The following is a 50,209-nucleotide window of genomic DNA, read 5'->3' as shown; positions in this document are numbered from 1 at the left end:
CCGAATCAAAAGAAGAGAAAGACCACTTCAACACTCAAGCTACCGCCAACCTGCTGTGGACTCTGGCGAAACTGGTAGACAACGGGCTGGAGAAGGTAGCTCAGTTCCAAGAGGCCGTGGCCGCGCTGCTGCCCCACGTGACAACCAAAGCCGAATCAAAAGAAGAGAAAGACCACTTCAACACACAGGAAGTTGCCAGCCTGCTGTGGGCCTTGGCGAAACTGTTGGACAACGGGCTGGAACCTGAGAAAACACAGAAGCTCAAAGAAGCCGTCGTCGCGCTGCTGTCCCGGGTGAAAGCCAAAGCCGAATCACAAGAAGAGAAAGATCACTTTAATCCTCAGGATATCACCAACCTGCTGTGGGCTTCGGCGAAACTGGTGGACAATGGACTGGAGCTGGAGAAAACGCCGAAGCTCAAACAGGTCGTAGCCGCGCTGTTGCCCCATGTGACAACCAAAGCAGAATCAAAAGAACAGAAAGACCGCTTTATTCCTCAGCATATCGCCAACCTGCTGTGGGCCATGGCAAAACTGGTGGACAATGGTCTGAAGCTGAAGAAGATACCGAAGCTAAAAGAGGCCGTGGCCGCACTGTTGCTCCATGTGAAAACCAAAGCCGAATCAAAAGAAGAGAAAGACCACTTTAACACTCAAGCTATCGCTAACCTGCTGTGGGCTTTGGCGAAACTGGTGGACAATGGACTGGAGCTGGAGAAAACACCGAAGCTCAAACAGGTCGTAGCCGCGCTGTTGCCCCATGTGACAAGCAAAGCCGAATCAAAAGAACAGAAAGACCGCTTTATTCCTCAGCATATCGCCAACCTGCTGTGGGCCTTGGCAAAACTGGTGGACAACGGACTGGAGCTGGAGAAGACAGCGAAGCTCAAAGAGGCCCTGGCTACGCTGTTGTACCATGTGAAAACCAAAGCCGAATCGAAAGAAGAGAGAGACCGCTTCAAGCCACAGGGAGTGGCCAACCTGTTGTGGGCCTTGGCGAAACTGGTGGACAACGGGCTGGAGCTCGAGAAGACAGCGAAGCTTAAAGAGACCCTGGCCGCGCTGTTGTACCATGTAAAAACCACAGCCGAATCAAAAGAAGAGAGAGACCACTTCAATACTCAAGGTACCGTCAACCTGCTGTGGGCCATGGCAAAACTGGGTGAGGCCATTGAGCTGAACCTGGTTAAATCTATGTTCGGTTCTCTTGCCGACAGAATCAGTGAAACCCCTCAGCTTTCTCTGCAAAATACATGGATGTCTCTCTGGGGAGCCATGGTATTCTGTGCCAGGTTATATCTGTACTTCGGTAGAGATAATAAAAACCCGCTTGAAAAGCACATAGGTGAACTATTTTCTCGCCTGGGCAATACATCCCCGAACAATATAGAGGCTCAAACCGTCATTGCCATGGCCGCCAGTTGGCTTGGGCGACCGTGTCCGGTGGTCCCCTATTACCAGACAATTATTTCACAATCTCAATCTACCTTCTGCGAGCAACTCCGATTGAGCCTTCCGTCTTTGCAGATTGAAGAAGAAAAGAGTCTGAACTCACTACCTCCGGTTGACCTGCAACTGCCAGATTACAACACGGTGATCGACGTTCAGGGACCTTCCCATTACGTTAGTGGTGATTTCAAAATCAGGAATGGTTCGACTTTATTGAAAGTCGCTCTGCTGAAAAAATTAGGATTTGAGGTCATTGAAATCCCGGTGAACAAGCTTGGGAACCAGGATTCAATGAAAATAGTTATTGAGCAAATAAAGGAAAAGTTAGCCGTTCTCTCAGAGCCTCATGGCTCTGTGTCACTTAGCAGCGGCGAGTGGGCGGCAGACGAGACATATTTTACTGCTGATGAGGGCGGGCAATTTTCGGATGACTGTTATTTTACCGCTGAAGAATATTTAGAAGAGCAAATAAATAAACCAAAAAAGAGAAAAAGGAAGAGAAAAAAAGCCAGTAAAAACTAATGCCTGTTGATGTCGTAGAGTAGTCTACTTTTTATATTTCCCATGAATTAATGAAATATAATGATGGACAGAGGCGGTGCTGGTATCAGTTGGCAATGCGCAACATCAGGTAATGATTATAATCAACCGGATGATCGTACCGATTCTTCAAAGGGGGGGCGATACTGGCATGGCACAGTCAGACAGGTGAATACGCCACTCCCCTATATCCATAAGCGTCATGAATTTTATCCTGCCTCTGACGCCTGCTCTGCTAACCATCCAACAAGACATTCAGTAAAACCTGTCCATTATTTTAATACTCTCATCACACAAGAAAGAATGGATTACCTGGTGAGCATATCTGCTCGATTTGGTGATCGCTATGATGGGAAAAAACACAGTCAATTTGCCACTTTAATCAAACAATACACTGCAGCATTAAGACGACCTTTGCATCATAGTGAACAACGCCAACTGATACCATTGTTGCACAATTTTAAAGCTAACTCCGGGTGGACTTGGCGGAGCCTGACGACAACGTTTCATTCATTTACGTCAGCGGGTGTTTTTACCCCTGACAAATACATGAATGAGGGAAGAAAGGAAACCCAGGCAGTTTTAATGTCAACGTTACTTGATGCCGTAATACGTAAGTACAACCAAAACCCTGAAACCAGGGATATTGATGCGCAAGGTAGCGCCAACCTGCTGTGGGCCATGGCGAAACTGGTGGACAACGGGCTGGAGTTGGAAAAGACACCCAGGCTCAAAGAGGCAGCAGCCACGCTGTTGCCCAAGGTGAAAACCAAAGCCGAATCAAAAGAGGAGAAAGACCACTTTATCCCTCAGCACATCTCCAACCTGCTGTGGGCCGTGGCGAAATTGGTAGACAACGGGCTGGAGAAAACACCAAAGCTCAAAGGTGCTGTAGCCGCGCTGTTGCCCCACGTGACAACCAACGCCGAATCAAAAGAAGAGAAAGACCACTTCAAGCCACAGGAAGTCGTCAACCTGCTGTGGGCCATGGCAAAACTGGTAGACAACGGTCTGGAGCTGGAGAATGCAGCAAAGCTCAAAGAGGCCGTGGCCGCGCTGTTGCCCCAGGTAAAAACCAAAGCCGAATCAAACGCAGAGAAAGACCACTTTAATGCACAGCATATCGCCAACCTGTTGTGGGCCGTGGCGAAATTGGTGGACAAAGGGCTGGAGTTGGAGAAGACACCGAAGCTCAAAGAGGCCTTGGTTGCTCTGCTGCCCCGGGTGAAAACCAAAGCTGAATCAACAGAAGAGAAAGACCACTTCAAGCCACAGGAAGTCACCAACCTGCTGTGGGCCCTGGCGAAACTGGTGGACAATGGGCTGAAGCTGAAGAAGCTACCGAAGCTCAAAGAGGTTGTGGCTGCGCTGTTTCCCCAGGTAAAAAACCAAGCCGAATCAAAAGAAGAGAAAGATCGCTTCAAACCACAGCACCTCGCCAACTTGCTGTGGGCCGTGGCGAAACTGGTGGACAACGGGCTGGAACTGGAGAAAACACCGAAGCTCAAAGAGGCTTTGGTTGCCTTGCTGCCCCAGGTGAAAACCAAAGCTGAATCAGCAGAAGAGAAAGACCACTTTATTCCTCAGCATATCGCCAATCTGCTGTGGGCCCTGGCGAAACTGGTGGACAATGGGCTGGCGCTGGATGAGACAGCGAAGCTCAACGAGGCTGTGACCACGCTGTTGCCCCATGTGAAAAACAAAGCCGAATTAACAGCAGAAAAAGACCACTTCAAGCCACAGGAAGTCGCCAACCTGCTGTGGGCCCTGGCGAAACTGGTAGACAATGGGCTGGAGCTGAGGAAGACACCGAAGCTCAAAGAGTCCGTGGTTGCGCTGTTGCCCCATGTGAAAACCAAAGCCGAATCAACAGCAGAGAAAGATCACTTGAAGCCACAGGAAGTCACCAACCTGCTGTGGGCCTTGGCGAAACTGGTGGACAATGGGTTGGAGCTGGAGAAGACAGTAACGCTCAAAGAGGTCGTGGCCGCACTGCTGCTCGATGTGAAAACCAAAGCCGAGTCAAAAGAAGAGAAAGACCACTTTATTCCACAGCATATCGCCAACCTGCTGCGGACCTTGGTGACACTGTTGGAAAACGGGTTGGAGCTGAAGAAGATACCGAAGCTCAAAGCAGTCTTGGCCGCGCTGTTGCGCCATGTGCAAGCCAAAGCCGAATCAAAAGAAAAGAAAAACTACTTCAAGCCACAGGAGGTCACCACACTGGTGTGGTCCGTGGCGAAACTGGGTGAGGCCATTGAGCTGAACCAGGTTAAATCTATATTCGATTCTCTTGTCGACAGCATCAGTGAAAACCCTCAGCTCTCTCAGCAAGATATATCAATGGCTCTCTGGGGAGTCATGGTATTCAGTGCCAGGTATTATCTGTACTTCGGTGACGATAATAAAAACACCCTTGAAAAGCACATAGATGAACTGTTTTCTCGCCTGGAAAGTCCATCCCCGTGCAATACAGAGTTTCCATTCATCACTGCCATGGCTGCAAGTTGGCTTGGGAGGGCGTGTCCAGTGGGCCCCCATTACCAGACAATCACTTCCCAATCTCAATCCATCTTACGCGATCAGCTCCAGTCAAGCCTTCCGTCTTTGGAGATTAAAGAAGAACAGAGTCTTAACTCACTACCTCCGGTTGACCTGCAACTGCCAGATTACAACACGGTGATCGACGTTCAGGGACCTTCTCATTACGTGAGTGGTGATTTCAAAACCAGGAATGGTTCGACTTTATTGAAAGTCGCTCTGCTGAAAAGATTAGGATTTGAGGTTATTGAAATACCGGTGGACAAGCTTTGGAAACAGGATTCAATGAAAAGAGTTATTGAGCAAATAAAGACAAAGTTAGCCGTCTCGCCAGAGGCTCATGGTCCTGTGTCCCCTGACAGCAATGAGTGGGCGGCAGACGAGTCATATTTTACTGCTGATGAGGGAGGGCAATTTTCGGATGACTGTTATTTTACCGCTGAAGAATATTTAGAAAAGCAAATAAATAAACCCAAAAAGAGAAAAATGAAGAGAAAAAAGCCAGTAAAAACTGCTGCCTGTTGATGCCGTAGAGTAGTCTACATTTTATATTTTCCATGAATTAATGAAATTATAATTATGGACAAAGGCGGTGCTGGTATAAGTTGGACATGCACAACATCAGGTAATGATTATAATCAACCGGATGATCATACCGGTGCTTCCGGGAGTGGGCGATACAGGTATGGCACAGTGAGGCAGACGAATACTCCACTCCCATATATCCCGGAGCGTCATGAATTTTATCTTGCTTCTGACGCCTGCTCTGCTAACCATCCACCAAGACATTCAATTAAACCGGTTCAGGATTTTAATGCACTCATCACACAAGAAAGAATGGATTACCTGGTGAGCATATCTGCTCGTTTTGGTGATCGCTATGATGGGAAAAAACACAGTCAATTTGCCACTTTAATCAAACAATACACTTCAGCGTCAAGACGACCTTTACATCATAGTGAACAATGCCAATTGATACCATTGTTGCACAATTTTAAAGCTACCGCCGGGTGGACCTGGCGAAGCATGACGACAACGCTTCATTCATTTACGTCAGCGGGTGTTTTTACCCCTCATAAGTACATGAATGAGGGAAGTAAGGAAACTCAGGAAGCTTTATTGTCAACTTTACTTGATGCAGTAATACGTAAGTGCAACCAAAAACCTGAAGCCAGGGGTATTGATGCCCAAGGTACCGCCAACCTGCTATGGGCCCTGGCAAAAATGATTGACAACGGGCTTGAGCTGGAGACGACAGAGAAGCTCAAAGAAGCCGTCGCCACGCTGTTGCCCCATGTGAAAACCAAAGCGGAATCAACAGTAAACTACTTCACGCCACAGGAAGTAGGCAACCTACTTTGGGCCATGGCGAAACTGGTGGAAAACGGGCTGGAGAAGACGCCGAAGCTCAAAGAGGCGTTAACTGCGCTGTTTCCCCATATAAAAACCAAAGCCGAATCAAAAGAAGGGAAAGATCACTTCAACACTCAAGGAATTGCCAACCTGCTGTGGGCCATGGCAAAAATGGTGGGCAATGGACTGGAGAAAACACCGAAGCTTAAAGAGGCAGTAGCCGCTCTGTTGCCCCATGTAAAAACCAAAGCCGAATCAAAAGGAGAGAAAGACCACTTCAAGCCACAGGAAGTCGCCAACCTGCTGTGGGCCGTGGCGAAACTGGTGGAAAAAGGGTTGGAGAAGACAGCGAAGCTCAAAGAGGCCGTGGCCGCGCTGTTGCCACTTGTAAAAACCAAAGCCGAATCAACAGAAGAGAAAGACCACTTCAAGCCACAGGAAGTCGCCAATCTACTGTGGGCCGTAGCCAAACTGGTGGACAATGGGCTGAAGCTGGAGAAGACGCCGAAGCTCAAAGAGACCGTGACCGCGCTGTTACCCCATGTGAAAACCAATGCCGAATCAAAAGAAAGGAAAGACCACTTTATTCCTCAGCATATCGCCAACCTGCTGTGGGCCCTGGCGAAACTGGTGGACAATGGGCTGGAGAAGACAGCGAAGCTCAAAGAGACCGTAGCCGTACTTTTGTCCTATGTAAAAACCAGAGCCGAATCAAAACAAGAGAAAGTGCTCTTTATTCCTCAACATATCACCAGCCTGCTGTGGGCCGTGGCGAAACTGGTGGACAATGGGCTGGAGAAGACAGCGAAGCTCAAAGAAGTTGTGGCCGTGCTGTTGCCCCGGGTGAAAGCCAAAGCCGAATCAAAAGAAGAGAAAGACCACTTTACTTCTCAGCATATCGCCAGCCTACTGTGGGCCTTGGCAAAATTGGTGGACAACGGGCTGGAGCTGGAGAAGACAGCGAAGCTCAAAGAGACCCTGGCCGCTCTATTGTACCATGTAAAAAACAAAGCCGAATCAACAGAAGAGAAAGACCACTTCAAGCCACAGGATGTCACCAACCTGCTGTGGGCCTTGGCGAAACTGTGGGACAACGGGCTGGAGCTGAAGAAGACGCTGAAGCTCAAAGAGACCGTGGTTGCGCTGTTGCCCCATGTGAAAAGCAAAGCCGAATCAAAAGAAGAGAAAGACCACTTTATTCCTCAGCATATCGCCAACCTGCTGTGGGCCCTGGCAAAACTGGGTGAGACTATTGAGCTGAATCTGGTTAAATCTACGTTCGATTCTCTTGTCGAAAGAATCAGTGAAAGCCCTCAGTTCACTCAACAAGGTATATTGATGTCTCTCTGGGGAGTCATGGTATTTTGTGCCAGGTTTTATCTTTGTAAGGGCTCCAATATTAAAAGCTCGCTTGAAAAGCGCATAGGTGAACTATTTTCTCGCCTGGAAAATACATTCCAAATGGATACAGAGGAAGAAGCCATCATTGCCATGGCCGCAACCTGGCTTGGGAGAGCGTGTCCGGTGGTTCCCCATTACCACACAACCATTTCACAATCTCAAGCCATCTTACGCGATCAACTCCAATCAAGCCTTCCGTCTTTGAAGATTGAAGAAGAAAAGAGTCTGAACTCATTACCTCCGGTTGACCTGCTACTGCCAGATTACAACATGGTGATCGACGTTCAGGGACCTTTTCATTACGTGTGTGGTGATTTCAAAACCAGGAATGGTTCGACTTTATTAAAAGTCGCTCTGCTGAAAAAATTAGGATTTGAGGTCATTGAAATCCCGGTGAACAGGCTTGATAACCAGGATTCAATGAAAAGAGTTATTGAGCAAATAAAGGCAAAGTTAGCCGTCCTGCCAGAGGCTCATGGCTCTGTGTCATTTAGCAGCGGTGAGTGGGCGGCAGATGAGGCATATTTTACTGCTGGTGAGGGAGGACAATGTTCGGATGACTGTTATTTTACCGCTGAGGAATATTTAGAAGAGCAAATAAATAAGCTCAAAAAGAGAAAAAGGAAGAGAAAAAAGCCAGTAAAAACTGCTGCCTGTTGATGCCGAAGAGTAGTCTACATTTTATATTTTCCATGAATTAATGAAATATAATTATGGACAAAGCTGGTGCTGGTATAAGTTGGAAATGCACAACATCAGGTAATGATTATAATCAACCAGATGATCATGCCGGTGCTTCCGGGAGTGGGCGATACAGGTATGGCAGAGTCAGGCAAACGAATACTCTACTCCCCTATATCCCGAAGCGTCATGAATTTTATCGTGCTTCTGACGCCTGCTCTGCTAACCATCCACCAAGACATTCAATAAAACCTTTTCAGGATTTTAATGCTCTCATCACACAAGCAAAAATGGATGGGCTGGTGAGGATATCGGCTCGTTATGGTGGTCGCTATGATGGGAGCAAACATGGTCAATTTGCCTGTTTAATCAAACAATACACATCAGGGTCAAAACGACCATTAAATCATAGTGAACAACGTCAACTGATACCATTGCTGCACAATTTTAAAGTGACACCCGGGTGGACCTGGCGAAGCCTGACGACAACGCTTCATTCATTTACTTCAGCGGGTGTTTTGACCACTCATAAATACATGAATGAGGGGTATAGGAAAATTCAAGCCGCTTTACTGTCAACTTTACTTGATGGATTAATACTTAAGTGCAACCAAAAAACTGAAGCCAGTGATATTGATGTACGAGGTATCACCAACCTGCTGTGGGCCTTGGCGAAACTGGTGAATAATGGGTTTGAGCCGGAGACTACTCTGAAGCTCAAAGAAGCCGTCGCCACGCTGTTGCCCCATGTGAAAACCAAAGCCGAATCAAAAGAAGGGAAAGATCACTTCAACACTCAAAGTATTGCCAACCTGCTGTGGGCCATGGCAAAACTGGTGGACAATGGTCTGGAGAAAACACCGAAGCTCAAAGAGGCGGTAGCCGCGCTGTTGCCCCATGTCAAAACCAAAGCTGAATCAAAAGAAGAGAAAGACCACTTTATTCCTCAGCATATCGCCAACCTGCTGTGGGCTTTGGCGAAATTGGTGGACAAAGGACTGAAGCTGGAGAAGACCGCGAAGCTCAAAGAGGCCGCCGCCGCACTGTTGCCCTGTGTGAAAAACGGAGCCGAAGCAAAAGAAGCGAAAGACCACTTCAATCCACAGGAAGTCGCCAACCTGCTTTGGGCCATGGCGAAACTGTTGGACAATGGTCTGGAGCTGGAAAAGACACCGAAGCTCAGAGAGGCTGTGGCCGCGCTGCTGGCCAATGTGAAAACCAAAGCCAAATCAAAAGAAGAGAGAGACCACTTCAATCCACTGGAAGTCGCCAATCTACTGTGGGCCATGGCGAAACTGGTGGACAATGGACTGGATCTGGGGAAGACAGCGAAGCTCAAAGAGACTGTAGTCGTACTTTTGTCCTATGTAAAAACCAGAGCCGAATCAAAACAAGAGAAAGTGCTCTTTACTCCTAAACAGATCACCAGCCTGCTGTGGGCCGCGGCGAAACTGGTGGACAATCGGCTGGAGCTGGAGAAGGCACCAAAGCTCAAAGAGGCCGTCGACACGCTGTTGCCCCATGTGAAAACTATGGCCGAATCAAAAGAAGAGAGAGACCACTTCAAGCCACAGGAAGTCGCCAATCTACTGTGGGCCATGGCGAAACTGGTGGACCATGGTCTGGAGCTGGAGAAGACACCGAAGCTTAAAGAGGCCTTGGCCGCGCTGTTGCTCCAGGTGAAAACCAAAGCCGAATCAAAAGAAGAGAAAGACCACTTTATTCCTCAGCATATTGCCAATCTGCTGTGGGCCTTGGCAAAACTGGTGGACAACGGGCTGGAGCTGGAGAAGACAGCGATCCTCAAAGAGGCCGTGGTCGCGCTGCTGCCCCGGGTGAAAACCAAAGCCGAAGCAAAAGAAGAGAAAGACCTCTTTATTCCCCAGCATATCGCCAATCTGCTGTGGGCCTTGGCAAAACTGGTGGACAACGGGCTGGAGCCGGAGAAGACAGCGAAGCTCAAAGAAGTTGTGGCCGCGCTGTTGCCCCATGTGAAAACCAAAGCTGAATCAAAAGAAGAGAGAGACCACTTCAATACTCAGGGTACCGCCAACCTGCTGTGGGCCTTGGCAAAACTGGGGGACAATGGGCTAGAGAAGACAGCGAAGCTCAAAGAGGCACTGGCCGCGCTTTTGTACCATGTGAAAACCAAAGCCGAATCAAAAGAAGAGAAAGACCACTTTATTCCTCAGCATATCGCCAATCTGCTGTGGGCCTTGGCAAAACTGGTGGACAACGGGCTGGAGCCGGAGAAGACAGAGATGCTCAAAGAAGTTGTGGACGCGCTGTTGCCCCATGTGAAAACCAAAGCCGAATCAAAAGAAGAGAGAGACCACTTCAATACTCAGGGTACCGCCAACCTGCTGTGGGCCTTGGCAAAACTAGGGGACAACGGGCTAGAGAAGACAGCGAAGCTCAAAGAAATCCTGGCCGCACTTTTGTACAATGTAAAAACCAAAGTCGAATCAACAGAAGAGAACGACCACTTCAAGCCACAAGAAGTCACCAACCTGCTGTGGGTCCTGGCAAAACTGGGTGAGGCTATTGAGCTGAACCTGGTTAAATCTACGTTCGATTCTCTTGTCGAAAGAGTCAGTGAAAGCTCTCAGTTCTATCAACAAGGTGTATTGATGTCTCTCTGGGGCGTCATGGTATTTTGTGCCAGGTTTTATCTTTGTAATTACACCAATAATAAAAGCTCGCTTGAAAAGCACGTAGGTGAACTATTTTCTCGACTGGAAAATACCTTACAAATAAATACAGAGGAAGAATCCATCATTGCCATGGCCGCAAGCTGGCTTGGAAGAGCGTGTCCGGTCGTCCCCCATTACCCGACGATTATTTCACAATCTCAATCCACCTTCCGTGATCAACTACAATCCAGCCTTCCGTCTTTAAAGTTTGAAGAAGAAAAGAGTTTGAACTCATTACCTCCGGTTGACCTGCTACTGCCAGATTACAACATGGTGATCGACGTTCAGGGACCTTCTCATTACGTGTGTGGTGATTTCAAAACCAGGAATGGTTCGACTTTATTGAAAGTCGCTCTGCTGAAAAGATTAGGATTTGAGGTTATTGAAATACCGGTGGACAAGCTTTGGAAACAGGAGTCAATGACAAGAGTTATTGAGCAAATAAAGACAAAGTTAGCCGTCTCGTCAGAGGCCCATGGTCCTGTGTCACCGGACATCAGCGAGTGGGCGGCAGGTGAGGCATATTTTACTGCTGATGAAGGAGGGCCATTTTCGGATGACTGTTATTTTACCGCTGAAGAATATTTAGAAGAGCAAATAAATAAACCAAAAAAGAGAAAAAAGAAGAGAAAAAAAGCCAGTAAAAACTAATGCCTGTTGGTGCCGTAGAGTAGTCTACATTTTATATTTTCCATGAATTAATGAAATATAATTATGGACAAAGGTGGTGCTGGTATAAGTTTGACATGCACGACATCAGGTAATGATTATAATCAACCGGATGATCATACCGTTGCTTCAAGGAGTGGGCGATACAGGTATGGCACAGTGAGGCGGACGCATACTCCACTCCCCTATATCCCGGAGCGTCATGAATTTTATCCTGCCTCTGACGCCTGCTCTGCTAACCATCCACCAAGACATTCAATAAAACCGGTTCAGGATTTTAATGCTCTTATCACACAAGAAAGAATGGATGACCTGATAAGGATATCTGCTCATTATGGTGATCGCTATGATGGGAAAAAACACAGTCAATTTGCCTGTTCAATCAAACAATACACATCAAGGTCAAAAAGACCATTAAATCAAACTGAACAACACCAACTGATGATACCATTGTTGCACGCTTTTAAAGCGACATCCGGGTGGCCTTGGCGAAGCCTGACGACGACGCTTCATTCATTTACATCAGCGGGTGTTTTTACCCCACATCAGTACATGAATGAGAGAAGTATGGAGGCTCAGGCAGCTTTATTGTCAACGTTACTTGATGCAGTAATACTTAAGTGCAACCAAAAACCTGACGCCATGGGTATTGATACCCGAGGTACCGCCAATCTGCTGTGGGCCCTGGCAAAAATGGTGGGCAACGGGCTTGAGCTGGAGACGACACCGAAGCTCAAAGAAGCCGTCGCGACGCTGTTGCCCCACGTGAAAACCAAAGCCGAATCAATAGAAGAGAAAGACCACTTTAATCCACAGGAAATCACCAATCTGCTATGGGCTGTGGCGAAACTGTTGGACAACGGGCTGGAACTGGAAAAGATACCAAAGCTCAAAGAGACCGTGGTCGCGCTGTTGTCCCATGTGAAAACCAAAGCCGAATCAAAAGAAGGGAAAGATCACTTCAACACTCAAGGCACTGCCAACCTGCTGTGGGCCATGGCAAAAATGGTGGACAATGGGCTGGAGAAAACACCGAAGCTCAACGAGGCGGTAGCCGCGCTGTTGCCCCTGGTAAAAACCAAAGCCGAATCAAAAGAAGAGAGAGACCACTTCAAGCCACAGGAAGTCGCCAATCTGGTGTGGGCCGTGGCGAAACTGGTGGACAACGGGCTGGAGAAGACAGCGAAGCTCAAAGAGGCCGTGGCCGCGCTGTTGCCCCAGGTGAAAACCAAAGCCGAATCAAAAGAAGAGAGAGACCACGTCAACCCTCAAGTTACTGCTAACCTGCTGTGGGCTATGGCAAAATTGGTGGATAATGGGCTGGAGAAAACGCCGAAGCTCAAAGAGGCGGTAGCCGCACTGTTGCCCCATGTAAAAACCAAAGCCGAATCAAAAGAAGAGAAAGACCACTTCAAGCCACAGGAAGTCGCCAACCTGCTGTGGGCCGTGGCAAAACTGGTGGACAACAGGCTGGCGCTGGAGAAGACAGCAAAGCTCAAAGAGGCCATCGTCGCACTGTTGCCCCATGTGAAAACCAGAACTGAATCAAAAGGCTACTTCAAGCCACAGGAAGTGACTAACCTGCTGTGGGCCTTGTCGAAACTGGTGGACAACGGGCTGGAGCTTGAGAAAACACTGCGGCTCAAAGAGACCGTTGCTGCGCTGTTGCCCCGGGTGAAAACCAAAGCCGAATCAAAAGAAGAGAGAGACCAGTTCAATCCACAGGAAACCGTCAACCTGATGTGGGCCGTGGCAAAACTGGTGGACAACGGACTGGAGTTGGAGACGACACCGGAGCTCAAAGAGACCGTGGCCGTACTTTTATCCTTTGTAAAAACCAAAGCTGAATCAAAACAAGAGAAAATCCACTTTATCCCTCAACACATCAACAACCTGCTGTGGGCCGTGGCGAAACTGGTGGACAATGGACTGGAGCTGGAGAAGACAGCCAAGCTCAAAGAGACTGTGGCCGCGCTGCTGCCCCATGTGAAAACCACCGCCGAATCACAACAAGAGAAAGACCGCTTTATTCCTCAGCATATCGCCAATCTGCTGTGGGCTGTGGCGAAACTGGTCGAAAATGGGCTGGCGCTGGAGAAGGCACCAAAGCTCAACGAGGCGGTAGCCGTGCTGTTGCCCCATGTGAAAACTATGGCCGAATCAAAAGAAGAGAGAGACCACTTCAAGCCACAGGAAGTCGCCAATCTACTGTGGTCCATGGCGAAACTGGTAGACAATGGTCTGGAGCTGGAGAAAACACCGAAGCTTAAAGAGGCCGTGGCCGCGCTGTTGCTCCAGGTGAAAACCAGAGTCGCATCAAAAGAAGAGAAAGACCACTTCAACACTCAAGCTATCGCTAACCTGCTGTGGGCTGTGGTGAAACTGTTGGAGAATGGGCTGGAGCTGGAGAAGGCACCAAAGCTCACAGAGGCGGCAGCCGTTCTGCTACCCCATGTGAAAACCAAAGCCGAATCAAAAGACCACTTAATTCCTCAGCATATTGCCAACCTGTTGTGGGCCGTGGCGAAACTGGTGGACAATGGGCTGGCACTGGAGACGACACCAATGCTCAAAGAGGCCATGGCTGCGCTGTTGCCCCATGTGAAAACCAAAGCCGAATCAACAGAAGAGAAAGACCACTTTAAGCCACAGGAAGTCACCAACCTGGTGTGGGCCGTGGCGAAACTGGTGGACAACGGGCTGGAACTGGAGATGGTGGCAAAGCTCAAAGAGACCTTGGTCGCGCTGTTGTCCCATGTGAAAACCAAAGCCCAATCAAAAGAAGAGAAAGACCACTTTATTCCTCTGCATATCGCCAACCTGTTGTGGGCCGTGGCCAAACTGGGTGAGGCCATTGAACTGAAACTGGTTAAATCTACGTTCGATTCTCTTGCCTGCAGACTCAGTGAAAACCCTCAGCTCCCTCAGCAATATATATCGGTCTCTCTCTGGGGAGTCATGGTATTCTGTGCCAGGTCTTATCTGTACTTCGGTGACGATAATAAAAACGCCCTTGAAAAGTACATAGATAAACTGTTTTCTCGTCTGGAAAGTCTACCCCCGTGCAATACAGAGTTTTCATGCATCGCTGCCATGGCCGCAAGTTGGCTTGGGAGAGCGTGTTCGGAGGCCCCCCATTACCAGACAATCACTTCGCAATCTCAATCCAACTTACGCGATCAACTCCAGTCAAGCTTTCCGTCTTTGCAGATTGAAGAAGAAAAGAGTCTGAACTCGCTACCTCCGGTTGACCTGCTACTGCCAGATTACAACATGGTGATCGACGTTCAGGGACCTTCTCATTACGTGTGTGGTGATTTCAAAACCAGGAATGGTTCGACTTTATTGAAAATCGCCCTGCTGAAAAAATTAGGATTTGAGGTCATTGAAATACCGGTGAACAAGCTTAATAACCAGGATTCAATGAAAAGAGTTATTGAGCAAATAAAGATAAAGTTAGCCGTCTCGCCAGAGGCCCATGGTCTTGTGTTACATAGCAGTGGCGAGGAGGCAGCAGATGAGGTTTATGTTACTGCCGATGAAGAATGGCAGTTATCGGATGACCGTTATTTTACCGCTGAAGAATATTTAGAAGAGCAAACAAAGAAACCAAAAAAGAGAAAAAGGAAGAGAAAAAAAGCCCGTAAAACTAATGCCTGTTGATGCCGTGAGTAGCCTACATTTTATATTTACCATGAATTAATGAAATAAAATTATGGACAGAGGCAGTGCTGGTATAAGTTGGAAATGTGCAACATCAGGTCATGATTATAATCAACCGGATGATCATACCGGTGCTTCAGGAAGTGGGCGATACAGGTATGGCACAGTGAGGCGGGCGAATACACCACTTCCCTATATCCCGGAGCGTCATGAATTTTATCCTGCTTCTGACGCCTGCTCTGCTAACCATCCATCAGGACATTCAATAAAACCTGTTCAGGATTTTAATGCTCTCATCACACAAGCAAAAATGGATGACCTGGTGAGGACATCCACTCAATATGGTGATCGCTATAATGGGAAAAAACACAGTCAATTTGCCTGTTCAATCAAACAATACACATCAAGGTCAAAAAGACCATTAAATCGTAGTGAACAATGCCAACTGATACCATTGTTGCACGCTTTTAAAGCGACACCCGGGTGGCCCTGGCGAAGCCTGACGACAACGATTCATTCATTTACGTCAGCAGGTGTTTTTACCCCTCATAAATACATGAATGAAAATAAGGAAGCTCAGGCAGCTTTATTATCAACGTTACTTGATGCAGTAATAGTTAAGTGCAAGCAAAAACCTGAAGCAAGGGATATTGATGCCCAAGGTACCGCCAACCTGCTGTGGGCCCTGGCAAAAATGGTTGGTAACGGGCTGGAGCTGGAGAAAACACCGAAGCTCAAAGAGGCCGTGGCCGCGCTGTTGCCCCGGGCGAAAATCAAAGCCGAATCAAAAGATGGGAAAGACTTCTTTATTCCTCAGCATATCGCCAATCTGCTGTGGGCAGTGGCAAAATTGGTAGATAACGGGCTGGAGCTGGAGAAGACACCGAAGCTCAAAGAAGTTGTGGCCGCGCTGTTGCTCCATGTGAAAACGAAAGCCGAATCAAAAGAAGAGAAAGACCACTTCCGCTCTCAAGGTACCGCCAACCTGCTGTGGGCTCTGGTGAAACTGGTTGAAAACGGGCTGGATCTGGAGAAGACAGCGCAGCTCAAAGAGGCCGTAACCGCGCTGTTGCCCCATGTGAAAATCAAAGCTGAATCAAAAGAAGAGAAAGACCACTTCAAGCCACAGGAAGTCGCCAACCTGCTTTGGGCCATGGCGAAATTGTTGGACAATGGTCTGAAGAAGACATCGAAGTTTAGAGAGGCCGTGGCCGCGCTGCTGGCCAATGTGAAAACCAAAGCCAAATCAAAAGAAGAGAAAGACCACTTTATTCCTCAGCATATCAGCAACCTGCTGTGGGCCGTGGCAAGATTGGTGGACAACGGGCTGGAGCTGGAGAAGACACCGAAGCTCAAAGAGGTTGTAGTCGCACTGTTGCCCCATGTGAAGGCCAAAGCCGAATCGAAAGAAGAGAAAGACCACTTCAACACTCAAGCTACCGCCAACCTGCTGTGGGCTTTGGCAAAATTGGTGGACAACGGGTTGGAGCTGGAGAAGACAGGGCCGCTAAACGAGGCCGTGGCCGCGCTGTTGCCCCATGTGAAAACCAAAGCCGAATCAAAAGAAAAGAAAGACTTCTTCAACACTCAAGGTGTTGCCAACCTGCTGTGGGCTGTGGCGAAACTGGTGGACAATGGGCTGGAGTCAGAGAAGGTACCAAAGCTCACCGAGGTGTTAGTCGCGCTGTTACCCCATGTGAAAACCAAAGCCAAAGAACAGAAAAACCACTTTATACCTCAGCATATCGTCAATCTGCTGTGGGCCTTGGCAAAACTGGTGGACATCGGGCTGGAGCTGGAGAAGACAGCGATCCTCAAAGAGACCCTGGCCGCGCTGTTGTACCATGTGAAAACCAAAGCCGAATCAAAAGACGAGAGAGACCACTTCAATGCTCAAGGTCTCGCCAACCTGGTGTGGGCCTTGGCGAAACTGGGGGACATCGGGCTGGAGCTGGAGAAGACAGTGAAGCTCAAAGAGACCCTGACCGCGCTGCTGTACCGTGTAAAAACCAAAGCCGAATCAAAAGAAGAGAGAGACCGCTTCATTCCTCAAGGTATCGTCAACCTGCTGTGGGCCTTGGCAAAACTGGGTGAGGCCATTGAGCTGAACCTGATTAAATCTACGTTTGATGCTCTGGTCGCCAGAATCAGTGAAACCCCTCAGCGTTCCCAGCAAAATATATGGATGTCTCTCTGGGGAGTCATGGTATTCTGTGCCAGGTTTTATCTGTGCTTTGGTAGAAATAATAAAAACCCGCTTGAAAAGCACATAGGTGAACTATTTTCTCGCCTGGAAAGTACATTCCCGGACGATTTAGAGGCGCAAACCGTCATGGTCATGGCCGCCAGTTGGCTTGGGAGACCGTGTGCGATGGCCCCCTATTACCAGACAAACATTTCACAATCTCAAACCATCTTTCGCGAGCAACTCCAATCAAGCCTTCCGTCGTTGCAGATTGAAGAAGAGAAGAGTCTGAACTCATTACCTCCGGTTGACTTGCTACTGCCAGATTACAACATGGTGATCGACGTTCAGGGACCTTATCATTATGTGAGTGGTGATTTCAAAACAAGGAACGGTGCAACGTTGCTGAAAATCGCCCTGCTGCAAAAATTAGGATTCGAAGTCATTGAAATTCCGGTGAACAAGCTTTGGAAACAGAATTCAATGAAAAGAGTTATTGAGCAAATAAAGACTAAATTAGCCGTTCAGCTGGAGGCTCATGGTCCTATGTTACACAACAGTGGCGAGGAGGAGGCCGATGAGGCATACGTTACTGCTGATGAAGGAGGGCTATTTTCAGATGACGGTTATGCTACCGCCGAAGAATATTCAGAAGAGCAAATAAATAAACCAAAAAAGAGAAAAAGGAAGAGAAAAAGAGCCAATAAACGACTCTCTTCCAGCATGACTTAAGAATCAGTTTGACATTCTGGTGGAGGTGTACTTTCTTTTTTCTACCGTATTAATATATGGCAGCTGTTTAGTACGTTTGCCGTGAAAGAAAATTGCCACGGAGGCACAGAGACACGGAGAGCAGAAAAACGCTTTTCCTCTGTGTCTCCGTGACTCTGTGGCTAAAGCTTTCATGACAGAGGGGACAAACCATCGTCATGAACATTTGTGTTAAAGAGGGATTTAAAATGGATAAGGCAATAAGCATTGTGCTCGGGGGGATAAATGCTGCCCACTCAAAGGAGCAAATGCCTGCGGAAGTTCAAAAACGAGACCCGCTGCATTTCGGAGATCACCAGGTTAAAGTGTTGAAAGCCTATATTGATGGTATGCATGCCCCAAAATTTACCACTTATGTCGGACGTGATGTTGAAAATTTCAATTCACGTCGTGAAGCATTAGATTCCGGCAAACAGTTAACCTCCGGACAAATCCGCGCTATCACGAAGACAATGAAGAATGCTATCAGGCATTTCGAGCATTATCTTTCCAAGGATTACATTGAACCCAACTATGATCTTAATGAAACAACTAATGAAGAAGTGAAAGAATTTGTAGCAGGTGCGATGGAGGAGGTTGCTGCTGATATTAACAGACTTAAAGCTCTTAAAAAGAGATAAGTTTATTGTTATTTGGAAATATCCAATCCAGTTATTTTTTGAATCATTAATAGAATATATAATCCTCCGCCCCGGCTCTGTCTGCCGTGGGTTTCTATTCTGTGAGCAACAATGAGCAACAATCTTTCAGCTTTTGCCCGCTATCGTGGCAAACTTGGTGAATTAATGTATTTGGCCGGGCCTATCATGGGGGCTCAACTGGCAACCACCGGTATGACATTTGTCGACACCAGTATGGCCGGGCAATATTCAGCCCTGGATCTGGCTTCTATTGCCATTGGCTCCAGTACCTGGGTACCGGTCTACCTGTTAATCCGTGGCATATTAATGGCCATCACGCCCACGGTTGCCCATCTGTACGGTGCACGTCAAACCGGAGAGATTGCTGGTCAGGTGCGTCAGGGGTTATGGATTGCCCTGCTGATGAGCCTGTTGGCCCTGGGTTTTATTTACCAATCCGATGTCGTATTGCAATGGTTGCAGGTTGGGCCTGCGATGGCGGGTAAAACGCTGGAGTATCTGAAAGCGCTGGCCTGGGGCATTCCGGCGATTTGTTTGTTCCAGGCGCTTAACTGCTACTGTGAAGGAATGGGTAAAACCAAGCCCGGCATGGTGTTCAGTTTTATTGCCCTTAATTTTACCTCACTGACCTTTATGGTGCCGTTGAGTCTGTCCATGGGGCTGACCATTCGTGTCGGGCAGGCACTGGGTGCCGGTAAAACTGCGCAGGCCGCCTACTCCAGCTATGCGGGTATTGTCACGACGCTGGTCAGTGCCACCCTCAGTGCTGCCGTGATGTTGTTTCTGCCAGGGGTGGTGACCTCAATCTATACACAGAACACAGAGGTGGCCATTCTGGCTGCTCAGCTGCTGGTTTATGCGGCACTGTTCCAATACGCCGATGGCATTCAGATTGCTGCTATTGGTGCGCTTCGTGGCTATAAAGATACCCGGGTTCCCATGGCGATGATTCTGTTTGCCTGCTGGGGTGTGGCGTTACCCCTGGGCTATATTCTCGGGCTGACCGACTGGATTGTGGCACCAATGGGGCCTCATGGCTTATGGATTGGTCTGGTGAGTGCATTGACCATGAGTGCCATCCTTTTGACCTTGCGTCTGCGTGCCATTATTCGGCATCGGGTGTCTGCCGCTGATAACATGGCTATATCATGAGAATCAGGTGTCTATTGTGAGAGAGGGCGGCGCTCTTTTATAATGCGGCCCTTTTCTAACCTTCTTTCTGGTCTGCGCGTCAGGCCAGGTTAAATCGTCGCTGTGCGAGTGAACTCATGAGTAAAACGAAAGTACTGACAGGTATTACAACTACTGGAACACCACACCTGGGTAACTACGTAGGGGCTATCAAGCCTGCCATTGAGGAAAGCTGGCGTGACGATATTGCTTCATACTACTTTCTGGCGGACTATCATGCCCTGATCAAAGGCCGTGACCCCAAGCGAATCCACCAGTCTACCCTGGAGATTGCCGCTACCTGGCTGGCACTGGGTCTGGATACGGACCGTGTCACCTTCTACCGTCAGTCAGACATTCCGGAAATTGCCGAGCTGAACTGGATTCTGGGCTGTATGACCGCCAAAGGCCTGATGAACCGCGCCCATGCTTATAAGGCAGCGGTTCAGGCTAATGAAGAAGCCGGAGAGCAGGACCCGGACAAGGGCGTGACCATGGGGCTGTTCTGCTATCCGGTGCTGATGGCGGCGGATATTCTTATGTTCAATGCCCATAAAGTGCCGGTGGGGCGTGATCAGGTCCAGCATATTGAGATGGCCCGGGATATTGCCGGTCGTATGAATCATCATTACCAGACCCGGTTCGTTTTGCCGGAAGCGGTGGTGGGTGAAACCACGGCAGTGCTGAATGGTCTTGATGGTCGTAAAATGAGCAAAAGCTACGATAATACCATCCCGCTTTTTGTCCCTGAAAAGAAGCTGCTGAAGCTGGTTCGCAAGATCAAAACCAACTCACTGGAGCCGGGTGAGCCGAAAGACCCGGACACCTGCACGCTTTTCCAGATCTACTCGGCATTTGCTGATGCCACTCAGATTGAGGTAAAACGTCAGCAATACGCCGATGGTGCTGGCTGGGGCGATCTGAAAAATGAGCTGTTTGAATTTCTGAATGCTCACTTGCAAGCTCCCCGGGAACGTTATAATGCGCTGATTGAAGATCCTGCATTTATCGAAAAAGAGTTGCTGAAAGGGGCTGAGAAGGCCAGGGCCGAAGCCACTTCTGTGCTGACGTCTATTCGTCAAGCCGTAGGCCTCAAGCCGCTGGCATAATATTCCGCAGTCGTCTTAGGGCCTGTTGACGTTTCGTGCTGAGCACGCAACGAAACGTCAACAGGCCCTAACGTTTGGCTTTCCTTTGGGAAAGCCATTCTTAATAATAAAAGCAATAATGACAGGCACCATCGCTCGACTGGAAATCCCATGAACATATCAAGGTTATTTGCCATTGTGCTGAGTGCGCTTTTACTATCGGCCTGCAGCCATCTGGATGGCCTGCTGAAAGACAAAGTGCAGCAAAAGGTAGCATTTGATTTGACCCGCCTGGATGCCGATGGCCTTTATGGCCCAGCGGATGGCAAGCGATCCCTGAGCTATGAGTTCTGTATTCCTGCCCATGTGAATACCGCACGGCAGGTGATGTACATCGACCCGACCGCAATTGTCTACAAAGAATCCCCCGGACGTTTGCAGTGTGATGAGGAGCAGTATCTGGTGGTGGGTGATACTAATCAGCCAAATTATCTGGTGACCCTGAAAAAACTGGCTGAATTGACCTACGTTACCCAGATTCAAGAGGCATTTTTTGAGTAAAGCATAACCGCAGAATCCACTTTCGATAACCATGAACTCAAGAGATAAAACCTCGTCCCCCCAATCCTCCGGTATTCTAATCCACAACCCGGTACTCCGGTGCGTCTTTAAAGCCTGCGCCCTGCTCTGTGTTGTACTGGGTTGTATCGGCATTTTCCTGCCACTACTACCCACCACACCCTTTCTATTATTAGCCGCTTTTTTCAGCTTGCGGTCATCTCCAACCATTCACGCCCGACTCTTGAACCACCCAACACTAGGAGGCTGACCGAGAATAGACTGCCCTACTGCGGTGGCAGCAAATTGGTCTAAAAATCCGCTTTTGTTCGGCAAATAGCCCCGCTATTCACCTCACAAAACCGAATTTTTATCCTCAATTTTCTGCCATCCTCGCTACGGGCGCTATTCTCGGTCAGCCTCCTAGGCCCCCCACTACGCCAATATCTTAAGCAACGCAGCATTTCCACCAGAGTATATATCCGCTCAGTTATTTTCCTCTGGCTAACCATAAGCCTCTCCATTTGGCTACTCACACTGCCATGGCTCAAATACCTGCTACTGACCATAGCCATCACCGTAACGCTATACCTGAGAACATTAAAAAGAAGAGAAACACACCCCTGAAAACCTATCCTAAAACCAACTACCAACTGCCAACTCGAACCCAACAAAACCCCCAACCCAAAACAACATTTGCATTACACTTGATTAAGTTGTCAGCCTGATTTTCACTGGTGGTGATATGAGTAAGCAGATTCTCGTGCTAGGCAGTATTAATGTTGACCATGTTCTGAGGGTTGATTGTTTTCCCAAACCAGGCCAGACCATTACCGCTTCATCTTACGACATTATGGCAGGGGGCAAAGGTGCTAATCAGGCAGTAGCCTGTGCCCGCCTTGGCGGCAATACACTTATGATGGCAGCGATCGGGCAGGATGATCCGGGGCGGGAAATAGTACAGCAACTGAGTGATGAAGGTATTGATACATCTGCAATTACTGAAATAGTGGATGTCCAAACAGGGGTGGCCCTGATGTTCGTGAATGCCAAAGGTGAAAATATGGTTGGCATCTCTGCTGGCGCTAATGGCTGCCTGAGTGAAGAGTATATTGAGCAGAAACATAGTTTGATCGCTGGTGCAGATTATCTGCTCTTGCAGCAGGGGATTCCTGAATCTGTCATGCGACAGGCTGCTCATATTGCCAGGGGAAGCCATACTAAAGTTGTCTTGAGCCCCGCATCTGTCAAACCGTGTTCTGGGGATAACTTACTGACTGTGGATTTGATTACTCCTGATCAGACGGAGGCAGGCATTCTTACCGGTATTAAAGTACTGGATGAAACGTCGGCAACTCAGGCTGCTACTCTATTGCATGAGAAAGGTATTACTGACGTGGTGATCACCATGGGTCAGTATGGGGCCTATGCATCATCAATGACTTCCGGCCATCCTGAAGGGCTGATGGTTCCCGGGTTTCCGGTTAAGGCAGTTGATACAACGGCGGCTGACGATACATTTAACGGTGCACTGCTGGTGGCCCTGGCGGAAGGAAAATCGCTTGAGGAAGCAGCCTTCTTTGCCAATGCCAGTGCCGGCCTTTCGGTCATGAGTGCTGGTTCTCAGTCGTCTATTCCCTATCGTTTTCAGGTTGAGGAATTTATTCAGTGCGATCAGGAAATTGCCGATGCTGCGGCAACCCCGGATACCTCATGATGCTGGTATTTCTTTGATATAACAGGTGAATACGGATACCCTCGTTGATTAAAGACGAAAACATTGGTGGTAAACTTTTAAAGCGCTTATCAGGCTCCATACCCAGCTGTTTGCTTGGCTGGAAGAAGGTACAGTATGCAAAATCAGCTCGACCAATTAAAAAAAATGACCAAGGTTGTGGCCGATACCGGTGATATCGAAGCCATCCGTCGCTACCAGCCGGTTGATGCGACGACCAATCCTTCACTGATTTTAAAAGCCGCGCAGCTGCCGGCGTATAAAAAGCTGGTTGATGAAGCCATTGCCTTTGGGCGCAATCATTCTACAGAGAAAGCGGTCAGTGCCCGTTATGCCTGTGACTGGTTGACGGTCGGTATTGGCAAAGAGATTCAGCAGGTAGTGCCGGGCTTTGTGTCAACGGAAGTGGATGCACGACTGTCATTTAATACTGACGCGACGATCCAAAAGGCCAGACAGCTGATTGATCTCTATAAAGAGCAGGGCGCTGATAGTGAGCGGGTGCTGATCAAAATAGCGTCTACCTGGGAAGGTATCAAAGCGGCGGAGGTTCTGGAAAAAGAAGGTGTTCGTTGTAATCTGACCTTGCTGTTCAGTTTTGCCCAGGCTCAAGCCTGTGCCGAAGCCGGTGCTTATTTGATCTCCCCGTTTGTTGGCCGGATTCTCGACTGGTACAAAAAAGCAGAAGGCCGGGATTTTACTGCTTCACAAGACCCAGGCGTTCAGTCGGTCACCCGTATCTACAACTACTTCAAACAATATGGCTACAATACCGTGGTGATGGGAGCCAGCTTCCGAAATACCGGTGAGATTACTGAGTTAGCCGGTTGTGATTGCCTGACGATTGGTCCGGACCTTCTCGATCAGCTGGAATCATCCGAGCAACTGCTTGAACAAAAGTTGTTTGCCGACTCACCAGTGTGTAGTGATGAAAAAGTGGTTCTGGATGAGGCTGCATTTCGCTGGGCGATGAACGACGATGCCATGGCAACGGAAAAGCTGGCTGAGGGCATCAGAAAGTTTGCTGAAGATCAGATTAAGCTGGAAAAGCAATTGCTTGATGCACTTCGTGAGGATGATGCAAAAGCCAAATGAATTTTGCACCACAGAGACACAATGGCACAAAGAAGTCTTTTGTTGACCATGCGCAGCTCCCAGAAAATCTTTGTGTCTCTGTGCCTTTGTGGTTCCTTCTTATTGATTATATTTTCTTGGTTGCCATGGTAATACGGGATATACACGTGGGCCTGCCCTGGTCATCCTCAATCTTGATTTCCCACACCTGGGTACTGCGGCCGATATGAATGGGGCGGGTTGTGCCGGTCACTTTTCCGGACGTGGCTGAGCGAAGATGATTGGCGTTGATTTCCAGACCAACACAGTAGGCTCCGTCTTCACAGCACAGGTTGGCGGCAATGCTGCCCAGTGTTTCAGCAAGAACCACCGAGGCACCACCATGCAGCAGTCCCATGGGCTGAATGGTTCTGCGGTCAACTGGCATGGTGCCCCGGAGAAAGTCGTCTCCTACTTCGGTAATCTCAATACCCAAATGGTCACACATGTTTTCCTTGAATGCTGCGGTTTCAGTACTGTAAGGCCTTTTCCAGATGGACATCTTTTTTCCTTTTTCTTTTATTGGCACTGATCATCAGATCCGGTTGCGCAAGCCCAGCTGATCCGGGTGAGGTGTCAGGTAGGTTTGTCGTTGAATATATACACTACCATGATTGTCTATGAAATGCCGTAGCATAGTCATGGGGGCAATAAGCGGGATCATTTCCTGACGGTACTCTTCAATCAACGTCAGCAGTTGCTTTCTCTCTTTGCCATCGACGCTCTTTTTCACATATCCAATGATATGCATCATGGCATTGGTATGAGATTTTCGATTAGCCCGTCGTTTCAGGGCGCTCATAAAGCTGCGCAGGTACTCCTCCAGCAGTTCATGCAGATTCGCTGTGCTGCCTTTGGCCACGATTTGGCCCAGTAACTCATACCCCTGGGGATAATGGGCCATGATCATGTACTTGTGAGTAGAGTGAAAGTCGACCAGGGCGGCATAAGATGGCTCTGCCATCACGGTTTTCTGCCAACGGTCATAGGCGTAAACCCGGGTGAAAAAATTCTCACAGAGTATCGGGTCGTGCAGCCTGCCTTCTTCTTCTATTGGCAGCAGCGGGTTGCTCTCCATAAACGCCCTGGCATAGGCCCCGGGTGCACTTTCGCCCAGCGGGTGGCCATTTTCATGGTACACCTTGACCCTTGCCATGCCGCAGCTGGGGGACTTCTGCATCAGAATATAGCCGCAAATGTGTGATAGCTGATCAGACATATCATGACCATAATGAGTCAGAGCATCCGTTACATCCAGGCTGGAATTTTCAGTGCCGACTACCCGGATTTGCAACTGTTTATCGGGCGCAGACGATGAACTTTGGCCGACTGTTTGTGATGCTTCAGCCAGTTGGCCGACTAGTCGGATAGGCTCTCTGGGGGTTCCCAGCCCGATAGCCATCTCAGGACAGACCGGCTCAAAGTGGAAGAATTTATCCAGCGTGTTGACACAAAAAGACGAGCGTTTGTGCCCACCGTTATAGCGCACTTTATGGCCCAAAAGGCAGGAGCTGATGCCCAGTGTGATCTGTTTTTCAGGCTCAGGTATGGAAACGATAGCCACTCGTTATTCTCCACTTTACTTTCAAAATCATGCCCTGGTTAATATCGCCAGTTACCAGCAATTCCTTTGCCTGTCAGCAGTTGCAAACAGGTATAACTCTACATCGCTTTCAAGGCAAGAGTGATATGCTCATTAGCCATCGGTTTCCGGTTTATAGAATCAGGGAACTTTTGACAATCTGCGCACACTAATATAGGGAAAGAACTTGCGCAGCCTGTGAAATCAACATCTGCTCGTAAAAGGTTGCAGTTTAAGGCTCTCTTCGCTTTTGCCTGATCATCAGGTGGTCTGGGTTCAGGTTTTGCCTGATGATCTATTGGCGTTCTCTGGTCTGATCAAGGCAATTGCTTTTCTTGATATTTGTATCAATAAATCAGTCAGTTATATTCATTGGATCAGCTGATTAATGAGAACTTTCAGATCATCTAACTGTCCAAATGGCGGAGTAATTATTTTGTTGGAGCAAAGTTTCTGGAGACTATTTTACCGTGCTGATTGTTACTGATACGCCCCGTCTGATACTTCGTACCTGGCAGTTACAGGATGTCGATGCGTACTCCGCCTTACTGGGCGAAACGCCTCCCGGTGCCTCAGATGCCATGGCCACAGAGCCCGGAAGCCTTGCAGAAACCGAGTTGTGGCGCTATCAGGCGGAACTGGATAAATGGGGGTGGTCGCGCTGGGCGGTGGTATTCAAAGAGAATAACCAGCTGATTGGCTATTGTGGCTTTTCTCCCTATGGCAAACATATTGAGATGAGCTGGCGCTTTTTACCCGCTTACCGCGGACAGGGGCTGGTGCTGGAAGCTGTTGAGGCAGTGACTCAGTTCGGGTTTAACCAGCTGGGTATGGAAGAGATTATTTCTTATACAACCCCCACTAATGAGTTTGCCCAGGGAGTTATGCAACAACTGGGGATGACACTTGATCGCTTTGAGGGGTGGAGTACCTGTACGGTTGCCCGTTACCGCATACAGTCACCGATATAAATCATGCGCTGAAAATATTCCGCAGCCACAGTACAATCGCTTTAAATAATCTCATTCATTTAAATTTATCCCTCCACTTACAGTCTTTTTTGAACTCATGAGCAATAGCAGCAGCGACACCCTGAGTAGCTGGGAGCAGAAAATTATCGTCTGGCTACAATCCATGCACCACGACCATGATGACCACTCCCATGACTTTTCCCATTTTCAGCGGGTCTGGAAAACGGCACAGCAGATCATGGATCTGGAGCAGGTGTCTGTGAATCCACTGGTGGTTCTTGCTGCCTGCTACTTTCACGATATTGTGGTGTTGCCAAAAGATCATCCTGAGAGATCCAGGGCCTCTTCGCTGGCAGCTATAAAGACCAGAACCTGCCTTGAGGATATGGGGTTTCCTGCTGAGTTGATTGATAACGTCTGTCATTCGGTGGCCAGTCACAGCTATTCTGCCGGCATTGCGCCCGAAACCATTGAAGCCAAAGTTGTTCAGGATGCTGATCGGATGGAGGCTCTGGGAGCTATCGGGCTGGCCCGGGTTTTTTATACATCGGGCCTGCTGCGGCGAAAAATGTTCGACCCCGAAGACCCATTGGCAGAGCACCGGGCCCTTGATGATCGTGAATACGCGCTGGATCATTTTCAGGTGAAGTTGCTGAAGCTGTCTGACACCATGCAGACGTCCGCCGGACGCAGAATGGCAGAGCGGAATTCTGAATACCTCAGGGAATATATGGGCAAGTTGCTTAAAGAGCTGGAAGGGGATTATTCCTGACCCGGCACCAATGGCACTGACTTAAGCTTAAAAGCCCCGCAAACATGGGGATTGATACAGGTTTAGAGATTTGAATTGGAACCACAAAGCACACAAAGAGCACTAAGAAGAGCTTTTCTTTTCCTTTGTGCTCTTTGTGTGCTTTGTGGTTCCAATCGCCGGGCACCTTAAAGCCCACGTATGACAAGGCTTTCACTCTTAAGTCAGTGCCATTGGATCCGGTACTACTTTTTCAGGGAGGGCACCTTTATAATCTTCCCATCTTGTCGGAGTGCGAAAGCTGAGATCGCTGCGTTTTATCGGATAAATGTGCAGCAAATTCGTTGAACCTGCTCAGGGTAATACCTGCGAAGGGAACAAGAGAAGAGAGTACCGGGTTGCTATCTGGTAGATGGCTGATAACGCTTTTGGCCAACCATGCCTTTAATATCTAAAGCATCGTTTTGCTTTAAATCAAGCAGCTTCTTGCTAACCTTGATGACTCAAGTTAGCCAAAACCGTCTATTCCTTTTCTCTGGCCTGAGACACCGGCAAGCCATACCAATAACAATAGATAAGGAATATTCATGGCCGGTAACTCTCAACTTCAGGGTATTCAGATGCGTGCTCCAATTGCTGACAGTCAGTCTCTTCTGGCAGAAGCCTGTCGTCCATTTCCTGCTTCACGGAAAATTTACCTTCCCGGCAGCCGCCATGATATTCGTGTGGGCCTGCGGGAGATAACCATTGGGCAGAGACATGGAGAGTACAGTAAGTTATCCACTGAATCTGCCGTTCGGGTGTACGACACATCCGGTCCTTATACTGATCCGGAATACTGCCTGGATCTGCTTCAGGGCCTGCCGTCTATCCGTTCAGAATGGATACGGGCACGAGAAGACTCAGAAGAGTTGAGTGCCCAGTCTTCGACCTATGCATTGGGACGAAAACAGGATATTCAGGTTGAGCCGGTGCGCTTTCAGTCATCTGTCCCTGTCCGATGTGCCCTGTCTGGAAGAAATGTGACTCAGCTCCATTATGCCAGGCAGGGAATAATCACACCGGAGATGGAATATATCGCCATCAGGGAAAACATGGGAAGGCCTGAAGCAAAGATAACCCCCGAATTTGTTCGTCAGGAGGTGGCATCCGGTCGTGCTGTGATACCCGCGAATATTAACCATCCCGAAGCAGAGCCCATGATTATCGGCCGTAACTTTCTGGTGAAGGTTAATGCCAATATTGGTAATTCACCGGTGACGTCCACCATAGAGGAGGAAGTTGAAAAACTGCTCTGGGCAGCCCGCTGGGGGGCCGATACGGTGATGGATCTTTCCACCGGTAAACATATCCATGAAACCCGGGAGTGGATTATCAGAAACTCACCGGTACCGATTGGCACCGTGCCTATTTATCAAACACTGGAGAAAGTAAACGGCAAGGTAGCGGATCTTAATTGGGAGGTGATGAAGGACACCTTGATTGAGCAGGCAGAGCAGGGGGTAGATTATTTCACCATTCATGCCGGAACGCTGAGAGACCATGTGAAACTGACCACTGAGCGGGTGACCGGTATTGTTTCCAGGGGCGGTGGGATTCTCGGGCAGTGGTGTGAAATTCATGACAGCGAAAACTTCCTTTATGAACACTTTGATGAGATCTGCGAGATATGCAAGGCATACGACATTACCCTTTCATTAGGGGATGGGCTGCGCCCGGGATCGGTGGCTGATGCCAACGATGCGGCACAGTTTGCTGAACTGACAACGTTGGGTGAACTGACAAAGAAAGCCTGGGCGCATGATGTGCAGGTGATGATTGAAGGGCCCGGGCATATACCGATGCACCTGATTCAGGAAAATATGGATAAACAGCTGGAGTATTGCCACGAGGCACCCTTTTACACGCTGGGTCCACTGACGACGGATATCGCCCCTGGCTATGACCATATTACTTCCGGGATCGGTGCAGCGATGATTGGCTGGTTTGGTTGTGCAATGCTCTGCTATGTGACACCAAAAGAGCACCTTGGCCTGCCCAACCGTGAGGATGTGAAACAGGGATTGATCGCCTACAAAATTGCTGCCCATGCGGCAGATGTCGCCAAAGGTCATCCGGGGGCACAACTAAGGGATGATGCGCTTTCCCGTGCCCGTTTTGAGTTTCGCTGGGAGGACCAGTTTAACCTGGCCCTGGATCCGGATACCGCAAAAGCCTACCACGATGAAACCCTCCCTCAGGACAGTGCCAAGGATGCGGGTTTCTGTTCCATGTGCGGACCAAACTTCTGCCCAATGCGCATGACGCATGATGTGCGGGAGTTGGAAGAGCCTTTAGCCAATAAAGAGCCTTTAGCCAGTGAAGAGCCTTCAGCCAGTGAAGAGCCTTCAGCCAGTGAAGAGCCTTCAGCCAGTGAAGAGCCTTCAGCCAATAAAGCGCCCTTAGCCAGTCAAGCGGCTCCCGCGATGGAAAGCCCCTCCTGAATCCTCTCGATCAGTTGCCGGGTCTGGGCAATATCACCCAGTGTTATTCTCAGACCCTTTCGCCCGGTGTGGTCAGACTTGGGGCGAACAAGGATGCCATGTTGGCGCAGGTGCAACTCAATGACCTCAGGATTATCCGGAAATGCCCAGATGAAATTGGCAGCACTGGGCCAATAGGGAATGGCCTGTTGATCAAGGAACTGCTCAAACAAGGGCTTGGATGCCTCCATAACTTCCCTGACGTAGTGACGGGTATACTCCGGATGGTCCAGGGCGGCATTGATGGCCACGGTGGCAAACTGGTTAACATCATAAGGGCCACGGATATTCAGCAGTGCCCGGATGTTGTCAGGGTGGCTGATCACATAGCCCAGGCGAATGGAAGGCAGGCCCCAGGTTTTAGAGAAGGTGCGTGTGACCAGAATATTCGGGTATGCCATAACCGCATCCGCCACGGTGGCCTGAGAATATTCAAAGTAGCATTCATCAACCAGCAGGGCAGTATTGGGTGCGGACCTGGCAATGGTCAGAATATCTTCACGCTGGATTTGCGTGCCGCTGGGGTTGTTCGGGTTGGCAATGACCATCAGCCGGGTTTTTGCCGTGATGGCGTCCAATACTGCGTTAACAGGGAAGCCAGTTTGCCGCGTATAGTCTGGCTCAATAATATTCAGCTTTTCAATATTGGCGCACTGGTGGTACATCGCGAAGGTCGGGCCGGGGATGATGATATCATCACCCTCTGTGCAGGCCGCACGGATAATAATATCAATGCCCTGGTCAGAGCCATTAGTGATCATGACCTGGGGTTCATCGACGCCTGCGTAGTCGGCGATTTTCCGGGTCAGGTCGCCATAGGATGGGTACACCTGCAGACGATCATCATTGATAAAGTCAATCAGTGCCTGTTTGACATGCTCACTGACGGGCAGCGTTCTCTCATTAAAGTCCAACAGCAGATTGTGATGAGGGTCTCTGCCTTCAAGTGGCGGAGAATAGGCACTCATCCGGGTGATGTGGGACTTGAAAATGCTCATCGGCGGTTTCCCTGATCCATCTGTTTTTGTTGGAGAAAGTGCAGTATAGAGCAGAGTTCCCGGGAGAAGCTATCAGGCATTGGGTCCGCTAAATGCTCTGGCCTGATATAATATTCAGTTTCCTGACAGGTATGTGGATTTCCTATAAATGGAAAAGGTATTAGAACTTCTGGCTGATGGCGGTTTCCACTCCGGTGAAGCGCTGGGCAGGGCGTTGGGGATCAGTCGCGCTGCGATCTGGAAAAAGCTGAAAATGCTGGAAACGCTCGGCCTGCAAATTGATTCAGTCAAAGGCCGGGGGTACAGGCTGCACCCGGGAGTTGAGTTGCTGGATAGTGAACGTATTCTCAATGCCCTGGCCCCATCCGCCAGAGAGTCGGTGGTTGTCCACACCTGTTTGAAAACAGCGTCTACCAATGATCTGGTCAGAGAGATTCCTGTTGCCAGTCCGTTAATAAAAGGGGTGTGTCTGGCAGAATATCAGACCAGCGGCCGTGGTCGGCGGGGCCGAGCCTGGGATAACCCCTTTGGTTCGACCATCAGTATGTCTGTACGTTGGTTTTACAGTGCTGGTATGGCATCCCTGGAAGGGTTGAGCCTGGCGATCGGTCTGGCTGTGCTGAAAGCGCTTGAACGCAGCGGTGGTGGTGATCTCAAACTGAAGTGGCCTAATGATCTGCTGTGGAACGCGCCCGATGGTTTTCGGAAGCTGAGTGGCATCCTGCTGGAAGTGCACGGAGACCCCACTGGAGACTGTGAGGTGATCATCGGTATTGGCGTCAATATTGCCCTGAGCCAGCAACAGATCAACAGGATCAGCCAGCCCGCAGTGGATATGCAGCGGGTGTGTGGTACCACAGTGAGCCGAAACCAGGTAGCCAGTGAGTTGATCAACGAGTTGTGCCGTACCCTGGATATTTTCAGTCAGCAGGGCTTCAGCCATTTCAAAGACCAGTGGGAGCGCTATGATGCTTTTGCCGGACAGGAGGTTGTCCTTGACGCTTCCGGTAAAACGGTGTCTGGCGTAGCTTCCGGGGTGAATGATCATGGTGGACTGTTATTGCAGACCCGTGCAGGTATGATGACTTTCAATGGCGGTGAGGTTTCATTAAAGGCCGCGACACCCACAAAGAGCAAGTCATCATGAGAATTCTGGAACTGGATGCAGGCAATAGCCGATTAAAATGGCGGCTACTGAATAGCGGCCACATCATCTCCCATGGCTTTCTTGCCAACAGCGAAGACTGGCAACAGGAACTGCCCAAGCTGCTGGATCAAATTGGGCCGGTCGATTCGGCCAGGGCGGCCATTGTTTCCGGTGATGAGCGTTTTGCGCAGTTGAGTGCTGCGGTTAATCAGCACTTTAATGTATCACTGTTAAAGGCCGAGGTTAAAGAGCAGTGCCGGGGCGTTAAGGCTGCCTATCCTGGTCTGGGCGTTGATCGCTGGTTGGCTATGCTGGCGGCCCATCATCTGGACAGGGCAGAGAATAAAGCACCCTGCAATAAAATGGTGGTGAGTTGTGGTACTGCCATTACCGTTGACTTGTTGAGTGACGGCGGGAACCACCTGGGCGGCTATATTGTACCGGGGGTCGGCCTGATGAAGAGCATGCTGCATACCAGGACAGCACAACTTCCCATGGTAGCAGCAGAAGCATCAACGATAATGCCCGGAACAAGCACTGCCGGGTGCATTAATAACGGTATTCTGGCCATGGCCGTAGCCATGATTAATACACAACAGTCGCAGTATAAAACGGCTTGTGGCAAAGACTGCCTGGTTTATCTCACCGGAGGCGATGCTACCTTGATTCAGCCGTATCTGGGTGAGTGTTACCATCATCCCGCGCTGGTGATGGATGGTCTGGCGCTTGCTTTCGAACAGGAGGGGAGTAACTCCGTTATATAAAATGCGTTTAACAGTAATTTTTCTTGTGTTTGCCAATATCAGTTACTTTGCCTGGGGCTCATGGCAGGAGTCCAGGGTGGGTTACTGGCTGCCCGAGAGTGATAGTGCCTATACCGAAGCCACAGGTGAGCGGCTGATTCTGTTGACTGAGACGGAAGATTATCTTCAGTCTCTGCGAAATGAGACTGAAGTTCAGCCAGCGTTGGAAACCTCGCTGTATTCCGGTGATACCGTCCAGGAATGTCTGATCGTCGGGCCTTTGGCCAATGTGATCGAGGTGGATGAGTTGCAGCAGCGCCTGTTTGCCGTGGGTGTCAGCAGTAAAGAGCGTGCGGACGAAAGCAGTCAGCAGCAGGATTACTGGGTTCATATACCACCACTGGCCAGCAGGGATGCGGCAATACGGCTGTTAAGGGAACTTCAGGCCCAGAGAATCGACAGCTTTGTGATTACCCAGGGCGAACTGACCAATGGGATCTCGCTGGGACTTTTTTCCCGCAGTGAATATGCAAAAGCAGTAAGTCGTCGCTTAATGGATGCGGGCTATGAGGTTGCGATCAAGTCCCTGCCCAGAGTTCCTGAACAGTGGTGGCTTGAGATGGATGCCGCAGTAGAAGAACAGCTGAGTACGTCTTTCTGGGATGAGGCTACTGACCAGTTTCCTGAATTGAAAACCTTAAGAACGGCCTGCAAGAAAAATGATGCGCTGAAAAAAGTGATGTAAAAGCATTGCAACGGACCAAGAGTTTCTCTAGTATACGCCTCGCTGCTCAGGGAGACAGCTGGCCCGGACGACAAGCGGAGGTGACCGATTAACAAGGTGGCTGAAGAGAGAAAGTCGGGTTGACAAAGAAAACTTCCTGAATAAAATAGCGCAGCATCTGGTGGGGTTCCCGAGTGGCCAAAGGGATCAGACTGTAAATCTGACGCGAAAGCTTCGCTGGTTCGAATCCAGCCCCCACCACCAGATTTCACTTCCTTGTGTTAAGTAAATCGAAAAACTGATTCTTGATGCTTGGAGACTGCTGGCTTCTCTTGTATTCTTTGTTGGATATATAGAAGCCTCTGCATAAATAAAGTTTGTTTGTGCGGGTATAGTTCAATGGTAGAACCTCAGCCTTCCAAGCTGATGATGCGGGTTCGATTCCCGCTACCCGCTCCAGATTGCATCTTATTCGTTCTTTTTTGAGATTCATGCTCTTATAGCTCAGTCGGTAGAGCGCATCCTTGGTAAGGATGAGGTCACCGGTTCAATTCCGGTTAAGAGCTCCATATAAAACAAGGGTTTACAGTGATGTAAGCCCTTTTTTATGCGCTGTAATTCCCTCCATACTAACCTATGTGATTCACTCGCAAGTCAAATTTTACAAGTTGGCAGTTGCCAGAAAAAGCTTTACTGCCCACTGCCTCTTGCAGAAGCACTCCGGCTGAACTAGCTTGAGAAGTACAAAGATTTTGTACAAGGAATAAAGAGTGGAACAGGTCAATATCAGCGAACTGAGAGCTAACCTGCTTGATTACCTGAAAAAAGCCCAACAAGGCCAACCCTTTATCGTGACCTCTAATGGTCAAACACTGGCGACCATTTGCGCCCCCGATGCGTTAAAGAAGTATTCAAGAAAAACCCTGAAGGAAGTGGGTAAAAATGCCATTGCCAGCGATATTATCGACCCATTGGATGAACCCTGGGAAAACCGGCAATGATTTTATTGGATACCTGTGCCTTTATCTGGGATGCCCTGCAACACGACAAACTCAGCAAACAGGCAAAGCAAATCATCCAACAGGGTGATCGCAAAGGCCAGCTGATGATTTGCGATATCACCCTCTGGGAAGTAGCCATGCTGATAAAACGTAGACGGCTGCAATTGGAATTGAGCGCAGAGAGTTTTTGCCAATTGGCATTACAGGCAAGAGCAATCGACGCTATCCCTATTAACCCAATCATTGCAGAACTCTCCGTGAACCTGGACAGCAGCATTAATAATGATCCGGCGGACCGTTTGATTGCCGCCACCGCGATTCATCTCGGTGCAACACTTGTTACTGCAGATCGTAATTTGAGAGAGAGCCCGTTGGTGACAAGTGTTTGGTAATACCTACTGCCGTCAATAGTTTTAACCCGAATTGAGGAAAAACTATTTTTAATGGTCTAACCTCCTGATCTAAACGCATAGGGTGGTTTTTTATGGACTATATATCGTCAAATTTATCGCCTTTTATATCTTCATTGGCACCAGCGGTAAATTCATCCGTTAAAGCTTTTGCTGGCAGTCGATCCGTAGAAGTATTACAAGATCAAGTTAAAAGAATTTTCTTGGGGACGGGTTTAGGGCTAGCTCAAACACCCCTGGAGTTATTATTAGCAAGGCCTGTATTAATGGTGGAGAGCAAGTTAACAGGACGAACAGATTTTAACTCCTTTGAAGAAGGTTATTTAGAAAAATTGTCTACAAAGGACATATTCACAAAAGCCTTCACTGAAGAGGTATTATTCAGGGTTATTTGCCCACGACTTATAAAATTAAACCTACCTTTTGGCACAGGGTATATCCCGGAGATCATCAGTGCTTTTCTGTTTGGAATTGCGCATCTTTGCACTCCAAAACCATCTTTTACCCATATATTTATGGCCACTATAGGGGGTTTCAAATATAACAATATATATAAAAGCCATGGTTTATTATCAGCAACTATTGCCCATGCAGCTCACAATCTCAGTGTGATTAAACTACACTGTTATACAAAAAATAGAGATAGATTAGAACAAATGAAACCAACCTTGAATAGAAATAAAACAAGATTAAAACAAATGAGGGTAACATTAAACAATCGTAAGCATGCTGCAAAACAAACCAAAATCAATAGCAATTCAATTAAATCGGAAAACTGTCTAAAACTAAGAAGTGGCAGAGTAATCAAGCGATCCAACCTGGCAGGTATCAACTCCATGAAAACGGCAGCGTCGCATATTGGAAAATAATAAATCCTGCAATGAGATGATTTAGCTGCAATAAAATCAACAGTTTCATCGACAACCTGCTGTTGAGTGTCTTTATGCAACGAATTAATGAAAGCAACCGCAAGCGATGATGGTTGAGAAAAATTAAAAGAAAAGCGGATCAGCAGTCTTTATCTGCCCACTCGTAGATGCCGGTAATAAGCACAATGGTACCGCCGGAAACACCGGGCACTACATCGGTAGTGCCGATGGCGACGCTTTATAAGAAACAGAAGTAAAGGAGCGTTCACAAAAAATCTTAACGGGAAATCACGAGGTACACACCAAGATATGCCAACACCCCCACACCATTGGCCACAATATCACCCACACTGAAGCTGCGGTAACCGGTCATCTTCTGGCAGACCTCAATCAACACCCCAAAGGCCATCAATCCCAAGGGTTTCCACCAGGGCATGCCCACCGTGGGCCAGGCCAGATCCAGCATGGCAAACAACACCATAAAGGCAATGGCGTGTTTGACTTTGTCATTAACGGCGGCGGTCGGGTCGGCACAGTGGGGAATCACCGCCATAAACAATGCAAAAGCCAGCGCTCCGACAAAAGCAAAGCGATACAGCGCAGGCGGGAACACCTGAAATCCAGCAAGAATTTTAACCATTGAACAGGCTTCAAGATTATAAAAAAACACTGAATTATGAAGGATCAGGAATTGTTAATAAGTAGTTGGCCAAATGGAATCGTATATTTCTGGCTAAGTGGGCAGTTACTATGCAAGGCACAACGCAGGGAGCATAGCCGTAGCTATGTTACCGGAGTTGTAACGCCGCAGAGTGACTGTCCACTTAGTCAGAAAATAGGATTTCATTTGGTTAACTACTTACATCCGTAAATATTCTTCTGTGCAGTAGATAGTTATCAGTTTTTCAAAAAAGCTTTTTCTGCCCACTGCCCACTATCACTTAAAGAACCCCCACCACATCTTCATAAAGCTCCCGAAGCGTAACTGAAAACCCGATGGAATGAAGCAGCAAGGTATCGGTCTCCTGCTTCAGGCGGATGATCTCCCAGCCGCTCTCGGTACTCTGGTAGAGATCCACGGCCATCTTATCCTGATGGATCAATACGTACTCCTTCAACCCCTTGATGGCGGTGTAGGCTGCAAGCTTTTCCATCCGGTCTCTCGCCTCGGTGGTGGGGGATAGCACTTCGGCAATCAAGGTTGGCTGATCTTCAACATAGGCGTTCTGGTCAGAATCGTTACAGGCCACCATCACATCCGGATAATAAAAAACATCATTCCCTTTATAGCTGGCATTCACTTTCATATCACTGGAGTAAGCTCTGCAGGGACTGCCCCGCAGATGAGCACGCAGCAGGGAGGCAAACGCCAGGGTAAGCAGATTGTGCCTGCGGCTGGCACCGGCCATGGCGATGATCAGCCCGTTAACGTACTCATGCCGCTGGTCTGCCTGCTGTTCAAACGCCAGGTAGGCTTCCGGTGTCATAAATTGTAACTGCTCGGCCTGAGCCATTCGCTTCTTCCCGTTCTGTTTATGATCCTTACAGGATAATACACATCGGGGAGTAGTTGGCAGTTATCAGTTGGCAGTTTCAGAATAAGAAAGTGGACAAAAGCCCACAAAGATGCAAAGAAAATCACAGCCGCAGACCTGAAAACCAAAGCACGAATAGTTGGTAATTACCGACGACTTACTGCTCACGAAAAACATCAGGATGCCGAGCAATCATCGGAAAAGTGATTAAACTAGTCTTGTTAGCGCTGTAGATTTTAGCGCCATTGGAGCAAATAAAGATGGAGTCTTCTCAGTGGTGGAAGGAGATCTCAATAGCGAACGGATAAAAAATTACTTGCCTTGCGGATATTATTAAAATTAACAGAATCAGGAGAATCAAAATGTTCAACTCAGTCGGCTTACCCACAATACCAACTGTTCCTACACGTGCATCGATTGAAACAACAACCTGCAACCAGCAAGAATACCAGGATCGAGCTAAAAAGATAGTTACCGCATGTATTCGTGATCTGGCGTTTGAAATTTTAAAACCTGCAGGTCAGTCCAGCACTGCTTTGTCCGATTCAAGCCTGGCCGCGTCACTGGGTATGTTACTGGCAACCATGGATAACAACGATAAGGAAATGATCCTCGGCATACCTCAAGGAGAACTAACACCACAGCTTGATTCGGCGATCCATAATGAACTGGGGCGTTTCAGCAGAAAGCATCCTTTCGGAAATGACCAGATGCTTTCTATATTAAACTTCCTGGCATCCGCATATAATCCGGGCCACGAAAAGGGTTTTGTAGACAACCTCACTGAGCACTATAATGCAGAGCTGCTAACCTCTGATGGAAATAAAAACATAGCTGATGTGACGGATCAATACGTCGAACAAGTTACCGGGGGTGAAATTCCTGGATTGCTGGCAAATCATCCCCTTCGGGATTCGATTGACACCACCATAATCAATATCGTGTTACTCAAGGCAAAATGGGCTCATGCGTTTAATGCAAGTAACACTAAGTCTCGTCCATTCAGGTGTGCAGACGGGTCCACAATTAACGTCAAAATGATGAGTATAAAGGATCGGATAGGTTACTTTGCTGAGCGTAGCCGAAAATTTGAAGCCATTGCCAAACCATTCAAGCAAGGAGAGAATGAGCTTTACCTGGTGGCAGTAGCACCGCTTCAATATTCACCTGATGCCATTGGCAGTATTACTAAAGAGACCATTGATCATCTGATTGACAAATCAATTAACCGCACACCCAGAGAAGTTAAACTGACGCTCCCCGTAATGAAAATAAACAGTACGAACAGCGATCTGTTGGATCAGATTGGTTCTTTCCGGGGTATAAAAATAACTCCGGACAAATTAAAGAAATTAGGCGGACCGACACCTGACTCTCTCAGTACAAAACAAACAATTGTGGCCAAAATAGATGTGGAAGGTGCCCGTGTTTCAGTTGCTACTACAACAGCAATAACCACCAGGTCCGTAGGCTCCGAGAGCGATATTATTGAATTTGATTTTGATAGCCCCGGGCTGGTTTTTATTGTCGATAATCAAGGCAATCGTGTGCTTGGAGCAGCGGTTAAAAATGGTGATTTTCTGGTTGCTTCCGGCGAAGCAGAAATTTCTGATGGTGCTAGCTCGAACAGCTTTTCTCATAAAAAGAAAAGAAAGAAATTTACCGATTACTGCATTAGGTGTGGAGATGAATTTCATGGTATGTGCTTCAAAGGATTTGAAACATTGAAACCACAGTTGATGACACATTTTAAAGAACTGGCAGTGGCGAAAAATAAAAACCCAGTTAAAAAAAATTCTTCCCCATCCACGCAGTCTTTTGTAACTGCCCCAAACTTGGTTGGAAATATGACGGAGACATCTCCACAGCCTATTAAAACCAATAAAGAGCTTCCAGGAAATGACGTTTTACCACCAAATGTTGAGCAGTCACAGTCTTTTGACAAGCTGAGAAAAGAAGAAAAAGAGAGTCAATTACTAATGGCCTTACAAGAAAAACTCAACGATATTCCTATCAAAGAAGTCATATGGGGTGATGTCGGTATCGATATTATGGTTAACAACCTGGAAGAAGCAGAAAAAATTAAAGAAAAATTAATTGAATTTATTGGAAAAGAACATCAATATTGTGGAGGTGTTCATGACTTTTCCAATTCTGGTTACAAACCCAGAATCTATGTAGACGTAATGTTTAAGTCAAGAGACATCCTGGTAAATAAGCTATTCCCTGACTACCCAAAAAACCGGAATAGTTCAACCCGTTTGGCAATAACTGAATAGTCTTATGACACGGATGTTGCCTATACCGGTCGATCACTTATATGAGTTAGTGGAGAGATTCAATGTATGATTCTTGTTTATCTACAATCTTAACCCCAGCTAAAGAACAGTACATAGTTTCAGATGATAGGGGAGAAAAATATATTTTAAAGTATAAAGAGGTTAGTTCAGGGTTTGATGGTTCCAGGCAATCAATTTGGTCTAAGTGCTCTTTTCCTGGTGGTCATTTGATTACTGAGTTTGGAGATAATTCTGAATTTTCTTTACATTATTTAAAGTTCACTGGAACACCTGTTGGAGAAAGGAATAGCGTTACACTTTCCATAATAAAAAATTATGTTTAACGATGTACTTATTTGAAAATTGTTTCGATTGCTACCGTGGTTATTTTATTCATGATGCAAGATGAGGCCGAGTAACAAATCAAGCCGTCCTTTGCGCCATCAAAAAAACCTTTTGTAATATATGAAGTATCACAATCAGGGGATAGATATACGGTTATACCTGCACCAGGCAGTGACATTATACCAGGTACTATGAATACAACCCTCTTATCAAGAGTTCTAAACCATTGCTCCTCATTTGTAAGGAGACCTATAGATGTTTTCATTTTTTTACCATCCATGCAGGGAAATACAGAACTGGTAATCTTTGGACAACTGAATGTCACTGTAGTTCCGATATAAAAAATTCACTTAAATTGAAGCGTTACTACTTAAATACTCTTTGTGACATCCTCGCCCTACCGGACGAAGGTTCCTGATCGCTCAAGAATGTTTATAATTCCTTGCGATACCCTCCATCGATTTGACTGACGGACTCCTGTGCTGACCGTTCATCCGGAGTTTTTCAATATACTGCTGCTGATCCGAAACAAACTGATCATCACCCAGGTAGATCTGCTGTCTGAGATTGACCCAGATATTGATACCTGCCCCTACCAGCACAAAAGTAACAAACCGTTCACAGGCTCGCTCCCGATCTTGTGAAAACTGCAGCAGCATGGCATCGGTGGCGTGTACTCAATTCTCAATGACCTGCTCACTTTTTATGCCCCCAGCTTATAATCAAGGAGCTATAAAAGCAGAACAGGATTAGAGGGCGTCAAGAATCAAGACCCTGGTCTTTGCTTTTCAAACCAAAAAGGACACCAAGAGCACGAGAGAAAGAAAAGTTTTCTCTGTGCTCCGGGTGCCCTTTGTGAATCAAAATCAGTGGCGAATCAGACTCAGTAATTCAGACGTTTTTTCTTCCATCAGCGCCACATCCCCCCGGCTTTCCACATTCAGTCGGATCACCGGCTCGGTATTGGAAAGCCGCAGGTTAAAACCGCCACTGCCCCATATCCAGTGAGATACCATCGGTATGGTCTACAGCCACCGAGTCCTTTTCATAGATAGTTCTCGTCCAAAAACACAACCAATTGAAAACTTTAAAATTTATCTTGAAAAATAATTGAAGCACCTCTGCTTTTTTACAGCTAGCCTTCCCAAGGCCAGTAAACATCAGGGAATGCTAAAAACAGAGGGCTTCAAATGCGCAAAAAACGCAACCCGCAGTGTAGTATGGAACTTCATTACGTTCCTCATGAAATCTCTACTCAGCTTTCCGGAATATCTCAGTGGCTTGATGCTCATCCGCAGTTCAATGACCGGGTTTATGAAGACTTGAATTCTGGTGACAAACAAAACACTGGTAGAAATGGGCTGTCAGCAGAATCTGTTCTACGTGCCGCATTGTTAAAAGCCTATCTGGACTGCGATTACGACTACCTGTCATTTGTTCTTATGGACTCATTAGTCTTCCGTGATTTTTGTCGCCTGGAACCGAACCAGCGACCAAGTCGATCCAGTCTGCATGGATTGATTAGCCTCCTGACTGCCAGCACCTGGGAACGAATCAACGTCAGCCAGCTACAATCCGCTAAGGAACAGGGCATCGAGAAGGGGCGAACCATAGCTATTGACAGCACGGTCACCGAATCGGATATCAAGCCACCATGCGACAGTGACCTTCTTGCCAGCTCAGTTAAGGAAATATGTCGTTTGCTTAAACGAGGGCAGCTGCTGACAATCTCAACACTTTATGAATAAGTAGTTGGCCAAATGGAATCGTATATTTCTGGCTAAGTGGGCAGTTACTATGCAAGGCACAACGTAGGGAGCATAGCCGTAGCTATGTGACCGTAGTTGTAACGCCGCAGAGTGACTGCCCACTTAGTCAGAAAATACGATTTCATTTGGTTAACTACTTATACCCACCACAATCGGGCTATCAAAGCCGCAGCAAGGCAATGCATTTACGCGGGTAAAAAAGATGAAAGGCTGGAGTGTTATAAGAAGCTTCTGAAGTTGACTCATAAATCCAGAAAAGTATTAATAGAAGCCAAATTCAAGGTTGAAAATGCTCGCCAACAGGGTGAATGTGTCCATGAAGGTGATACTAAAAAATGGCAGGAGGACGTGGAACGGCTGCTACCACTTGTGGATGCTGTGATCTCCCAGACAGAACGCAGGGTCTTCAAAGGAGAAAAGGTTCCGGCTCAGGAGAAAGTGGTGAGCCTGTACGAACCCCATACGGATATCATCGTAAAGGACAGGCGTCAGGTGCAGTACGGTCATAAACTGAATCTGGTTCAGGGTAAAAGTCGTTTGATTCTCGACCTGGTAATCGAGGAAGGTAACCCCGCCGATTCTGAGCGGTTTGTTCCGATGATGGAGCGACAAAAAGCCATTTATGGTCGCGCGCCCAGGCAATCAAGCAGTGACGGTGGTTACGCCAGTCGTGCCAATCTTGAAGATGGCAAAGAGATGGACATCAGTGATGTTGCCTTTCATAAAAAGCGCGGGCTGGAAGTCGAAGAGATGGCCAAAAGTCAGTATGTGTATAAAACGCTATTTCGCTTTCGGGCGAGTATTGAAGCGGGCATCTCATGGTTGAAAAGGTGTTTTGGCTTATCCCGCTGCCAATGCAAAGGCTCCGAACGGTTTGATCCCCACTGCTGGTCATCGGTTGTCTGCTACAACCTTGTGATTCTGGCAAGACATCCGGCGCCATCCTGAAAGCAGCAGCTTAACGTTGTATGGAAAACAGTTTTTCCTGTGCGATGGGAGTTCGTCTGTCGTGTCAATTTTCAGATTTGGATGTCCAGTAAGCATGATCCGGAAGTCACACGGCTGTGTTTATATTAAAGGCCTGTCTTTCAGTCTGTAAGTGTTACGCTTGTACAACCAGCCTAAGCTGGCTGATGCGTTTTTGGACGAGAACTAGCTAGTTCTCGTCCAAAAACTCTACAACCCAGGCACGGCAGGGTTTGGAGGGCAAAAATCAAGTTTTGTTTTGACGCCTTTTTCGACCAGTTTTCGGGGGCTACAGCGGAGTTGATGTGATTTTCCTGTAAATTCAGAGCACGTCAAATCCCTGTAGGCTATGTGGCCCAAGGGCCAGAGTTTTTGGATGAGAACTAGCTACGGGCGGGTTCATGCTCGGGCAATACAAGGTGCACAGGGGGGGCAGGTTTTTCTTCAGTGCTCACCATGGGGTTGCAGTCTCCAGTTACCATACCCGCCAGCTCAATTTCCACCGGTTCAAGATCGCTACAGGTGGATTCATGCTTGGTCAATACATGGTACACAGGGGAGGCAGGGCGTTGTTGGTCAGGTTCTTCTTCAGTGCTCACCATAGGGTTGCTGTCTGCAGTTATCATACCGGCCTGCTCGATTTCCACCGATTCGCCAGAACTACAGCGATAGGCGGATGCAAACCCGATCAGTTCCTGGTACAAAGGGCTGTCAGGGCGTTGTTGGCCAGGGTCAGGTTCTTGTTCAGTGTTCTCCGTAGAATTGCTGCCCCCTGTTGCCGTATTCCCCTGTATGTCTAACAATGGTTGGTAATGTCTCTGAGGGGGAGTGGGCAGCGGTCTGTCTGACAGCTGGTAATGGCTCTGAGGAAGAGTAGACAGCGGTATGCCACTCCGGGGTCGGCCTTCGGGGTGCATCGGCATGGGTTCCTCACGGTTCCGGCCAGCCTGAGCCGATAATCTTTGACGATAATGGCGGTAGGCGCATAACCCGGTCCCGGCCAGCACAAAAAGTACCACGCCCAGAGAGACGCCCAAGGCGATATAGGCTATGACGGTAGTATTTAGAGATCCCGCTAACGGTGTTTGTCTGGCAAATCTGGAAGGATCCGAGGTGGAAAAGGCCATTGATGGTACTTTAGTGTAATCGTTTGGGGCCGTTGACATTGTGGCAGAACCTTGGCTGGAAGAGTTCATGCCTGATGTGGCCCCGGTTGTTGGGAGCGTTGTTGTGACAGAAGCTGGGCTGGAATAGCTCATAGCCTTAGTGCTACCTTTGGGTCCCGTCTCCAGGATTGCGGGCGGTAGAAGGGCATTGGCACCGTATAATGTATCAATACCATCATAATCAAGCTGGCACTTTGATGTTACCAGGCGGCGGTCAATTTTTTTACAGTGATCACGATTCCGCCAAGAACGACATTGATCTGTATTGTCTTGTAGCTTTGCACCATTGATACGGACATTGCAAATAATAACTGGTTTATCCCCTCCTACCTTGATAATATCAGAGGGTTGTTTATTAGTTTTACTTGTAACGTTGGTGTCAATCGCCCTAGTCCTGTAGACATTGTCCTTTCCAAGGCTGCTGCGTCCTGCGCCAATACCGGCATCTGCATCAGGTCTTTCTGTGCGAACCTTACAGTTTACTGCGATCGTGTCACTAACAGTTCCTGTTCTTTGTCCTGTACTATGATGATTTCCCACCCCAATACCGGCAAATGCTTCGGAACCGCTGGTTTTCACCGTGCAGCCTACTGCCGTCGTGTCGGTAATATTTCCTGTTTCTTTATTCAATCCCACCCCAATACCGGCGCTTGCCTCTTTTTTGCGGGTTGTTACCTCGCAGTCCACCGCTCTCGTGTGGCTAACAGTACCGTCTTTCGATACTCCCGCCCCAATACCGGCATTTGCTTTGAGTCTGGAGGTTGTCAGCGTGCAGTTCACCGCAGTCGTGTCGATAACAGTTCCTTCATGCTGATATCCCGCCCCAATGCCTGCATCTGCTTTTCTTCCCTCTGTTTTAACATGACAGTTCACCGCAGTTGTGTTGAAAACGGTTCCTCCAAACGAAAAACCCGCACCAACACCAGCAGTATTATGTATTTCCTTTGTTTCAACACGACAGTTTACCGCAACCGTGTTAGCAACAGTTCCATTACGCAGAACTCCCACACCAATACCGGCACCGGCCTTGGCAAATTCGGTATCGGGCTTGGTAAATGCATTGCGACCGGAGGTTATCACATTGCAATTCACCGCAGCCGTGTTGGTCAGTTTTCCTCCGTTGACTTCGCCCACGGCAATAGCTGCGGGTGCACCTTTTGTTGTGTGGATCTCAGCACGCGCAACCTGAATATTACTGACTATGGCGTCGCCTGATATTTTACAAGCCGCTACCCCGGTAGACGCTGATGACGTTATATTGGCATCACTAAGGGTCAGGTTATCGATATGGCCGCCCTTAAGGTTTTCTACCAGGCAGCGGGAGAGATTGCCAATGGTATGACCCTGACCGTTCAGCTCGCCGGTAAACGGAACGCTTTCATTACCAATGGATCGGTTTAACTGCCTACCATCAATATCCCTGGTCAGCCGATACTTTCTGCGGCATGATTCCGTATCATCGCAGATATTGCCAAGGTTTCCTGCATCCGCCACATCAACCCAGTCGTCGGTGCCAGGGTTGGATACTGATGATGCGCCGACAGCGGAAAATCCGGCCAGGGCCCCCAGTGCCAGGGACGTCTTTGGCAACTGGCCAAACCGTTGCGTGTTGGCAACGGATTTAGTTATTTTTTGTCGTGTATTTTGTGGGGCTTTGCTGGTTTTTTCTTTATCTTTATCTTTATCTTTGGCGTTTTCCGGGGCCCCGTCCTGCCTATTTTCCCTGTGCGTGCCAGGCTCGGCACGGGCAGTGAATGCATTAAACTGATCCCAGGCACATTGGCCCGCAGTGAAGAGGCTGGGAAGATTGCCCAGCAGACTACTGATTCCCGGGGACATGCCGCCACAGGCTGATACCACACGTCCTGCCAGTGCGGTGATCTGCAGGAAATTACCCAGGCTATCAATGCCCTGAGGATCACTGCCTGCTGCACCGGGCACTGGCGGCCGGGAATTTGTCGGATCAAAGTTGGGGTTCAGCGACCGGACAAACGCACTAACCCCGACACCCAACCTTCCCCACCGGCCCTCCAGTTCTGTGGCCGGGGTTGTTACAGGTTGCGGATCGGCGGCAGTGCCTGTCGTGGGTGCGCTTGGTTCTTGTATCAAAATCAATGCCTTATAACAAAGTTGTTTATGTTGATATCAATCGACTGTCTTATATAGCAAACGACCATAACCATAAGTAAACAGGTTAGAAAAATTAAACTATTTCTGCCGTATAACTGGTGTCGCTGTTTGCAGGTTGATAGGGAGAAAATATAGTGGCCAGTTTTTTGGCAGTGGTAAGAATAGTTTGAATTAGATGCGCCTTTTTTTACTATAAGAATGCAGTTTCTCTGGCTGTTGGCATTTACAGGATTCACTTTAATAACCGGCCAGTGAATATTCTCAGGGTAGCCGACAAACACGACGATCGCCGTAATAACTGGATTAAAGAGCTTGATCAGCGCAGGGGCAAGAATATATCAGCAGTGTCTGTTGCCAATAAAAACGCTCGCATTGCCTACCCCAAAGGCCGGATATATGGAAGCATTACTCTTTAAAAGCCATTGTGAAAACTTTTCCTTGCATCGCGGGGCGGATCATATATGACCCCCAGCTTCCTTCGACAAAGGTTGTCACCAAAGGAGCGCTTATCTCCATTTCCACTTTACGTCGATCAAAATCCACATACTTCTGGCCGCCGTTAAAGGTAAAAGTCTCTATGGAATAACAAGACAGAAACATTCTGATCCTTGGGAGGCTCGGTCAGGATCGAATGGCTACCAAGATAAATAACGTGCGTTCGATGCTCAGAAAGCCATAGGCAAACCTTCTGTCAGTGCTGTTACATCAATATGAGGCTTTCTGGGCTGCTGGGTATAAGCGATTAGTCCAGCTATCAGATTCACCGCAAAATTGAAGGGTGAGCGGTGCCGAGTATGCTCTATCTGTGAAATATTCTTCAACAGGTCGTTAACACTCTCAATCACAGCCCGTTTTCGCAACATCGCTTTATCAAAGGCTCTCAGCTCTTTTGGCTTCATATTTTCCGAACCTTCGTTATCCAGTGCTTGAATTGAGTCCAAGCGCTCAACGATCCTGCCATTTTCAAGCCGCCAAGTATCAACAATATTCATTCCTTTTTTATCATTACCCCTGTCTTCTTTCTTCAAAGTTCAAAGTAGCATGTGAGTGAAAAATCACGTAATTACCATCAACATAAATATGCTTTACCTCATAGGTGTAATCGGGATAGTCCTCAACAAACTCTTTTAAAAAGCCAACCAGACCAGTGACTTTATCGGGTAAATTACGATTGTGTTGAACGTACGAGCTATCGTTATACATTCTCGAGAATGTAATCAAAATGATGCTAAAGTTAATGTCTCAAGCTGCTAATGTTCAAAATGCAATAAACAAGATGGGACTTATTAATGGATGTCAAAATACACGGACTTGCTGCATTTTCGTACACATGGAACAAGGAGCGTGATGACCAGGGTTCAATGGCAATAGCCTTTGCAAGAGCTGTGATGACGATATCGATTGGAATAAAAATAAATGGGAATGATGTTCGTGCAATGTTGCAGGATCATCCAACAAGCAATTTTGTCAGACTCGTCAGCAAAAGACCCGCTTTATCAAACTTGCTCTATACCGACGACAGTGTTCAGCAACAGCTCCCTACCTTGTCCACCGCACAGGGTAGGGAGCTGAATCCTTTAGACATAAATACAACTGAATTGACCTGTTTTACAGATATTTCAGGGGAGCCAACGACTTCCGCCACTGACGCAGAAAAAGCTTACCCGGATGAAAATGGTGCTGAGTTAGATGATAAAGGTCCGGTTTTCGATTCCGAAAAGCATAACAGTCCAGCAAAAAAATAATAAACTGGTATCGCTGCCATTCCCAACTCCGAGGAGTGCACCGCTTTGTATGCTTGTCTCCCTCCCGGTCAAGGCACCGGCAATAACGTAGGGGGCAAAAGAGAAAATCGGCAAATCCAATACAAATACAGGGAACCTGGTTGCAGAAAACAGGTCAAACAGACACGTTGACATTGAACTCAGGTATTTTAATATGAACACATTATCAGGAACACTGAATCGTGATACACCAATGCCTGAATTTGAGCGTGTCTATCCGTATCCACCGGCTCTGATTCCGGATCCTTCCAAGCAAAAAAAGTTTGCCTGTTTATATTCAGAGCCAAGGCCACATATTCTTTCCGATCCTTATCAGCTGCCATGCGGACACATCATTTGTAAGCCATGCATAGAAAGAAATATTAAAGACAGAGAGATAACCTGCCCCCTGGCTGAATGTAACAGCTGCATAAATATAAAAGATATTTTTGTCGATGCAGCTTATGCGAGAGAGATCAATGGTCTTATTGTCGAGTGCCTGGAACCAAAATGCAGCTGGAAAGGGGAGTTTCAAAATTATCAGCAAGTTCATGTCTATAACTGTAGTGGATCACCACAGTATATGATAGAAGAAATAAAATACTTAAAAGAGCGATATGAACACAACATAAAAATACAGCCTGAAAGTAACGCTGATTCAGACGCCTTAAAGGAAGAACTGGAGAATACGATTCAGGAAAATAAGAGGCTGACAGAGCAAGTCCAGTCACAAAAGCAGAAAATTAAATTACTTGATGAGGCATTGGAAGCAGCTAAATCTGAGAATTGCTCATTGTCAACCGTCATAAGCACAATTGTTAATGATCAACAATTGTCCGTGTGTTCCGGATATAACAGCTACACGCCCAACACCGAAACGAAAGCCGAAACCCCGAAGGTCAAAATGGATAATGTTTCAAAGGTGGTTCCACCGGTAACTGTCGCTCAACCATCTGCATCTGCAGGAGTAGGGAATATTATCTATTCATGGCAATTTGACCATGCTGAAAACTTAAATAAAACGGGTGGGATAATACAGAAGAGTGAGCCATTCCAAATCAACAACCATACCTTTCAGTTGTTATTAGTAAAACAAAGTCATGAATACCTGTCTTTGTACGTTCGTGTGATCAACGGAGACAATGATGGCAAAGCCGAATGGCCCTGCAGCGAATCCATGAAATTTATTATGAAAGATCACAGCAAACATAAGAAAGACATTATAAGGACGATTCATCTATCAAGAGCTCCGGGTGAGTGCCGAAGATCCCCGGGTAAGACCCCACATCCTCTCGTAGGCTTTAAAGAATTTTGCAGACTGTCCAGTTTACAACCCCCGAAGTGGGATTATCAATCCTGCTATTTGGATTCCAATAGCGAAACAACGATAGATGTGCTGTCAGCCGCTCAGATTAAACCCAATTTTTTAAATTCACCATACGACGTGATCGAAGGTAGCGGCCTGATCAGCTGGCCCATCCGAAATTACTCACAAAAAGTTGACAGTAACCGATACAGTGATCATCTATTAGAGAGCCCTATTTTCTATACCTCAGATGAAGGATACTGCTTCAAACTCATCCTGAATATAGAAGGTACCGACCGAGCAAATAAAACCAGGGCGGTAATTTGTGCACAGGTTATGCCAGGCAAGCATGACGAAAAACTGACCTGGCCGGTATCCGGAGGAATAAAAGTTTCACTACTGGATAGAAGACATACCATCGAAGACCATCAAAAAAAGGACATATCAACTGTTATACCAGTGAACTCGAAAAATAGAGTGGTACAAGTTCAATCTTGTTATGACGAACATAAAGCACGAACGGTAACTGTAGATTTCTTTACTTTAATGATGCTTAAATCGAATCAAAAGGATCTTGGCAAACCTATTTATAAATTTAATGATGAGATTGTCATAAGGGCCGAGTATATTCCGTTTGGAATTGAATAGTCGAATGGTCAAATGCCAGAGCGTCTTTGAAAACTATATCTCCATTGCACAGTGTATGGAGATTTTCTGAGCGAACCTTATCGGATAAATACAGGGGGAATAGGATACAGCAACAGATCCACTTCTCTGCATATGCCAACCATACAACGTATAAACAGAGACTCTTACGGTAGACATTAAGAGGCTGTTTTAAAAATTATTGATCATCCTGAATTCAGGCATTAACTCAGAATAACTCCGTTGTCATTCTGTACATGGATTGTTCAGGATCCATCTCACATGGATGTCAACGCGCTGGCAGCTATTCCCGACGATTACACGACAATATCCATAG

39 protein-coding genes, 3 tRNA genes, 2 pseudogenes and 1 riboswitch are annotated in these 50,209 nt (G+C 47.7%); of the genes and pseudogenes, 33 read left to right on the top strand and 11 right to left on the bottom strand.

Translation table 11 applies throughout. From position 1 onward, the window contains the following. From CX664_RS03730 to tal, 14 genes are all read left to right on the top strand, one after another. On the top strand, nt 1–1,970 hold a 1,970-nt coding region (locus CX664_RS03730; RefSeq protein ID WP_145999797.1), incomplete at its 5' end, for a DUF1601 domain-containing protein. 60 nt (nt 1,971–2,030) lie between these two features. After that, nucleotides 2,031–5,054, top strand: a complete 3,024-nt coding sequence (locus CX664_RS03725) for an RAP domain-containing protein (RefSeq protein ID WP_101745431.1) — start codon at nt 2,031–2,033, stop codon at nt 5,052–5,054. Between the two features lie 54 nt (nt 5,055–5,108). Beyond that, nucleotides 5,109–7,943, top strand: coding sequence for a DUF1601 domain-containing protein (locus tag CX664_RS03720; protein ID WP_101745430.1), 2,835 nt, complete (start codon nt 5,109–5,111; stop codon nt 7,941–7,943). A 53-nt stretch (nt 7,944–7,996) separates the two neighbouring features. Then, a complete protein-coding gene (locus tag CX664_RS03715; protein WP_101745429.1) occupies nt 7,997–11,308 on the top strand; it encodes an RAP domain-containing protein in 3,312 nt (1,103 codons plus the stop codon). Between the two features lie 63 nt (nt 11,309–11,371). Then, a complete protein-coding gene (locus CX664_RS03710) occupies nt 11,372–14,989 on the top strand; it encodes a DUF1601 domain-containing protein (RefSeq protein WP_101745428.1) in 3,618 nt (1,205 codons plus the stop codon). 52 nt (nt 14,990–15,041) lie between these two features. After that, the gene (locus CX664_RS03705) at nt 15,042–17,906 is read left to right on the top strand and encodes an RAP domain-containing protein (RefSeq protein ID WP_101745427.1); all 2,865 of its coding nucleotides are present in this window, start codon (nt 15,042–15,044) and stop codon (nt 17,904–17,906) included. Between the two features lie 227 nt (nt 17,907–18,133). Further along, nucleotides 18,134–18,565, top strand: coding sequence for a hypothetical protein (locus CX664_RS03700; protein WP_145999796.1), 432 nt, complete (start codon nt 18,134–18,136; stop codon nt 18,563–18,565). A gap of 111 nt (nt 18,566–18,676) precedes the next feature. Then, nucleotides 18,677–19,738 carry an MATE family efflux transporter gene (locus CX664_RS03695; RefSeq protein ID WP_101745425.1) on the top strand — a complete coding sequence of 354 codons (1,062 nt, stop codon included), beginning with the start codon at nt 18,677–18,679 and terminating at the stop codon, nt 19,736–19,738. Between the two features lie 116 nt (nt 19,739–19,854). After that, nucleotides 19,855–20,865 carry a tryptophan--tRNA ligase gene (locus CX664_RS03690; protein WP_101745424.1) on the top strand — a complete coding sequence of 337 codons (1,011 nt, stop codon included), beginning with the start codon at nt 19,855–19,857 and terminating at the stop codon, nt 20,863–20,865. 150 nt (nt 20,866–21,015) lie between these two features. Then, on the top strand, nt 21,016–21,405 hold the full coding sequence (locus CX664_RS03685) for a hypothetical protein (RefSeq protein WP_101745423.1): 390 nt from the start codon (nt 21,016–21,018) through the stop codon (nt 21,403–21,405). Between the two features lie 31 nt (nt 21,406–21,436). Further along, nucleotides 21,437–21,673, top strand: a complete 237-nt coding sequence (locus tag CX664_RS03680; protein ID WP_244910619.1) for a DUF454 family protein — start codon at nt 21,437–21,439, stop codon at nt 21,671–21,673. A gap of 65 nt (nt 21,674–21,738) precedes the next feature. Next, entirely contained in the window at nt 21,739–22,029 is a 291-nt protein-coding gene (locus CX664_RS25530; RefSeq protein WP_145999798.1) for a DUF454 family protein, read from the top strand. Nucleotides 22,030–22,147: 118 nt separating this feature from the next. Continuing rightward, nucleotides 22,148–23,119, top strand: a complete 972-nt coding sequence (gene rbsK / locus CX664_RS03675; protein WP_101745422.1) for a ribokinase — start codon at nt 22,148–22,150, stop codon at nt 23,117–23,119. 135 nt (nt 23,120–23,254) lie between these two features. Then, nucleotides 23,255–24,232, top strand: coding sequence for a transaldolase (tal, locus tag CX664_RS03670; RefSeq protein WP_101745421.1), 978 nt, complete (start codon nt 23,255–23,257; stop codon nt 24,230–24,232). Between the two features lie 106 nt (nt 24,233–24,338). On the opposite strand, the gene CX664_RS03665 is transcribed toward tal, so the two are convergent. Together CX664_RS03665 and CX664_RS03660 are read right to left on the bottom strand one after the other, a co-directional pair. Further along, nucleotides 24,339–24,752, bottom strand: a complete 414-nt coding sequence (locus CX664_RS03665) for a hotdog fold thioesterase (RefSeq protein ID WP_101745420.1) — start codon at nt 24,750–24,752, stop codon at nt 24,339–24,341. Between the two features lie 33 nt (nt 24,753–24,785). Next, nucleotides 24,786–25,814, bottom strand: coding sequence for a YbgA family protein (locus CX664_RS03660; protein ID WP_101745419.1), 1,029 nt, complete (start codon nt 25,812–25,814; stop codon nt 24,786–24,788). A 488-nt stretch (nt 25,815–26,302) separates the two neighbouring features. Here CX664_RS03660 and CX664_RS03655 point away from each other — a divergent pair, with 488 nt between their 5' ends. The 3 genes from CX664_RS03655 to thiC all read left to right on the top strand — a co-directional run bounded on the left by CX664_RS03655 (nt 26,303) and on the right by thiC (nt 30,037). Continuing rightward, nucleotides 26,303–26,803 (top strand): GNAT family N-acetyltransferase, encoded by a 501-nt coding sequence (locus CX664_RS03655; protein WP_101745418.1) that lies wholly within the window; start codon nt 26,303–26,305, stop codon nt 26,801–26,803. A gap of 97 nt (nt 26,804–26,900) precedes the next feature. Continuing rightward, a complete protein-coding gene (locus CX664_RS03650) occupies nt 26,901–27,575 on the top strand; it encodes a phosphohydrolase (protein WP_101745417.1) in 675 nt (224 codons plus the stop codon). Nucleotides 27,576–27,832: 257 nt separating this feature from the next. Continuing rightward, nucleotides 27,833–27,948, top strand: a riboswitch (TPP riboswitch). A 193-nt stretch (nt 27,949–28,141) separates the two neighbouring features. Next, nucleotides 28,142–30,037, top strand: coding sequence for a phosphomethylpyrimidine synthase ThiC (thiC, locus tag CX664_RS03645; protein ID WP_420810341.1), 1,896 nt, complete (start codon nt 28,142–28,144; stop codon nt 30,035–30,037). Here thiC and CX664_RS03640 read toward each other — a convergent pair. Further along, complete coding sequence (locus CX664_RS03640) at nt 30,004–31,074, bottom strand: pyridoxal phosphate-dependent aminotransferase (protein ID WP_101745416.1); 1,071 nt, start codon at nt 31,072–31,074, stop codon at nt 30,004–30,006. The genes thiC and CX664_RS03640 overlap by 34 nt on opposite strands. A gap of 148 nt (nt 31,075–31,222) precedes the next feature. On the opposite strand from CX664_RS03640, the gene birA reads away from it, so the two are divergent. The 9 genes from birA (at nt 31,223) to CX664_RS03595 (ending at nt 35,968) form a co-directional block, all read left to right on the top strand. After that, on the top strand, nt 31,223–32,221 hold the full coding sequence (gene birA, locus CX664_RS03635; protein WP_101745415.1) for a bifunctional biotin--[acetyl-CoA-carboxylase] ligase/biotin operon repressor BirA: 999 nt from the start codon (nt 31,223–31,225) through the stop codon (nt 32,219–32,221). Continuing rightward, on the top strand, nt 32,218–32,985 hold the full coding sequence (locus tag CX664_RS03630; RefSeq protein ID WP_101745414.1) for a type III pantothenate kinase: 768 nt from the start codon (nt 32,218–32,220) through the stop codon (nt 32,983–32,985). Before birA ends, CX664_RS03630 begins: the two co-directional genes overlap by 4 nt. 1 nt (nt 32,986) lies before the next feature. Next, nucleotides 32,987–33,709 carry an SPOR domain-containing protein gene (locus CX664_RS03625; RefSeq protein ID WP_163371919.1) on the top strand — a complete coding sequence of 241 codons (723 nt, stop codon included), beginning with the start codon at nt 32,987–32,989 and terminating at the stop codon, nt 33,707–33,709. Between the two features lie 159 nt (nt 33,710–33,868). Continuing rightward, nucleotides 33,869–33,952 (top strand) — tRNA-Tyr (locus CX664_RS03620). Between the two features lie 121 nt (nt 33,953–34,073). Then, nucleotides 34,074–34,147, top strand: a tRNA-Gly gene (locus tag CX664_RS03615). Between the two features lie 34 nt (nt 34,148–34,181). Continuing rightward, nucleotides 34,182–34,257 (top strand) — tRNA-Thr (locus CX664_RS03610). 201 nt (nt 34,258–34,458) lie between these two features. Continuing rightward, nucleotides 34,459–34,689, top strand: a complete 231-nt coding sequence (locus CX664_RS03605) for a type II toxin-antitoxin system Phd/YefM family antitoxin (protein WP_101745412.1) — start codon at nt 34,459–34,461, stop codon at nt 34,687–34,689. Beyond that, nucleotides 34,686–35,081, top strand: coding sequence for a type II toxin-antitoxin system VapC family toxin (locus CX664_RS03600; protein ID WP_101745411.1), 396 nt, complete (start codon nt 34,686–34,688; stop codon nt 35,079–35,081). The genes CX664_RS03605 and CX664_RS03600 overlap by 4 nt, the downstream gene beginning before the upstream one ends. 92 nt (nt 35,082–35,173) lie before the next feature. Beyond that, nucleotides 35,174–35,968 (top strand): CPBP family intramembrane glutamic endopeptidase, encoded by a 795-nt coding sequence (locus tag CX664_RS03595; protein WP_101745410.1) that lies wholly within the window; start codon nt 35,174–35,176, stop codon nt 35,966–35,968. Nucleotides 35,969–36,107: 139 nt separating this feature from the next. On the opposite strand, the gene CX664_RS03590 is transcribed toward CX664_RS03595, so the two are convergent. The 3 genes from CX664_RS03590 to CX664_RS03580 all read right to left on the bottom strand — a co-directional run bounded on the left by CX664_RS03590 (nt 36,108) and on the right by CX664_RS03580 (nt 37,482). Next, entirely contained in the window at nt 36,108–36,197 is a 90-nt protein-coding gene (locus tag CX664_RS03590) for an undecaprenyl phosphate translocase family protein (RefSeq protein ID WP_276328467.1), read from the bottom strand. Between the two features lie 48 nt (nt 36,198–36,245). Continuing rightward, a complete protein-coding gene (locus CX664_RS03585; protein ID WP_101745409.1) occupies nt 36,246–36,608 on the bottom strand; it encodes a VanZ family protein in 363 nt (120 codons plus the stop codon). A gap of 301 nt (nt 36,609–36,909) precedes the next feature. Continuing rightward, nucleotides 36,910–37,482, bottom strand: a complete 573-nt coding sequence (locus tag CX664_RS03580; protein ID WP_206679229.1) for a Uma2 family endonuclease — start codon at nt 37,480–37,482, stop codon at nt 36,910–36,912. 383 nt (nt 37,483–37,865) lie between these two features. Here CX664_RS03580 and CX664_RS03575 point away from each other — a divergent pair, with 383 nt between their 5' ends. Both CX664_RS03575 and CX664_RS25525 read left to right on the top strand, forming a co-directional pair. Further along, nucleotides 37,866–39,782 carry a serpin family protein gene (locus CX664_RS03575; RefSeq protein WP_101745408.1) on the top strand — a complete coding sequence of 639 codons (1,917 nt, stop codon included), beginning with the start codon at nt 37,866–37,868 and terminating at the stop codon, nt 39,780–39,782. Between the two features lie 62 nt (nt 39,783–39,844). After that, entirely contained in the window at nt 39,845–40,126 is a 282-nt protein-coding gene (locus tag CX664_RS25525; protein WP_145999795.1) for a hypothetical protein, read from the top strand. An 8-nt stretch (nt 40,127–40,134) separates the two neighbouring features. On the opposite strand, the gene CX664_RS03570 is transcribed toward CX664_RS25525, so the two are convergent. From CX664_RS03570 to CX664_RS27345, 3 genes are all read right to left on the bottom strand, one after another. After that, nucleotides 40,135–40,407: a hypothetical protein gene (locus tag CX664_RS03570; protein WP_101745407.1), complete on the bottom strand. Its 273-nt coding sequence runs from the start codon at nt 40,405–40,407 to the stop codon at nt 40,135–40,137. Between the two features lie 142 nt (nt 40,408–40,549). Next, complete coding sequence (locus tag CX664_RS03565; RefSeq protein WP_101745406.1) at nt 40,550–40,786, bottom strand: hypothetical protein; 237 nt, start codon at nt 40,784–40,786, stop codon at nt 40,550–40,552. 207 nt (nt 40,787–40,993) lie between these two features. Next, a complete protein-coding gene (locus tag CX664_RS27345; protein WP_338063465.1) occupies nt 40,994–41,143 on the bottom strand; it encodes a hypothetical protein in 150 nt (49 codons plus the stop codon). A gap of 174 nt (nt 41,144–41,317) precedes the next feature. Between CX664_RS27345 and CX664_RS03555 the strand changes: the two genes are divergently transcribed. Beyond that, complete coding sequence (locus CX664_RS03555; RefSeq protein WP_101745405.1) at nt 41,318–41,875, top strand: hypothetical protein; 558 nt, start codon at nt 41,318–41,320, stop codon at nt 41,873–41,875. A 357-nt stretch (nt 41,876–42,232) separates the two neighbouring features. Next, nucleotides 42,233–42,844 (top strand): annotated as a pseudogene (locus CX664_RS03550) (transposase); the annotation flags it as partial. Nucleotides 42,845–43,245: 401 nt separating this feature from the next. Here CX664_RS03550 and CX664_RS03545 read toward each other — a convergent pair. Beyond that, on the bottom strand, nt 43,246–46,137 hold the full coding sequence (locus CX664_RS03545; protein ID WP_101745403.1) for a ZmpA/ZmpB/ZmpC family metallo-endopeptidase-related protein: 2,892 nt from the start codon (nt 46,135–46,137) through the stop codon (nt 43,246–43,248). Between the two features lie 272 nt (nt 46,138–46,409). Here CX664_RS03545 and CX664_RS26155 point away from each other — a divergent pair, with 272 nt between their 5' ends. Next, a complete protein-coding gene (locus CX664_RS26155) occupies nt 46,410–46,574 on the top strand; it encodes a hypothetical protein (RefSeq protein WP_180966363.1) in 165 nt (54 codons plus the stop codon). Nucleotides 46,575–46,823: 249 nt separating this feature from the next. On the opposite strand, the pseudogene CX664_RS26930 reads toward CX664_RS26155, so the two are convergent. Then, nucleotides 46,824–47,063, bottom strand: a pseudogene (locus tag CX664_RS26930) (transposase); the annotation flags it as partial. A gap of 384 nt (nt 47,064–47,447) precedes the next feature. On the opposite strand from CX664_RS26930, the gene CX664_RS03530 reads away from it, so the two are divergent. After that, nucleotides 47,448–47,903: a hypothetical protein gene (locus CX664_RS03530; RefSeq protein ID WP_101745401.1), complete on the top strand. Its 456-nt coding sequence runs from the start codon at nt 47,448–47,450 to the stop codon at nt 47,901–47,903. A gap of 193 nt (nt 47,904–48,096) precedes the next feature. Next, a complete protein-coding gene (locus tag CX664_RS03525) occupies nt 48,097–49,875 on the top strand; it encodes a hypothetical protein (RefSeq protein ID WP_101745400.1) in 1,779 nt (592 codons plus the stop codon). The last annotated feature ends 334 nt before the right edge of the window (nt 49,876–50,209 follow it).

Source organism: Endozoicomonas acroporae (assembly GCF_002864045.1).
GTDB classification, from domain to species: Bacteria; Pseudomonadota; Gammaproteobacteria; order Pseudomonadales; family Endozoicomonadaceae; genus Endozoicomonas; species Endozoicomonas acroporae.
The sequence above is the reverse complement of the archived record's forward strand: the minus strand, read 5'-3'. Positions and strand labels throughout refer to the sequence as shown.

Coding starts and splice junctions, on each gene's coding strand:
- CX664_RS03725 (WP_101745431.1), top strand. CDS start 2,031: ATGATGGACAGAGGCGGTGCTGGTATCAGTTGGCAATGCGCAACATCA.
- CX664_RS03720 (WP_101745430.1), top strand. CDS start 5,109: ATGGACAAAGGCGGTGCTGGTATAAGTTGGACATGCACAACATCAGGT.
- CX664_RS03715 (WP_101745429.1), top strand. CDS start 7,997: ATGGACAAAGCTGGTGCTGGTATAAGTTGGAAATGCACAACATCAGGT.
- CX664_RS03710 (WP_101745428.1), top strand. CDS start 11,372: ATGGACAAAGGTGGTGCTGGTATAAGTTTGACATGCACGACATCAGGT.
- CX664_RS03705 (WP_101745427.1), top strand. CDS start 15,042: ATGGACAGAGGCAGTGCTGGTATAAGTTGGAAATGTGCAACATCAGGT.
- CX664_RS03700 (WP_145999796.1), top strand. CDS start 18,134: ATGGATAAGGCAATAAGCATTGTGCTCGGGGGGATAAATGCTGCCCAC.
- CX664_RS03695 (WP_101745425.1), top strand. CDS start 18,677: ATGAGCAACAATCTTTCAGCTTTTGCCCGCTATCGTGGCAAACTTGGT.
- CX664_RS03690 (WP_101745424.1), top strand. CDS start 19,855: ATGAGTAAAACGAAAGTACTGACAGGTATTACAACTACTGGAACACCA.
- CX664_RS03685 (WP_101745423.1), top strand. CDS start 21,016: ATGAACATATCAAGGTTATTTGCCATTGTGCTGAGTGCGCTTTTACTA.
- CX664_RS03680 (WP_244910619.1), top strand. CDS start 21,437: ATGAACTCAAGAGATAAAACCTCGTCCCCCCAATCCTCCGGTATTCTA.
- rbsK (WP_101745422.1), top strand. CDS start 22,148: ATGAGTAAGCAGATTCTCGTGCTAGGCAGTATTAATGTTGACCATGTT.
- tal (WP_101745421.1), top strand. CDS start 23,255: ATGCAAAATCAGCTCGACCAATTAAAAAAAATGACCAAGGTTGTGGCC.
- CX664_RS03665 (WP_101745420.1), bottom strand. CDS start 24,752: ATGTCCATCTGGAAAAGGCCTTACAGTACTGAAACCGCAGCATTCAAG.
- CX664_RS03650 (WP_101745417.1), top strand. CDS start 26,901: ATGAGCAATAGCAGCAGCGACACCCTGAGTAGCTGGGAGCAGAAAATT.
- thiC (WP_420810341.1), top strand. CDS start 28,142: ATGGCCGGTAACTCTCAACTTCAGGGTATTCAGATGCGTGCTCCAATT.
- CX664_RS03640 (WP_101745416.1), bottom strand. CDS start 31,074: ATGAGCATTTTCAAGTCCCACATCACCCGGATGAGTGCCTATTCTCCG.
- birA (WP_101745415.1), top strand. CDS start 31,223: ATGGAAAAGGTATTAGAACTTCTGGCTGATGGCGGTTTCCACTCCGGT.
- CX664_RS03630 (WP_101745414.1), top strand. CDS start 32,218: ATGAGAATTCTGGAACTGGATGCAGGCAATAGCCGATTAAAATGGCGG.
- CX664_RS03625 (WP_163371919.1), top strand. CDS start 32,987: ATGCGTTTAACAGTAATTTTTCTTGTGTTTGCCAATATCAGTTACTTT.
- CX664_RS03600 (WP_101745411.1), top strand. CDS start 34,686: ATGATTTTATTGGATACCTGTGCCTTTATCTGGGATGCCCTGCAACAC.
- CX664_RS03595 (WP_101745410.1), top strand. CDS start 35,174: ATGGACTATATATCGTCAAATTTATCGCCTTTTATATCTTCATTGGCA.
- CX664_RS03585 (WP_101745409.1), bottom strand. CDS start 36,608: ATGGTTAAAATTCTTGCTGGATTTCAGGTGTTCCCGCCTGCGCTGTAT.
- CX664_RS03580 (WP_206679229.1), bottom strand. CDS start 37,482: ATGGCTCAGGCCGAGCAGTTACAATTTATGACACCGGAAGCCTACCTG.
- CX664_RS03575 (WP_101745408.1), top strand. CDS start 37,866: ATGTTCAACTCAGTCGGCTTACCCACAATACCAACTGTTCCTACACGT.
- CX664_RS25525 (WP_145999795.1), top strand. CDS start 39,845: ATGTATGATTCTTGTTTATCTACAATCTTAACCCCAGCTAAAGAACAG.
- CX664_RS03570 (WP_101745407.1), bottom strand. CDS start 40,407: ATGGATGGTAAAAAAATGAAAACATCTATAGGTCTCCTTACAAATGAG.
- CX664_RS03565 (WP_101745406.1), bottom strand. CDS start 40,786: ATGCTGCTGCAGTTTTCACAAGATCGGGAGCGAGCCTGTGAACGGTTT.
- CX664_RS27345 (WP_338063465.1), bottom strand. CDS start 41,143: ATGGTATCTCACTGGATATGGGGCAGTGGCGGTTTTAACCTGCGGCTT.
- CX664_RS03555 (WP_101745405.1), top strand. CDS start 41,318: ATGCGCAAAAAACGCAACCCGCAGTGTAGTATGGAACTTCATTACGTT.
- CX664_RS03530 (WP_101745401.1), top strand. CDS start 47,448: ATGGATGTCAAAATACACGGACTTGCTGCATTTTCGTACACATGGAAC.
- CX664_RS03525 (WP_101745400.1), top strand. CDS start 48,097: ATGAACACATTATCAGGAACACTGAATCGTGATACACCAATGCCTGAA.